This is a genomic window from Pseudomonas sp. UBA7530, assembly GCF_002479365.1.
In the GTDB taxonomy this organism is placed as follows: domain Bacteria; phylum Pseudomonadota; class Gammaproteobacteria; order Pseudomonadales; family Pseudomonadaceae; genus Aquipseudomonas.
On sequence record NZ_DLMS01000001.1, the window covers coordinates 1,101,480 to 1,147,288 of the forward strand.

A 45,809-nucleotide genomic window follows, 5' to 3' on the forward strand; every position below is an offset into this window, starting at 1 on the left:
CTGAAAAAAGCCAAGATCGAAGTTGCCATGCTCAAGGCTCAATTGCGCAAGCTGGAAAAGATCGAAACACCGGACGACGAGCAACAAGCCGAGATCGCCCGCGTGCGCCAGCAGCTTGAAGCCGCTGAAAAGGCGCTGGCCGATCAGCAAGAACAGGCGCCTGTGCCGACTGCCAAACCCGCCGGTGACGAAGCGCTGAAAAAAGCCAAGATCGAAGCCGCCATGCTCAAGGCCCAGCTGCGCAAGCTTGAAAAGGTCGATAACCGGGACGACGAGCAGCGAGCTGAATTGGCCCGCGTGCGCCAGCAACTGGAAGCAGCCGAGAAAACTCTGGCCAATCTACAAGACCAGGTGCCCGCGCCAGCCACCAAGCCAGCCGGTGACGAAGCGCTGAAGAAAGCCAAGATCGAACTGGCGATGAAGCGCGCCGAGCTGAAGAAGGCGGAAAAGGCCGGCAGCGACGACACCGCGCTGCAAGCGCTGCGCGATGCCCTGGCCGCCGCCGAACAGGCGCTGCATGCCGCCGAGGAGAACTCGGATAAACCGGCGCCGCAGCTGGTGCGCACCGAGCGCCCCGGCGTGGATGCCGAACTGAAAGCCCTGAAGACCGAAGTGGCCTTCGCCCGCGCCGACCTGCGCAAGCTGGAGCGTGACGAGAGCGCCGCTGGCGAGGCGCTGGAACAGGCGCGCACACGCCTGGCCGAAGCCGAACGCAAGCTGGCCGAATACCAGCCGTAGCGATCGCCCCGGATGACCTCGGGAGCTGGCAGCACAACGATCAAAGCCCCTCTCCCACTTGTGGGAGAGGGGTTGGGGAGAGGGCCAGTACAACGCACCCTCTCCCCGGCCCTCTCCCGTAAACGGGATAGGGGAAACGAAATCGCCGGCACGCCGGTACAACGCCCCGGATTGAATCCGGGCTACAGTCGCGTCGGAGCATCCGGGCGGCACAGACAACCGTAGCCCGGATGCAATCCGGGGAATGAACACCACTGCGATCACCGAGAACGCAGTAACAGAACCACCGGAGCGCCGATGGCCCTGCCCCGCATCACATCGCCCCACGCCACGGGCAGCAACCGCACCCAGCAGGTCATGCTGCAGGTGCTGCTGGCCACCGTGCCGGGCATTCTTGCCCTGACCTGGCTGTTCGGCGCCGGCACCCTGTTCAACCTGCTCTGGGCCAGCCTCTGCGCCCTCGGCTTCGAGGCCGCGCTGCTGGCCGCACGCAAACGTCCAATCGTCTTTTTCCTCAAGGACTACAGCGCCCTGGTCACCGCCGTGCTGCTGGCCTTGGCTCTGCCGCCCTATTCGCCCTGGTGGCTGACGCTGATCGCCTGCGGCTTCGCCATCGGCTTCGGCAAGCAGCTCTATGGCGGCCTCGGACAGAACCCGTTCAACCCGGCCATGGTCGGTTACGTGGTGGTGCTGATCTCCTTCCCCGTCGACATGACCAGTTGGCCCGCGCCGCATGGCGTCGCCGCGCTGGACGGCATCAAGCACATCCTCGGCATCGCCAATCTCCCGGATGGCTGGGCGCAGGCCACCGCGCTGGACGCGCTGAAGGTGAACAAGAGCCTGACCATCGACGAGCTGTACGCCAGCAATCCGGCCTTCGGCCATTTCGGCGGTGCCGGCAGCGAGTCGGTCAACCTGGCGTTCCTCGCCGGCGGCCTGTATCTGCTGCGTAAACGCCTGATCACCTGGCACGCGCCGGTGGGCATGCTCGCCGCGCTGTTCGTCATGAGCCTGCTGTTCTGGAACGGCAGCGGCTCGGACTCCAACGGCTCGCCGCTGTTCCACCTGCTCACTGGGGCGACCATGCTCGGCGCCTTCTTCATCGTCACCGACCCGGTTTCCGGCGCGACCAGCAATCGCGGGCGTCTGGTGTTCGGCATCGGTGTCGGCGTGCTGGTCTACGTGATCCGCACCTGGGGGGGTTACCCGGATGCAGTAGCCTTCGCCGTGCTGCTGATGAACCTGGCCGCGCCGACCATCGACTACTACACCCGGCCGCGCAGCTACGGCCACCGCAAGCCCAATAGCGGCTTCAAGCTGGGAGAATGAGCATGCTGCCGGAAATCAGCCGTTCGATGCTGAAGAACGCCCTGGTGCTTGGCCTGTTCGCCATCGGCACCGTCGGCAGCGTCGCCCTGCTGCAACAGGGCACTGCCGAGCGCATCGCCAAGGCCGAACGCGAAGCGCAGGTGCGCGCCCTGGCCGAGATCCTGCCGGCAGGCAGCTATGACAATCACCTGCTGGATAACCGCATCGAGCTCAACGCCCCCGAGCTGGGCCACCGCAGCCCGCAGTCGGCCTACCTGGCACTCAAGGGCGCTCAGTCCAACGCGCTGATACTGCCGGTGACCGCGCCGGACGGCTACAGCGGCGCCATCCACCTGCTGGTCGGCATCTTCGCCGATGGCCGCCTGGCCGGCGTGCGCGTGCTCAGCCACAAGGAAACCCCGGGCCTGGGCGACAAGATCGAGCTGGCCAAGAGCGACTGGATACTCGGTTTCGCCGGCAAATCCCTGAGCGACCCGGATGAAGAACGCTGGGCGGTGAAGAAGGATCGCGGCGACTTCGACCAGTTCGCCGGGGCCACCATCACCCCGCGCGCCGTGGTCAAGGCCGTGCACGGCGCCCTGCGCTACTTCGACACGCACCGCGCCCAGCTGCTCCTGGCGAAGGATGAACAATGACCAGCTACCGCGAAATCAGCCTCAACGGCCTGTGGAAGAACAACCCGGCGCTGGTGCAACTGCTCGGCCTGTGCCCGCTGCTCGGGGTCAGCAACTCCACGGTCAACGCCCTCGGCCTGGCCCTGGCCAGTGCGGTAGTGCTGGTGTGTTCGAACACCGCCGTGTCGCTGGTGCGAGGCGTGGTCAACACCGCCGTGCGTCTGCCCGCCTTCGTCATGATCATCGCCGCGCTGACCACCTGCATCGAGCTGCTGATGCAGGCCTACACCTACGAGCTGTACCAGATTCTCGGCATCTTCATCCCGCTGATCACCACCAACTGCGTGATCCTCGGCCGCGCCGACGGTTTCGCCGCCAAGCACGACCCGGCCCGCGCCGCCTATGACGGCCTGATGATGGGCCTGGGTTTCGGCCTGGTGCTGGTAATGATCGGCGCCATCCGCGAGCTGCTCGGCACCGGCGCCCTGTTCGCCAACATGCATCTGCTGTTCGGCCCGATTGCCGCCGAGTGGAAGCTCACCCTGGTACGGGATTACAAGGGCTTTCTGCTGGCCATCCTGCCGCCGGGCGCCTTCATCGTCCTGGGCCTGCTGATCGCTGGCAAGAATCGCATCGATCAGATCGCCGCGGAACGGGCTAAGGCCGCCGCGCCCGAGACACCCGCGCAAAGCCGCCGGGTTCGAGTGACCGGAGTCATCGAATGAACGCAGCCAAACGCCTGGAAATCTTCCGCCGCCTGCACGAGGACAACCCAGAGCCAAAGACCGAGCTGGCCTACAGCACGCCCTTCGAGCTGCTGGTAGCCGTAACGCTTTCGGCCCAGGCCACCGACGTCAGCGTCAACAAGGCCACCGCCAAGTTGTTTCCGGTCGCTAACACGCCGGAAGCGATCTACGCTCTGGGCGTCGAAGGACTCTCCGAGTACATCAAGACCATCGGCCTGTACAACAGCAAGGCAAAGAACGTCATCGAGGCCTGTCGCATCCTCATCGAGAAGCACGGCAGCCAGGTGCCGGACAATCGCGAGGACCTCGAAGCCCTGCCCGGCGTCGGTCGCAAGACCGCCAATGTGGTGCTCAACACCGCTTTCCGCCAGCTGGCCATGGCCGTGGATACGCATATCTTCCGCGTCAGCAACCGCACCGGCATTGCGCCGGGCAAGAACGTGGTCGAGGTGGAAAAGAAGCTGCTCAAGTTCGTGCCCAAGGATTATCTGCTCGACGCTCACCACTGGCTGATCCTGCACGGACGCTACGTCTGCACCGCGCGTAAACCGCGCTGTGGCGCCTGCCGCATCGAAGACCTGTGCGAGTACAAGGCGAAAACCTCCGACGATTGATCGACCATAGAATCCGGCGATCTTCTGATTGAAAAAATCTTTTTTACCCGCTCATTTTTTGCCGCTATAAGGTGCGCAAATGGCCCCGGTAATTGGCCTGGAGTGGAATGAATGAGCACAGACAAAGAAGATCTCGAGCTGGACGAAGACTTTGTCGCGGAGGAATCGGACGACGCCGAGCCTGCGGTTGAAGTCGCCAAGACCAACCTGACCAAGCGCCGCATCATCGATAACTTCCTCGAAGAGCGTCGCCTGCACAAACAGCTGGCCGAATACGACTTCGATATCTGATTATCGAGCTGCACAGAAGAAGCCCCGCTGATTGCGGGGCTTTTCGTATATCGCGATCAGTCGCGTCGAGACGGTGAGAGCAGCTCGATCTTGTAACCGTCCGGATCCTCGACGAAGGCCAGGATGCTGGTGCCGTGCTTCATCGGCCCCGGCTCGCGGGTGATCTTGCCGCCGCGGCCGCGAATATCCTCGCAGGCCTTGTAGACGTCTTCGACTTCCAGAGCGATATGACCGTAGCCGGTACCCAGCTCATAGCGCTCGACGCCCCAGTTGTGGGTCAGCTCGATCACGCTGTTATGCGCCTCATCGCCGTAACCGACGAACGCCAGGGTGAACTGGCCGTCCGGATAGTCCTTGCGCCGCAGCAGGGTCATGCCCAACACTTCGGTATAGAACGTGATGGACTTGTCCAGATCGCCGACGCGCAGCATGGTGTGCAGCAGTCTCATCAGATTTCCCCCTTCTAGAAAGCAGAACCCCGGCACTTGGCCGGGGTCCTTGTGAGGCAAGAAGTTCAGCTTAGACCAGCTTGCGCCCCTTGCCTGCAGCGATACGCATGCGCAGGGCGTTGAGCTTGATGAAGCCCGCCGCGTCCTGCTGGTTGTAGGCGCCGCCGTCTTCCTCGAAGGTCGCGATGTTGGCGTCGAACAGCGAATCGTCGGACTTGCGCCCGGTGACGATGACGTTGCCCTTGTACAGCTTCAGGCGCACCACACCGTTCACGTTGGCCTGGGAAGCGTCGATCATCTGCTGCAACATCAGACGCTCCGGGCTCCACCAGAAACCGTTGTAGATCAGGCTGGCGTATTTCGGCATCAGCTCGTCTTTCAGGTGAGCCACTTCGCGGTCGAGGGTGATCGACTCGATGGCGCGGTGGGCCTTAAGCATGATGGTGCCGCCGGGGGTTTCGTAGCAGCCGCGGGACTTCATGCCAACGAAACGGTTCTCGACGATGTCCAGACGGCCGATGCCGTTCTCGCCACCGATGCGGTTCAGCTCGGCCAGTACCTGCGCCGGGGTCATGGCCTTGCCGTCGATGGCGACGATGTCACCGGCCTTGTAGGTCAGCTCGATGTAGGTCGGAGTGTCCGGCGCCGCTTCCGGCGACTTGGTCCAACGCCACATGTCTTCTTCGTGCTCGGTCCAGGTGTCTTCCAGTACGCCGCCCTCATAGGAGATGTGCAGCAGGTTGGCATCCATGGAGTAAGGCGACTTCTTCTTGCCGTGGCGCTCGATCGGGATGGCGTGCTTCTCGGCGTAGTCCATCAGCTTCTCGCGCGACAGCAGGTCCCACTCGCGCCACGGGGCGATGACTTTCACACCCGGTTTCAGCGCATAGGCGCCCAGCTCGAAACGCACCTGGTCGTTGCCCTTGCCGGTGGCACCGTGGGAGATGGCGTCAGCGCCGGTCTCGTTGGCGATCTCGATCAGGCGCTTGGCGATCAGCGGACGGGCGATGGACGTACCCAGCAGGTATTCGCCTTCGTAGACAGTGTTGGCGCGGAACATCGGGTAGACGAAATCGCGGACGAACTCTTCGCGCAGGTCGTCGATGTAGATTTCCTTGACGCCCAGTGCCTGAGCCTTGGCACGGGCCGGCTCGACCTCTTCGCCCTGGCCGAGATCGGCGGTGAAGGTCACCACTTCACAGTTGTAGGTATCTTGCAGCCACTTGAGGATCACCGAGGTGTCCAGGCCACCGGAATAGGCCAGAACTACCTTTTTGACGTCCGCCATGCCATCACTCCACGGGTTGTACGGTAAAACCGGTGATTCTACTGGCCAAGCGGCTCAATTTACAGGGGTGCGACAGTCGGAGTTGACCAAGCGACGTCAAAGTGGCTCAGGACGGTCGGCTGCCTGGCGGATCGACTGGCGTGGTGGTGGGAGCGGGAGCACTCTGCTGCGGTGCCTCAGGCTGCGGCACACGGTCCAGGCGCAGGGTCGCCCGGCGGTTCTTGGCACGATTGGCTTCGTTGTTGTTCGGCACCAGCGGGTAACGCTCGCCATGAAAGCGCATGGTGATCTGCTCGGCCGGGATGCCACCGGCCTTGAGATAGTCCTGCACGGCCAGCGCTCGACGACGCGAGAGGTCACGGTTGGTCAGACGGTTGCCGCTGTTGTCGGCATGGCCGTCGATCTGAAAGCTGTTGATACTCGGGTCGGCCTTGACGAAGTCGATGATGATATCGAGCTTGGCCCTGGCCATCGGATCGAGATCGATACCGCCGCCGGGAAAGCCGATCTGCGCCTGGCGAATCTGATCGAAGTTGACCGGCAGCAGCTTGGCGGTACAGGCCTGGTAATCGTCGTAAGCCTTGTGAAACTTCACCGGCAGCAGGCGCACCTCGAAGTTGTCACCGCCATTGAGGGTGCGGTGGCGCACCACCGGGCTGCGGCCTTCGAGCAAACCGGTGAGCAGGCGCGCGCCCTGCTCCTGCGAACTGTTGAACGGCACCTCGCCCTTGCCGACGCTGACCACGCCCAGGTTGATGTCGCCGCGCCCCGGCTGCCAGGGCGCCGCCGCTGCCAACAAGGTCGCCGAACCAGCACCCATCCAGCGCTCACGGGCCTTGAGGCGGAAGGTGACTTGCTCACCGGCGCGGCGCACGAACTCGCCGCTGCCGAAATTGCTGATCGGCTGACTCAGGCGGCACTCGAACTGATCGCCCTCGACCGTCCACTCCACCTTCTCCAGTCGTGTCTGGAAGCTGATGGCGTGCGCCGGCAGACATAGAGGCATGCCAGCCAACAGGCTGATCAGGAGAAAATTGGGCGCACGCACGACAGGCTCCACGGCGATTCACGGCATTCTCACGGGGTATCGGTCAGGCGCGCGGAAACTTGACCCCTGCGTGCGATTGTCGCGTCGGCGCGAGCGCGAGTTGACCCTTTTCAGTTAACATGCGGCCACGTTTTACCCGCCTGGAAGCCTCCATGTCCGATCGCCTGACTCTCCTGCGTCCCGATGACTGGCACATTCACCTGCGCGATGGCGCGGTGCTGCCACACACCGTCGGCGATGCCGCGCGCACCTTCGGCCGCGCCATCATCATGCCCAATCTGGTACCGCCGGTGCGCAACGCCGCCGAGGCCGACGCCTATCGCCAGCGTATTCTCGCAGCGCGCCCGGCCGGCAGTCGCTTCGAACCGTTGATGGTGCTCTACCTCACCGACAACACCAGCCCGGAAGATGTGCGTGCAGCCAAGGCCAGCGGTTTCGTGCATGCCGCCAAGCTCTACCCGGCCGGCGCCACCACCAACTCCGATTCGGGCGTGACCAGCATCGACAAGATCTTCCCGGCGCTGGAAGCCATGGCCGAAGTCGGCATGCTGCTGCTGGTCCATGGCGAAGTGACCCGCGCCGAGATCGACGTGTTCGACCGCGAGAAGACCTTCATCGACGAACACCTCACCCGCGTGGTCGAGCGTTTCCCGACGCTCAAGGTGGTGTTCGAGCACATCACCACGCGTGACGCGGTGCAGTTCGTCGAGGCGGCCTCGGCCAATGTTGGCGCCACCATCACCGCGCATCACCTGCTGTACAACCGCAACCACATGCTGGTCGGCGGTATTCGCCCGCATTTCTATTGCCTGCCAATTCTCAAGCGCAACGTGCACCAGGAAGCCCTGCTCGACGCCGCCACCAGTGGCAACGCCAAGTTCTTCCTCGGCACCGATTCGGCGCCGCACGTCAAGCATGCCAAGGAAGCCGCCTGCGGCTGCGCCGGCTGCTACACCGCCTATGCCGCCATCGAGCTGTACGCCGAGGCCTTCGAACAGCGTGGTGCACTGGACAAGCTGGAAGCCTTCGCCAGCTTCCATGGCCCGGACTTCTATGGCATGCCGCGCAACAGCGACAGCATCACCCTGGTACGCGAAGAGTGGACCGTGCCGGCCACCCTGCCGCTGGGCGACAACAGCGTCGTACCGCTGCGCGCTGGCGAGACCCTGCGCTGGAAGCTGCTGGAGGGTCAGGCGTGAGCGAAGAGAACTACGACGACGAACTCGAGCCCAGCCTGCCGTCCGGCCCGCGCACGCCCATGGCGGCGCGCTTTCGTGGCTACCTGCCGGTGGTCGTGGACGTCGAGACCGGCGGCTTCAACAGCGCCACCGATGCCCTGCTGGAAATCGCCGCGACCACCATCGCCATGGACGAGAGCGGCTTCCTTTATCCGGATCACACCCACTTCTTCCGCATCGAGCCCTTCGAAGGCGCCAATATCGAAGCGGCGGCGCTGGAGTTCACCGGCATCAAGCTCGACCACCCGCTGCGTATGGCGGTAAGCGAGGAGCACGCCCTCGGCGAAATCTTCAAGGGCCTGCGCAAGTCGATCAAATCGGCCGGCTGCAAGCGCGCGATCCTGGTCGGGCACAACAGCAGCTTCGACCTGGGCTTTCTTAACGCTGCAGTGGCGCGTTGCGGCATCAAGCGCAACCCCTTCCACCCCTTCTCCAGCTTCGATACTGCCACCCTGGCCGGCCTCGCCTACGGCCAGACCGTGCTGGCCAAGGCCTGCCAGGTCGCCGGCATCGAATTCGACGGCAAGGAAGCACACTCGGCCCGCTACGACACCGAAAAGACCGCCGAACTGTTCTGCGGCATCGTCAATCGTTGGAAGGAAATGGGCGGCTGGGACGAGTTCGATCAGTGAGGCTCTGCACGGCAGATCGAACCCCATGAAAAAACCGGCGTCTGCCGGTTTTTTTGGTTCATCGCATAGCTGTCGATGACTTGGCACTATCCGTTAGCGAGATCGTCTGATCTGATGGGTTTCGCCCCTTACGGGCGACTCACTTTCTTTGCTTGTGCAAAGAAAGTAAGCAAAGAAACACACCCCTGCATACGGCCCCGGCTGCGCCGGGGTCCCCTCGTTCCATCACCGCTCCAGGGGCACGCCGCGAAGGGCCATCCCTGGCCCATCACGGCTCTCGCGACATCCATGTCGCTCAACCCCTTCCACGGTGATTCCACTCGGCCTCCTGAAGGGGGCTTGGGCGTCGTCTGTGAAATCGCGCTTCAAGAGCAAAAACCAAACGCTACCGACTTTGATCTTCCGGAGATTTCGCAAGCTCGCGCCCCGGCCCCGTCAGAAGGCCGGAGCGAGGGGAGTTGAGCGAAGCGAAACCCGGATGTCGGGGTGCCCCTCTCTTTGGTTACTTTCTCTTGGGCAAGCAAGAGCTACGAAGCGCAGCGAAGTAACAGCCGCAGGCTGGCCCGAAGGGTGAGCGCAGCGAATCAAGTGACTCGCCCGTGAGGGGCGAAACCAAGACGAAAGATCGACACGCCAATGATCTTTTCCCGGATATAAATAGCGCAAAAGAACACACAAACTTGCCAGTCCGGTATCAAACGTATCCTCCTCGCGAAAACGCAAAGACCTTTCTCTGCCCGCCCCCTAACGGCGGCTGCACCGTTCGTCAGAAGCTGCGAGCATTCGCAATCGATCTTTGACAAGCATTCTCATTAACATTAGTATCCGTCCCATCGAACAGAATTACCAAGACGAGCCTTGCCTATGTACGTCTGCCTCTGTGAAGGTGTCACCGATACGCAAATCCGCGACGCAGTCTATGAAGGCTGCTGCAGTTACCGTGAAGTGCGCGGCACCCTCGGCATCGCCAGCCAGTGCGGCAAGTGTGCCTGCCTGGCCAAGCAGGTGGTTCGCGAAACCATCGCCGAAGTGCAGAGCAGTCAGGCTTCGCTAGCCTACCCCGCAGGTTTCGTCGCAGCCTGAAACACGCCGCCAGCAAAAACCGGATCCTTGAATCCGGTTTTTTTATTCCTGAAAAAGCGTCACCTGCGCTTACAGGCCGTCACGCTGCATATGGTCGAAGTCTACGGCGTCCCCAGGAGCGGCGTGCAGCTTGGCGCGGATGTCCTCGAAGATCGCATCGTATTCGGCATGCGCACGCATGATCGGGCTGTGGTTGGCTGGCAAGCCATGCTTGGTCACCAGCCGGGAGATCACACTGGCGAAGTTGAAGGCGGTATCGCGATGCATCTCGAAGACCTCTTCGAAAGCCTTGCCGTCGATCTCGCCGACCAGGCGCCCGTGCAGCATGGGCCCCTCCCGCGGGTCTTTGCGCACCTCATAGTAGAAATCGATGCTGTAGCCAGGCAAGCCGCCCAGACCAGACGGATTGCCGCGATGCAAGTGACCGGGTTCGAACATGAGGGCTGTCTCCTTTGCCGTAACGCCGTAGGTGCTCCCTGACGGGAGCGTGCGAAGAGTCTAGCCCGCTACCTGCGGTCCTGCATGCACCCTTTCAGTGCGGCGCCGAGTCCTCTGCCCTTTCCTGTACCAGCACCCAGGGGGCGACCACCACCGCCCACAATTGCGGGTCACGCGTGAGCAGATCTTCGGCACGCGTATCTTCGAGCTTGCACAGCAGGCCCTGGTTCATCCATTGCGCAACACGAGCCTGATCATTCTCGGCCACGGCCTGCGCGACGGCCACCAGATCCTGGCTGCCCTCGACCCAGAGGAGAGCACCACGGGCGAAGAACGGCTGCAGCTCCTGCCAACGAATCGGCGCTGTCTCGCCAAGCAGCTTGGCATAGAGGGTGCTAGATTGGTCCGTCATGGTGTGTCCCGTTTCGATGGCTGTGAATGCAGCGCGCAATGATAGCGTCGGCAACTGCCCTGGCAACCGCACGACGTTCGCCAGCCGACTCAGGCCACGCCGTTTTTCTATACATTCCTTGCAATTTAGCGACAACTCCGCGTTTCGCCTCCAACTGCCGGCTTTTCAAGGCGCAAATCCGCGCTCTACACTGTTCCGGTACAGTTGCCGGAGGCATTACCGGGGTCACTGACCCGGTTCTGCAGCTTCGGCCGCAAGAACTACAACAACGAAAAACATAAGAGTGGAGCACTCATGAACAAGGCTAAGCAGATTTCCAAGCTGTTCGCGGCAATGGCACTGGCAGGGGCGGCCAGTTATTCGATAGCAGCCGACAACATCAAGATCGGCCTGGCCGGTCCGGTGACCGGTGCGGTTGCTCAGTACGGTGAGATGCAATTCATCGGCGCCAAGATGGCCATCGAGCAGATCAACAAGGCCGGCGGCGTGAACGGCGCCCAGCTCGAAGCCGTGGTCTACGACGATGCTTGCGATCCGAAACAGGCCGTTGCCGTTGCCAACAAGATCGTCAACGACGAAGTCAAATTCGTGGTTGGCCACCTGTGCTCCAGCTCCACTCAACCGGCTTCGGACATTTACGAAGACGAAGGCATCCTGATGATCACCGCGGCTTCCACCAGCCCGGAAATCACCTCCCGCGGTTACGAACTGGTCTTCCGCACCATCGGTCTGGACAGCCTGCAAGGCCCGACCGCCGGCAACTTCATCGCCGATCACATCAAGCCGAAGACCGTTGCCGTGATCCACGACAAGCAGCAGTACGGTGAAGGCATCGCCACCGCGGTCAAGCAGACCCTGGAAGGCAAAGGTATGAAAGTCGCCATGTTCGAAGGCATCAACGCCGGCGACAAGGACTTCTCCGCGCTGATCGCCAAACTGAACCAGGCCGGCGTCGACTTCGTTTACTACGGCGGCTACCACCCGGAACTGGGTCTGCTGCTGCGCCAGACCAAGGAACGCGGCCTGAACGTCAAGTTCATGGGCCCGGAAGGCGTGGGTAACAAGGAAATCTCGGCCATTGCCGGCCCGGCCTCCGAAGGCCTGCTGGTGACCCTGCCGAAGTCCTTCGACCAGGATCCGAAGAACCAGGCGCTGGTCGAGGCCTTCAAGGCCAAGAACGAAGACCCCAGCGGCCCGTTCGTGTTCCCGGCCTACGCCGCCGTTCAGGTCATCGCCGAAGGCATCGAGAAAGCCGGCGACACCGATACCGCCAAGGTAGCGGCTGCTCTGCGCGCCAACAGCTTCGACACCCCCACTGGCACCCTGGGCTTCGACGAGAAGGGCGACCTGAAGGACTTCAGCTTCGTGGTGTACGAATGGCACCAGGACGGCACCAAGTCCGAAGCCAAGTAACCCCGCCGAAGAAGCTAATTCATGAGCTAGCGAGCTAGCACCATGCAAGGCAGAAGCAGGCGAGGAAGCGGAGTGTGCTTTTGCACATGAGCATTCCGGGCCTGTTTTTAACGCAGCAGGGTCGACGCGCAGCAGATCATGAACAGCTTCTGAACCCAGAGCCCACTGCAGAAGTGGGCTTTGTCTATTCGAATTCCGGCCTCGCGCTGCGTCACAAGCGCCGCTTTACGCGATGCCCAGGAGTTAGGCTATGCCTGAGATTTACCATTACCTGCAGCAGTTGCTCAATGGCCTGACCATTGGCAGCACCTATGCCCTGATCGCCATCGGCTACACCATGGTCTACGGCATCATCGGCATGATCAACTTCGCCCACGGCGAGGTTTACATGATTGGCTCGTACGTAGCCTTCACCGTGATCGCCGGCCTTGCCATGTTCGGCATCGACGCCGTCCCAGTGATCATGGTCGCCGCCTTCGCCGCCACCATGATCGTCACCAGTGCCTACGGTTACAGCATCGAACGGGTGGCCTACCGCCCCCTGCGCGGCGGCAACCGTCTGATCCCGCTAATCTCCGCGATCGGTATGTCGATATTCCTGCAGAACGCGGTTTTGCTCGCGCAGGACTCCAAGGACAAGGCCATCCCCAGCCTGCTGCCCGGCAACTTCATCCTCGGTGAAAGTGCTGCCAACGGCGTGGTGGTGTCCTACATGCAGGTGCTGATCTTCATCGTTACCTTCGTCACCATGGTCGGCCTGACCCTGTTCATCTCCCGCTCGCGCCTGGGCCGCGCCTGTCGCGCCTGCGCCGAAGATCTGAAGATGGCCAACCTGCTCGGCATCAACACCAACAACATCATCGCCCTGACCTTCGTCATCGGTGCGGCGCTGGCCGCCATCGCCTCGGTGCTGCTGGGCATGAACTATGGCGTGATCAACCCGCACCTGGGCTTCCTCGCCGGCATCAAGGCCTTCACCGCTGCAGTACTCGGCGGTATCGGCAGCATCCCTGGCGCGGTACTCGGTGGCCTGCTGCTGGGCGTAGCCGAAGCCTTCGGCGCCGATATCTTCGGTGATCAATACAAGGACGTGGTGGCGTTCAGCCTGCTGGTGCTGGTGCTGCTGTTCCGTCCAACCGGCATCCTTGGCCGCCCGGAGGTGGAGAAGGTATGAGCCGCAACCTCAAATCCGCGATTTTCAGCGCCCTGCTGGTGCTGATCATCTCCTACCCCGTGTTGGGCCTGAAGCTCAGCACCGTCGGTATCAGCCTGCGTGTCGAAGGCGCCACCGCCTTCGAACTCTGGTGCATTGGCGGCGCTGCTGCGCTGATCTTCCTCTGGCAACTGCTGCGTGACCACATCACTCCGGCCTGGGCCAAGCGCCCGAGGCTGCCCAGCGGTTCCGGTCAGCTCGGCAACTTCCTCACCCTGCCCTCCACCCAGCGCTGGATCATTCTGGCGATGGTCATGGTGGCGCTGGTGTGGCCGTTCTTCGCCAGCCGCGGCGCGGTGGATATCGCCACGCTGATCCTGATCTACGTCATGCTCGGCCTGGGCCTGAACATCGTGGTCGGCCTCGCCGGTCTGCTCGATCTGGGTTACGTCGGCTTCTACGCCGTCGGTGCCTACAGCTACGCGATCCTGGCGCACTACTTCGGCCTGGGCTTCTGGATTTGCCTGCCGTTGGCCGGCATGATGGCGGCGCTGTTCGGCTTCCTGCTCGGTTTCCCGGTGCTGCGCTTGCGCGGGGACTACCTGGCCATCGTCACGCTCGGCTTCGGCGAAATCATCCGTATCCTGTTGCGCAACCTGACCGATCTGACCGGCGGCCCCAACGGCCTGAGCATCGCCAACGAGAACAAGCCGACCCTGTTCGGCCTGTCCTTCGAGCGCCGCGTGCCAGCGGACATGCCGACTTTCCACGGTTACTTCGAGATGGCCTACAACTCGCAGTACAAGGTGATCTTCCTCTACCTGATCGCCCTGCTGCTGGTGCTGCTGACCCTGTTTCTGGTCAACCGCCTGCTGCGCATGCCGATCGGCCGCGCCTGGGAAGCCTTGCGTGAAGATGAGATCGCCTGCCGCGCGCTGGGCCTGAACCCCACCGTGATCAAGCTCTCGGCTTTCACCATCGGTGCCAGCCTGGCCGGTTTCGCCGGCAGCTTCTTCGCCGCGCGCCAGGGTCTGGTCACGCCAGAGTCGTTCACCTTCATCGAGTCGGCGATGATCCTCGCCATCGTCGTGCTGGGTGGCATGGGCTCGCAGCTGGGCGTGATCCTCGCGGCCGTCATCATGGTAATGTTGCAGGAGATGCGTGAGCTGAGCGAGTACCGCATGCTGTTCTTCGGCTTGGTCATGATCTTCATGATGATCTGGCGCCCGCAAGGGTTACTGCCGATGCAACGTCCCCACCTGGAGCTGAAGCGATGAGCCGCACGATTCTCGAAGTAAGCGGCCTGTCCATGCGTTTCGGCGGCCTGCTGGCCGTCAACGGGGTGGGCCTGAACGTCAAGGAAAAACAGGTGGTCTCGATGATCGGCCCGAACGGCGCCGGCAAGACCACCGTATTCAACTGCCTGACCGGCTTCTATCAGCCGAGCTCGGGCAGCATCCGCCTCAACGGCGAGGCGATCGAAGGCCTGCCGGGCCACAAGATCGCCCGCAAGGGCGTGGTACGAACCTTCCAGAACGTGCGTCTGTTCAAGGACATGACCGCGGTGGAAAACCTGCTGGTGGCCCAGCATCGCCACCTGAACACCGGCTATCTGGCCGGCCTGTTCAAGACCCCGGCCTTCCGCCGCAGCGAGCGCGAGGCCATGGAGTACGCCGCCTACTGGCTGGAGCAGGTCGACCTGGTGGACTTCGCCAACCGCAGTGCCGGCACCCTGGCCTACGGTCAGCAACGCCGCCTGGAAATCGCCCGCTGCATGATGACGCGCCCGAGCATCCTCATGCTCGACGAGCCGGCCGCCGGTCTCAACCCGCGTGAAACCGAGGACCTCAAGGCGCTGATCGGCATGCTGCGTGACGAGCACAACGTCACCGTGCTGCTGATCGAGCACGACATGCACCTGGTCATGAGCATTTCCGACCACATCTACGTGATCAACCAGGGCACTCCCCTGGCCGACGGCACGCCGGACGACATCCGCAACAACCCGGACGTGATCAAAGCCTATCTGGGGGAGGCGTAATCCATGCTGAGCTTCAACAACGTCTCAACCTTCTACGGCAAGATCCAGGCGCTGCACGACGTCAGCATCGAAGTGCAGAAAGGCGAGATCGTCACCCTGATCGGCGCCAACGGTGCCGGCAAGTCGACCCTGCTCATGACCCTGTGCGGTAACCCGCGCGCCACCAGTGGCAGCATCCGATACCTGGGTGAGGAGCTGGTGGGCATGGAAACACCGCAGATCATGCGCAAGAGCATTGCCATCGTGCCGGAAGGCCGTCGCGTGTTCGCCCGCCTGACCGTCGAGGAGAACCTGGCCATGGGCGGGTTCTTCGGTGACAAGGCGGACAATCAGGAGCAACTGGACAAGGTCCTGCACCTGTTCCCGCGCCTGAAGGAACGCTTCGCCCAGCGCGCCGGCACCATGAGCGGTGGTGAGCAACAGATGCTCGCCATCGGCCGTGCCCTGATGAGCAAGCCCAAACTGCTGCTGCTTGACGAACCGTCGCTGGGTCTGGCGCCGATCATCATCCAGCAGATCTTCGACATCGTCGAACAACTGCGCGAGGACGGCGTGACCGTGTTCCTGGTCGAGCAGAACGCCAACCAGGCGCTGAAGCTGGCCGACCGTGGCTATGTGCTGGAGAACGGCCACATTGTCATGCAGGGCAGCGGCGAACAACTGCTCAACGACCCCAAGGTACGCGACGCCTATCTCGGCGGATAAGCGCAACCCTGCAATATCGGAACCGCCCTTCGGGGCGGTTTCTTTTTGTCCGCGATTCGATCACCCGTCTCGCTGAACTCTTAAGCGGATATTTCCGCCCTCTTGCGCCACGCTCTTCGAGTATTAGTCTCAATAACTCAGCCCTTGCGAGACTGCGTACATGCGCAAACCCCTGCTGCTGCTATTGGTCATCACCCTGCTGCTTAGCGCCTGCAGCCGTGTCGGCCTGGCCTATCGTAATCTCGACTGGCTGATCCCCTGGAAGCTCAACGACTACGTGGCGCTGACCAGCGAGCAAAGCGCCTGGCTCAAGCCTCAATTGCAGGAACACCTGGCCTGGCACTGCAGCGCCGAGCTGCCGCGTTATCTCGACTGGCTGCAGCGCAGCCAGCAGGCACTGAGCAGCCGGGACGGCGAGCTGATCACTCGCCAATTGGCCGAGGTCGAACCGGCCATGCAACGCATCGCGGTGGAAATCACCCCTAGCACCATCGAGCTGCTGCGCGGCCTCAGCCCGCGCCAGGTCGAGCAGTTATTGGCGTCACTGGACGAGCAGAACGCCAAGCTGCGCGAGGAATTCCTCGAGCCACCCCTGCAGGAGCAGATCGACCGGCGCGCCGAGCGCATGGAAGAGCGCCTGCAGCCCTGGTTCGGCGAACTCAATGCCGAGCAACGCGACCGTGTGCAGCAGTGGGCGCAAGGCCTGGGTGATCAGAATCAGATCTGGATGGATAACCGCCTGGCCTGGCAACAGGCACTTCGCGAGACATTGGAAGTGCGTCGCGGCGATGACTTCGGCGCACGCATGACCACCCTGCTGCAACAACGCGAACGCTTCTACACCAGCGCCTATCAGGCCAGTTATGAGACATCCCGCCAGGCTATGTCGGAGATGATCGTCGATCTGGTCGCTCAGGCCGATTCGCGTCAGATAGCGCGCGCAGACAAGCGCCTGCAAGGCCTGCACGCCGACCTGGCTGCGCAACAGTGCGCCACCGATCAGGCGGTGGCGCAGCGCTGAGGCGCCTGGTCAGAGCGGTGGCAGTTGCCAGTCGATGGGGGTCATGCCGTTCTGGCTGAGGAACTGGTTGCAACGACTGAAATGACCATTGCCGATGAAGCCACGATGGGCGGACAGCGGCGACGGGTGCGGCGAGCGCAGCACCAGGTGCTTGGTCGGGTTGATCAGGCGCTGCTTGCTTTGCGCGTGGCTGCCCCAAAGCAGGAACACCAGCTTGGGCTGATGTTCACTGACCACTTCGATCACCCGGTCGGTAAAGAACTGCCAGCCCTTGTTCGCGTGCGAACCGGCGTTGGCACGCTCCACGGTCAGGGAGGTGTTGAGCAGCAGCACGCCCTGCTCGGCCCAGCTCTGCAGGTAACCGTGGGCCGGGATGTCGATGTTGAGATCGCGCTTGAGCTCCTTGTAGATGTTCACCAGCGACGGCGGCGTTTGCACGCCCGGCTGCACCGAGAAGCACAGGCCATGCGCCTGGCCCGGGCCGTGGTAAGGGTCCTGGCCGATGATCACCACCTTGACCTGATCCAGCGGCGTGGAATTGAGCGCATTGAAGATCAGCGGGCCCGGCGGATAGATTTCCTTGCCAGCTGCCTTCTCTGCCCGCAGGAACTCGCGCAGCTCCTTCATGTAGGGCTTGTCGAACTCCTCGCGCAGCGCTTCCTTCCAGCTGGCTTCGAGTTTGATGCGATCTTCGGTCATGCGCTTTTCCTGCCTGAGTCTCCACAAGAGCAGGCACGCTAGAGAAGGGGTTGCCGCAAGTCAAGAATGGCCAGCCCGGCACGTGCAGAGATGCTTTGCTAGCCTTTGCTCATAGCCACCGTGATCGGACTCGAAGACCATGCCAACCACCGTCGATACCCTGCGCATGGCAGTGCTCAATCGCTTCCTCAAGGGCGAGGCCAGGATTCCGCAGATGCCCGAAGCAGCCGTGCGCATCAGAAAGCTGCTGGACGATCCACGCACCTCGCTGGAACAGCTGACCCGCGTGATTACCGGCGATCCGCCACTGGCTGCGTACCTGATGCAATTTTCCAACACGCCCCTGCTGCGCGGTGATCGCGCCTGCAGCTCGCTGCGCGAACTACTCGGCCGCCTCGGCACGCGGCAGTTGGCCGACCTGGTGCTGGGTTTCAGTCTGCAGAATCTGTTCACCAGTACTGAACCGGCACTGCAGCAGGCCTTTCGCGCTCGCTGGCGCAGCGCACGGGAACGCGCCGCCTACTGCGCGGTATTGGCGCAGCGCACCGGACTGTCGCTGGACGACGCCATGCTCGGCGGCCTGTTGCAGGATATCGGCAGCCTCCCGCTGCTCTCGGAGCTGGAGCACTGGCCAGACGTGCCACGCGATGGTGACACGCTGCACGAGCTGTGCGAACGACTGTCGGGTGACCTCGGCGCCCTGATCCTCACGCGCTGGCAGCTGCCTTCGGCAGTGATCGAATCCACTCGTCTGTACGGCCAATGGCAACGCCAGCATGAGGGCGCGGCCGACCTGGCGGATCTGGTCCTGCTCGCCAGCGCCCTGCAGAGCAAGGCCACCCTGCCCGAGCCGCTTCCGGCTCAGGCGAAGCTGGGCCTGGAACCCCCACTTGCCGAACTGCGGCAGGAGCTGGCTAGCGAGCTACAACTGTGGAAGCGCCTGCTCGCCTGAGAGCAGTGCTGCAGTGCTATACGGCCTCATCAGGCATCTGGATGCAGCTTGCCCACATCCGCAAGCCGGTCGAGACTCTCCTGCACGCACAGTGCGGGAGGTCATATGAGCGACTTGAAGGGTATCAGTCGCGAACGCCTGGAACAGGCGCTCGCCCACTCCACCTTTGCCAAGCTGCTCGGCGCGGAATTACTCGATTTCGCGCCAGGCCGAGTCAGCCTGCAGGTGCGTAGCCGTCCCGACCTGTGCCAGCACCACGGTTACATGCATGGCGCGGTCGTCGGCTTCATGGTCGACAGCGGCTGCGCCTGGGCAGCAGCGTCGATGGTCGGCGACGTGGTTACCAGCGAATACAAGCTCAACCTGCTCGCGCCGGCCCTTGGCGAACGTCTATTGTGCCGCGCCGAAGTCCTCAAGGCCGGACAGCGCCAGGCGGTCTGCCGAGCCGACGTGTTCGCGGTGAAAGACGGCCAGGAAAAGCTGGTGGCCACTGGGCTGGCAACCATCGCGCGGGTCTAGCAGCGACTAACCCTGATGCAGTGCCCGGTAATGACTGGGCGCCATGCCCACCACCTTGCGAAACAGCCGCGAGAAGTAATAAGGGTCTTCATACCCCAGTTGCTCAGCGACCTGGCGCACCTCGATATCGCCACGGTCGAGCAGGCGGCAGGCCAGGGCCATTTTCAACTGGATGAAATCCTGAATCGGCGCATGACCGGTCAGCGCACGGTAGGTCTTGGCGAAATGAAAGCGCGACAGTTTGAAATGCGCCGCCAGTTCGTCGAGGTTGAGGCTGCCATGCAGATGCTCGCGCATTACCGCCTGCACCGCCTCGATATCCAGCACCCGCCCGGACTTGAGATTGACCCGCGCCGGCAGCACCGCCAGCGAGCTGAGCATCGCCTGCAGACGGTGCGCGGCATGGATGAAGGGCAAGGCATTGAGGCCCTGGCGCTGCAGGCCCAGCAATGCTTCGAATTCGCCAATCAGCCGTGGCTGCAAACCGATACGCCGCAGCGGCTGCGCCCCCAGCAGACGCAGAAAGTCCTCGCTGACGCTGCCATCGAAGTGCACCCAATAGATTGTCCAGGGGCTTTGCCCATCGGCGCCATAGCCATGCGGCATCGCCTTTGGCAGCAGCAGCAAATCGCCAGCAGCGACTTCAAATCGTCCATCCACCGTCTCCAGCCAGCCCCTGCCGGAGCGGCAGTAAATCAGCAGGTGATCATCCGGCTGCACACGCCGCATCTGGTGGCCGGCCGCGTCAGGATAAAACCCCATGGCCAGCGGATAGCAGCCAGAGCTCAGCGCATGGCGTGCCAGCAGACGACGCAGGCGCGGCGGCGTGATGAAGCGTTGCCCGCCGAGCGGCAGCGGCCAATTGGAGGTCTCCACTCGCAGGCCCATGCCTGACGCTCCCAAGACAGATCGAATACCAAGATCGTCCATCTCAAAACCAAGATCGTCAATCCACAAGCCAAAATGAAGTGGCTATAAAGGCTCCATACAAGAACAACAGGAGGCGCCCATGCCCCGCACGCTCGCGCAACTGATCGACGGCCAATGGCTGCCAAGCCAGGCCACGGACCTGATTGAAGTCACCGACCCGGCCACCCAGGAAGTGATCGCCCTCGCCCCCAGAGCGACCACCGAGGAGATAGAAGCCGCGGTAGTCGGTGCGCAACAGGCCTTCCTCACCTGGCGCGAGGTGCCGGTATCGGAGCGCGCCCGCCTGATGCTGCGCTACCAGCACCTGCTCAAGGAACATCACGACGAGCTGGCGGAGATTCTTGCGGCGGAAACCGGCAAGACCTTCGCCGATGCCAAGGGTGACGTGTGGCGCGGCATCGAGGTGGCCGAGCATGCGGCCAACATCGCCAGCCTGATGATGGGCGAGACGGTGGAGAACATCGCCCGCGAGATCGACACTGCCAGCTGGATCCAGCCGCTGGGCGTGTGCGTCGGCATCACCCCCTTCAATTTCCCGGCGATGATCCCGCTGTGGATGTTTCCGCTGGCCATCGCCTGCGGCAATGCCTTCATCCTCAAGCCGTCCGAACAGGACCCGATGACGCCCAATCGTCTGGCCGAGCTCTTCATCGAGGCCGGAGCGCCGCCTGGCGTGCTGCAGGTGCTGCATGGCGGGCGCGAGCAGGTCGATGCGCTGCTGGTACATCCGCTAGTTCGCGCGGTGTCCTTCGTCGGCTCGGTTACGGCGGGCCAGCACGTCTATCGCACCGGCACCCAGCATTTGAAACGGGTGCAGGCCTTCGCCGGTGCCAAGAACCATATGGTGATCATGCCGGACGCGCCGAAGGATCAGGTCATCAGCAACCTGCTCGGTGCCAGCTGCGGCGCTGCAGGCCAACGCTGCATGGCGATCAGCGTGGCGGTGTTCGTCGGCGAGTCGAAACAGTGGATCGACGAGTTGGCGACGCAGATGGCCGCGCTGCGCCCAGGCCACTGGCAGGACACTGGTGCAGCCTACGGCCCGCTGATCAGCCCGCAGGCACGCCAGCGCGTACTGAGCCTGATCGATGAAGGCAAGACGGAAGGCGCCGAGTGCCTGCTCGACGGTTCGCAATGCACGGTGGCCGGTTACCCCGACGGCAATTGGGTTGGCCCGACCCTGTTTCGCGGCGTGACGGCGAAGATGAGTCTGTACCGCGAGGAAATCTTCGGCCCGGTGCTGGTGTGCATGGAGGTGGACAGCCTGGAAGAGTCCATCGAACTGGTCAACGCCAGCCCCTATGGCAACGGCACCAGCCTGTTCACCCGCTCCGGCGGCGCCGCGCGGCATTTCCAGCATGCTGTGGAAGTCGGCCAGGTGGGCATCAACGTACCGATCCCGGTGCCGCTGCCGTTCTTCTCCTTCACCGGCTGGAAGGGCTCGTTCTACGGCGACCTGCACGCTTACGGCAAACAGGCGGTGCGTTTCTATACCGAGACCAAGACGGTGACCAGCCGCTGGTTCGACGACACGCCGCTGGAGGCCGGGCCGAACATGACCATTCAACTGAAATGAGAACGGCGTTCTCATTAGACGAAAAGACGATCACGAGAACTGGACAAGCGGCGTAAAAAGACTCCTTGCAGAACAAAAACAAGGAGAACTGCAATGCGCCAACTGTCTGCCATCCTGGCCCTGTGGGCCGGAATCACTGCCTGTGTGCAGGCTGCCGAGCCCATTACCCTCGGCCTCAACTACCCGCGCACCGGACCATACAAGGAGGAGGGATTGGCGCAAATGCGTGGAGCCCTGCTGGCCATCGACGAGATCAACGCTCAGGGCGGTGTACTGGGTCGGCCCCTGCGCCTGTCCAGCAAGGACACCGCCTCGCGTCCGGCCAAGGCGGAGAAGAACGTCGACAAGCTGGCTGCCGAGGGCGCAGCGATGCTCTTCGGCGGTTCTTCCAGCGCGGTCGCCATTGCCGCCGGCAAGCGCGCCAAGGAGCACGGCTTGCTGTACTTCGGCACCCTCACCTACTCCAACGACACCACCGGCAAGGACGGCCACCGCTACATGTTCCGCGAGTGCAACAACGCCTGGATGAGTGCCAAGGTGCTCGGCCAGTACCTGAGCAAGACCTTGCCGAACAAGCGCTATTTCTATGTCACCGCCGATTACACCTGGGGCCATACCACCGAAGCCTCGCTGCGCCAGGCCACTGCCAGCGACAACGCCGCCCAGCACGCTGGCGTGCACGTGCCCTTCCCCGGCGCGCGTTTGGCCGACTATCAGGACGCACTGACCCAGGCCGCCGCCAGTAACGCCGATATCCTCGCCCTGGTGCTGTTCGGCGAGGACCTGGTACGTGCCATGCGCATCGCCCATGACCTGGGCCTGACTTCGCGCATGCAGATCATTGCGCCGAATCTGACTCAGAGCATGGTCGAACAGGCCGGCCCCAATCTGATGCAGGGTGTGATCGGCACCGAGCCTTGGACCTGGCGCGTGCCGGCGCTGGAGAAATCCGCGCGTGGCGAAGCATTCGTCCAGTCCTTCAAGACCCGCTACGAAATGTACCCGTCCAGCTCCGCCGCGTCGGCCTACAGCATCGTTCAGCAATGGGCCGATGCCGCCAAGCGCGCCAACAGCCTGGACAGCGAAGCGCTGATCAAGGCGCTAGAAGGTCATCGCTACACACTGCTCAAGGACGAACAGCAATGGCGCCCCTTCGACCACCAGAACCTGCAGACGGTCTACGCGGTGAAGGTGAAGCCGCGCGACGAGGTACTCAAGGACCCGCTGAAACAGGACTATTTCGAAATCGTCGACCGCCTCGACGCCAGTGCCGCGCTGCCCAGCCTCAGCGAGTGGCAGGCCGAGCGTCGGGCCGGCGGCCAACCCCTGACCTTGCAATGAGATGCCATGGACTTCGAACTCAGTGATGAACAACGCCTGCTCACCGACAGCGCCCGTGCCTTCGCCGCGCGGGAGCTGTCGCCCCATGCCGCGGACTGGGACCGTGAACATCACTTCCCGCTGGACGTGATCCGCCGCGCAGCCGAACAGGGCTACCTGGCCCTGTATCTGCGCGAGGAGGATGGCGGCCTGGGGCTTTCGCGGCTGTCCAGCTCACTGATCTTCGAACAACTGGCAGCGGGCTGCGTGGCCACCACCGCCTACCTGACCATTCACAACATGGCCACCTGGATGCTCGCCAGCTTCGCCGACCAGGCGCTCAAGGACGCCTGGCTGCCGGGGCTGATCAGCGGCCAGTCACTGGCCTCCTACTGCCTGACCGAACCGGACGCCGGCTCCGACGCGGCCAACCTGCGTACCCGCGCGCGCCGCGAAGGTGCCGACTACGTGATCGATGGCAGCAAGTGCTTTATCTCCGGGGCCGGCAGCACCGACGTATTGATCGTCATGGCACGCACCGGAGAGGACGGCGCCAAGGGCATCTCTTGCTTCCTGGTGCCGGCCGATGCACCGGGCGTGCGCTATGGGCGCAACGAGGACAAGATGGGCTGGAAGGCGCAGCCAACCCGCACCATCACCTTCGACAGCGTGCGCATTCCCGCCAGCCACCGCATCGGCCCGGAAGGTGAAGGCTTCGTCTATGCCATGAAAGGCCTCGACGGCGGCCGCCTGAACATCGCCAGCTGCTCGCTCGGCGCCGCCCAGGCGGCGCTGGAGCAAAGCCTGCGCTACGCCGAAGAGCGCAAGCAGTTCGGCAAGGCGCTCAGCGAATTCCAGGCGCTGCAGTTCAAGCTGGCCGACATGCTCACCAGCCTGACCGCCAGCCGGCAGATGGTACGCCTGGCCGCGCACAAGCTCGACCATGGCCACGGCGAAGCGAGCCTGTATTGCGCCATGGCCAAGCGCTTCGCCACCGACCATTGCTTCGAGGTCTGCAACGAAGCGCTGCAACTCCATGGTGGTTACGGCTATCTGAATGACTATCCATTGGAACGCTGGGTACGCGACGCGCGCGTGCACCAGATACTGGAAGGCACCAACGAAATCATGCGGGTGATCATCGCCCGCCGCCTGCTCCTACAGGGCGGCATGCTCGATCGCTTGCTGTAATTGCATTTGCCCCTCTCCCTCCGGGAGAGGGTGCCCGAGGGCTCCCCCGCCCCCTCTCCCATAAATGAATAGGGGAGAAAATTGACGAGGACTGCTATGAGCACAGCCATCGAAACCTACAAATCCGGCATCTTCGACCTGACCCATAAGCTCACCGTGGAAAAGCACGGACACACCGCGCTGATCACCATCAACCACCCGCCAGCCAACACCTGGGACCGCGACTCGCTGATCGGCCTCAAGCAGGTGGTCGAGCATCTCAACCGTGACGACGAGGTGTACGCCCTGGTGGTGACCGGCCAGGGGCCGAAATTCTTCTCCGCCGGCGCCGACCTGAACATGTTCGCCGATGGCGACAAGGCACGCGCCCGCGAAATGGCGCGACGCTTCGGCGAGGCCTTCGAAACCCTGCGTGATTTTCGCGGTGTGTCCATCGCCGCGATCAACGGCTACGCCATGGGCGGCGGCCTGGAATGCGCCCTGGCCTGCGACCTGCGTATCGCCGAACGCCAAGCGCTGATGGCCCTGCCGGAAGCCGCCGTGGGCCTGCTGCCCTGCGCCGGCGGCACCCAGGCGCTGCCCTGGCTGGTCGGTGAGGGCTGGGCCAAGCGCATGATCCTCTGCGGCGAGCGCATCGACGCCGAAACCGCACTGCGCATCGGCCTGGTCGAACAGGTGGTGGACACCGGCGAAGCACGCGGCACGGCCCTGCTGCTCGCCTCCAAGGTCGCACGGCAAAGCCCTGTAGCGGTGCGCACCATCAAGCCACTGATCCAGGGCGCCCGTCAGCGCGGCCCGAACACCTGGCTGCCGGAAGAGCGCGAGCGCTTCGTCGACCTGTTCGACGCCGATGACACCCGCGAGGGCGTCAACGCCTTTTTGGAAAAACGCGACCCGCAGTGGCGCAATAAATAAATCGTGGGAGCGAGCTCTGCTCGCGAATCAGACGACGCCATTTTTTCGCGAGCAGAGCTCGCTCCTACAGCCCCGCAGGGTAGACGTCGCCTTTTACGGCCACCCTAGAACCGTAAGGGGATGGCGTCATCCACCCTACGCAGGAAGACCCTATGAATCTGCAATTCGAAGAACGCCCCAGCCTGCACGGCTACCGCATCGGCATCGCCAGCCTGGACGCCGAGAAGAGCCTCAATGCTCTCACCCTGCCGATGATCGAAGCGCTCGACGAGCGCCTCGCGGCCTGGGCCGAAGACCCAACCATCGCCTGCGTGCTGCTGCGCGGCAACGGCGCGAAAGCCTTCTGCGCTGGCGGCGACGTGGTACAGCTTGTCAATCAGTGTCGCGAGCACCCCGGTGAGGTACCGCCACTGGCGCGGCGCTTCTTCGCTGACGAATACCGTCTCGATCACCGCATACACACCTACCCCAAACCCTTCATCTGCTGGGCTCACGGCCACGTGCTGGGCGGTGGCATGGGCCTGATGCAGGGCGCCGGCATTCGCATCGTCACGCCGAGCAGTCGCCTGGGGATGCCGGAAATCAACATCGGCCTGTACCCGGATGTCGGCGGCAGCTGGTTCCTCGCCCGCCTGCCCGGGCGCCTGGGCCTGTTTCTGGGCCTCACCGCGGCGAGCATCAACGCCCGTGATGCGCTGGATTTGAATCTGGCCGACCGCTTCCTGCGTGACGACCAGCAGGACGCCCTGCTCGAAGACCTGGTGCAACTGAACTGGCGCGAGCAAGCCGATCTGCAACTGCACAGCCTGCTGCGCGCGCTGGAAAACGAAGCCACGCCCGAGCTACCCACCGCGCAGTGGCTGCCACGCCGCGAGCGCATCGACGAACTGCTCGATGTCGCCGACCTACCGGCGGCCTTCCAGGCCATCAGCGCCCTGCAGCAGGATGACGATGCCCTGCTCGCACGGGCCGCCAGGACCCTGGCCCACGGCTGCCCGCTGACGGCACATCTGGTCTGGCAACAGATCCTCCGCGCGCGGCATCTGTCGCTGGCTGAGGTGTTTCGCATGGAGTACGCCATGAGCCTGAACTGCTGCCGCCACCCCGAATTCCCTGAAGGCGTGCGCGCGCGCCTGATCGACAAGGATCAGACGCAGCATTGGCATTGGCCGGATGTGGACGCGATTCCACAAGCCGTGATCGACGCGCACTTCGCTCCCGCCTGGGACGGCGAGCATCCATTGGCGGACTTGTAACGCAGTCGCCGGTTTGCAGCCGCAATGAATGGTCAGCCACTACCCTGTAGGAGCAAATTCATTCGCGATAAAGCAGGCAACTGCGTGACCGTCGGCAGAGCTGCAACCACAGCGCGCCGTTATCCGCTCCAAGCCCGGCAATAACACAACAAGAACAAGGAGAACCGACATGACTCAGATCGCCTTTATCGGCCTCGGCCATATGGGCATGCCCATGGCCCGTAACCTGCTCAAGGCGGGCTACCCGCTGAAAGTCTTCGACCTGGTGCGCAGCGCCGTCGACACCCTGGCCGGTGAAGGTGCGGTGGCGGCCGAAAGCGCGCCCGACGCCGTCAACGAAGCCAAGGTGGTGATCAGCATGCTGCCTGCCAGCCGCCATGTAGAAAGCCTGTACCTGGGCGACGAAGGCCTGCTCGCGCGACTGCCCGCCGGCACGCTGGTGATCGAGTGCTCGACCATTGCCCCGGAGTCTGCACGCAAAGTGCATGCTGCTGCGAAAGCATGCGGCATCGCCCTGCTCGACGCGCCGGTATCCGGCGGCACCGGTGGCGCGGCAGCCGGCACCCTGACCTTCATGGTCGGCGGTCAATCCGAAGCGCTGGAACGAGCCCGGCCGCTGCTCGCCGCCATGGGCAAAAACATCTTCCACGCCGGCCCCGATGGCGCCGGCCAGGTAGCCAAGGTGTGCAACAACCAGGTGCTTGCCGTGCAGATGATCGCCACCGCCGAGGCCATGGCCATGGGCGTGGCCAATGGCCTGGAGCCTGCCGTGCTGGCGGAGATCATGCGGCAGAGCTCGGGCGGCAACTGGACGCTGGAGAAATACAACCCCTGGCCCGGCGTGATGGAGAGCGCCCCGGCATCCAAGGGCTACAGCGGCGGCTTCATGGCCGAACTGATGGCCAAGGACCTCGGCCTGGCTCATGAAACCGCCAGCCACAACGGCAACAGCGCCCCGATGGGTGCCCTGGCGCTGCAGCTCTACCGCCTGCTGCTCAAGCAGGGCAAGGGCAAGCAGGATTTTTCGGTGGTACAGCAGTTGTTCGTGGAATAGAGCCCGAAACCTGCCTGCCGGAGATGTCTCGCTGCGGATCGGCGACAGGCCAACGATCACGTTACGCTCGACACACACGGCTCGCCGGGCACAGCATCCGCAGACGTTGCTGCCCGGTCCCGAAATGCGCGGCGGATACGCACGCAACAGCAGTTGAGAAATACGCCATCAGCAAGACCGGTGCCAAGAGTGACCACCGGTCTTCCGAATGGCGCCGGCTCCTAGCGCAGGGTCAGCCCGAACGCTTCCTCGCTGAAGTCGAAGCAGTTGAGGAAGCGGCGAATTTCCAGCAGGCTGCCGTCGACCTTCACATCGCCGAGCAGTGCGCCCTTGACCAGACCGCCTTCGCCGGTCAACAGGGTATCCATGAAACTCTTGTCCATGCTCAGGCGCAGAGCGGTGCCCTCGGGAATCCCCTTGTGCAACTGGGCTACACCACGTCGCACCTCAAGCGCCCACTGCTCATCGACATCGGGGAAGCTGAAGCCCAGGGTCAGTTCCACATCGCCGGACTTCTCAGGGTCGATACGAGTCACCCAGTTCTGCAGGAAGCTCTGCGGGGTGAAGCTGCGCACCATATCCGGCGAGAGGAAGACCTTGCGCATCTCCGCCGAGCGCTGGCGAATGACGTCGCCGTCGAGTTTGCCCTCCAGCTCCATGGCACTCATCAGGTACCAGTTGCGCCAGTTGATGTTCATGCTGGCGTAGCCCAGTTTGCGAAAGCTGCGGGCCTTGATCTCGCGCGCCAGCTGGTCTTCGTGATCGACGCGAATGGCGTAGCCGGCCAACTCGGCGGCCCACTGGTAGTCACCCTTGAGGTAGGCGTTGCCTGCCTCCAGCAACAGCTTGTCGCGACCGCCGGCCAGGGCGATCAAACGCTCGGCCTGCTGCCGTGGCGGGGTCGGGTCGAGAGCTACCGGATCACCCTGGAACCAGCCCAGGTAACCGTTGTAAATCTGCCGCACGCTGTGCTTCACCGTACCGTAGTACTCGCGCAGGTAGGGCGTGTAGCCAGCCAGGTACGGCGGCAGCTTGACCTTCTCCACCAACTCGTCTGGCGTCAGGCCCTTGTTCATCCAGCGTACGGTCTGGTCATGGATATAGGCGATGCCGTCGCGGGTCATGCGCAGCACCTCCTCCACCTTGTCCTGGCCGCTGACGGGCCGGCCATGCAGCGGCACCATGTACTCGGCCTGATAGGCGCGCAGCTTGTCCAGGCTCTCAACCCACTGCACCGGGTCGCGGAACCTGGTGCCGCGCAGCGTGTGAATGTTCGGCAGGGTCGGCCCCTGATCGACCTCGGCGCTGATCACCACGCGGTTGTTCGGCAGGTAAAGAACGATCTCATCCGGCGCCTCGCTGGGTACGTGCAGAAACTGCACGTCGAGGCCGGCGATGTTGGTGTCCAGGCGGTCGCCGAAGGTCAGAGTCGGGGCAATGAAGGACGACGGCTCCGGCTTGACCAACGGGCCGATGCCACCGTTCATGCCCTCCTGGTCGCTGGCCGGCAGGAACGAACCGAAGCTGTACGCCGAGCGCACGCCGAGAATCGGCCCGACCAGCGCACCCTGCGCCACCACGTTCTGCAGCAGCGTTTCGTGGGCGTAGATCTGCACCTCGCCGCGCTCCACCTGCTCGCGGCTGACGAACGCCTGCACGCCATTAATGTGATCCGGATGAAAGTGGGTGTAGACCACCGCTTTGACCGGCTTGTCGGTGAGCTTGCGAAACTCGGCCATGATCTTGCGCGACTCGCTGACCGACTCACCGGTGTCGACGATGATCAGTCCCTGTGGCGCCTCGATCATCACCACGTTGCCCAGTTGCCAGCCAACCGCCGAATAGACGTTGTCGGCGATGCGATAGATCTGTTGGGCGAATACCTGGGTGTGAGCCGCCAGTTCGGCGTTGATGCTGGGTTCGATGCGCTCGGCCGGCAGCTCGGCATAGGCGCTCAACGGCAGGGTGGCGGCCAGCAGCAGGCCGCTGAAACGAGAGAAGGAGCTCATGGCAATTGGGCTGTCTTGTTGTTGGAATGCTGACAGGTTGGCAAAGGCCACCTGATAATTCCAATGCATTCGAATAGAGCAATTAATGCAGGAAGCGCATGAACGATCTCCGCCAGCTTCGCCACTTCGTCGCCCTCGCCGAACACGAGCATTTCGCCCGTGCCGCCGCTGCCGTACATCTCAGCCAGCCGGCACTGAGCCGCAGCATCCAGGCGCTGGAAAGCCAACTGGGCTGCACGTTGGTGGATCGCCACAGTCGCGGCGTCAGCCTCACCGCCCATGGCCAGCTGGTGCTGGAGCACGCGCGCCGCCTGCTCGCTGGTAGCCTGGCACTGAGCAATGCGGTCAACCAGCTGGGCAATCTGGAGGCGGGCGAGCTGCGCCTCGGCGCCGGTCCCTACCCCGCCGCAAGGCTCATCCCGCAGGCGCTGGGCCAGTTGCTGCAACGCTACCCGCGGGTGCAAGTGAAACTGGATATCGCCAACTGGCTGGAGCTGCGCGACAGCCTGCTGGGTTCGACCATCGAACTGTTCGTCGCCGATATCCGCGAGCTGCATGGCGATGCTCAGCTACACATCGAACCACTGCGCGTGCACCAGGGTGTGCTGTTCTGCCGACCGTCGCACCCGCTGCTGCAGCGCCGCAATCTAAAGCTACGCGATCTGCTCGATTTCCCGCTGGCCGGAACGCAGCTACCGCAAGTGGTCGAACGCAGCCTGGGCGAGGCCAGCGGACGCGCACAGCCGTTGAGCGTGCAATGCGACAATTTTCTGGTGCTCAAGCGCCTGGTGGCCGGCAGCGATGTGCTGAGCATGGCGCCATGGGACGTGATCGCCGACGAACTTCACAGCGGCCAGCTCGCCCTGCTGCCGCTACAACCGCAAGGCCTGCATCAGCATTCGGCCTATGGCCTGGTCAGCCGCGCCGGCCACAGCCTGTCGCCAGCGGCGCAGGCCATGGTCGAAGCGATTCGTCAGATGGATGAACAGACGCCGCGTGCCGGGCACGCGGCCGAGCGAGGGAAGGCTTAGCGGCGACGCTCGCCGATGCCGCGCTGCTGGTTGTGGCTGCGCCCGTTGGAGAAGCGCTGCTGCGTGCTGCGGCCAGAGTCCCAGCCGCGCTGCATCTGCCTGCCTTGATGTTCTCGCTGGCCATGATTGCGACGGTGGTCATACCGCGGCTGGTCGTAGCGTTTGTAGCCATCACGGTGACGTCGGTCATGACCGTAGTGATGACGTGGCGGCGGCGCCGGCACATAGCGCGGAGGGGTTGGGTAGTAGTGCTGACGGCGATCCTCGTAATAATAGCGCGGCGCCCCATAAACAGGTGGCGCGTAGTGATCACGCCGGTAGCCGTCGTGGTAACGGTAGGCATGGCCGCTGTGATAGCCACGGTCGTAGTCATAAACGGCACAACCGCTGAGCGAGGTGAATAGCAGGGCGGCGAGGAATAGTCTGTTGGACATGCAGGCCTCCGCAGAGGAAGCAGGAGGAGCGGTCAGCGCCTCGGAAGAGAAGCCGGGCAGCGCGCCCGGCGCCGGATCAGCAGCGGCCTTTCTTGGCCTGCCCTGGCGGGCAATGGGGCGGGCCTCCGGTATCGCCAATATCGATACCGACACCTGGCAATCTGAGGCTGCACCCGGACAGACCAAACGCCAGGCTCGTCGCCAGCAATAGCGCAAATAGGGCTTTCATCAGCAGCTGCCCTTCATGCGGTGCCCCGGTGGGCAGAAGGAACCACCATTGGAATAGCCGTGCCCACCCAGGTCGACACGTATCAAATCGGGATCACCGACGCGCGCGTGCACGCCCGGCGCACTGAAGCTGCAGCCTCCCAGCAAAAAGGCCAATGTCATCACGGTCAAACCACGCATCTGGAATACTCCTCGAATTTCCAATATCCGCTGGACGGGTGACGGCACGAGGCGCAGCACGTTCAGCTGTTGGGTAAGACACACCGCGCATACGCCCGTTCCGTGCCGCCGGGTGAGCTGCATCACCAGGCGACGAACAGCACTGGCAAGCCATCCGCTCGCAGCCGCAGCGGATCGCGGATAAATCCGCTCCTACAATAGACACTGAGCGCTCCGGGCCATCAGTAGGGAAAACCATCAACCAGCCCCCCCGCACTGCATCAGGGCTACCCTCACCGCAACAGTGATCACAACTAGCGCTAGCCCCGCTCAGCAAGCTAGCATCACGCCATCTGCCCGCCGCCGGATTCACCCATGTCCCTGCGCCCCAAACGGCACACGCAAACCTCATTGGTGTTACTGCTCCTGTTTCTGCTCGGCAGCGGCTTTCTCACCACCTCGCTGCTGAGCTACTACGCCTCGCGCGACAGCATTCGCCAGAACATCGTCAACACCGAGCTGCCGCTGACCTCGGACACCATCTATTCCGAGATCCAGAAGGACCTGATCCGCCCGACGCAGATCGCCTCGATGATGTCGCGCGACACCTTCCTGCGCGACTGGGCGCTGGCCGGCGAGCAGAACCCCGAGCCCGTCACCCGCTACCTGCGCGAGATTCAAGATCACTACGGCACCTTCACCGCCTTCTTTATCTCCGAGCGCACGCGCACCTACTACCAGGCCAAGGGCGTGCTCAAGCAGGTGCAGGAAGATGAGCCGCGCGATGACTGGTACTTCCGCGTGCGCAACATGGAGGAGCCCTACGAGATCAGCGTCGATCCGGACATGGCCAACGCCGACCAGCTGACCTTCTTCATCAACTACAAGGTGTTCGACTACCAGGAACGCTTTATCGGCGTGGCCGGTGTCGGTCTCACCGTCGATGCAGTGGTCAAGCTGGTGGACGACTACCAGCGGCGCTACGACCGCAACATCTTTTTTACCGAACGCAACGGCCATCTTGTGCTGACCGGTGTCGAGGGCGGCCCCATGGGCGCCCGTCGCGGCCAGCCGTTGAGCGAAGTACCCGGCCTGGAAAAACTGCTGGCCGTGCTGCCGCAACCGAAAAGCGGCGACTATCGCTACGACGAACACCAGCGCAGCCACTTTCTCAACGTACGCTACATCCCCGAACTCGAGTGGTTCCTGTTCGTCGACAAGCACGAGGAAGGCGCGCTGGCTGGCGTTCGCCACAGCCTCTACCTCAACCTGCTGATCTGCCTGCTGGTCACCGCCATCGTACTGACCCTGGTGAGCCTGGTGATCCGTCGCTACCAGCAGCGCATCGCCGCCCTGGCCACCACCGACAGCCTCACCGACCTGCCCAACCGCCGCGGCTTCGAACTTCATGTGGAGCAGGCCCTGCAGGAGGCGCAGCGCGACAGCAGCCCGCTGTGTGCAGTGCTGCTGGATCTGGACAACTTCAAGCAGATCAACGACCGCCACGGCCACCTGGCCGGCGACGAGGTGCTGCGTCGCTTCGCCGAGCAGTTGCGCGCGGCGCTGCGCCAGTCCGACATTCTCTGCCGCTGGGGCGGCGAGGAATTCATCCTGCTGCTGAAGAACACCGACCGACACGCCGCCCACGAGCTGGCCGAAAAACTGCGCCAGCACTGCGCCGAGCAGCGCTACCCGGTAGGCGGTGAAACACTGCAGGTCACCGTCAGCCTCGGCCTCAGCCAATGGCAGCCGGGCGAAGCGCTGCATGACCTGCTCGGCCGCACCGACCGCGCCCTGTACCGGGCCAAACAGGCCGGTCGCGACCGCGTCTGCGAAGAGCATTGATGGACACCGAGCGCTGCCCGTTATGCGGCAAGAGCAACCAGTGCAGCATCGCGGCAGGCCGCAGCGATGAACCCTGCTGGTGCTTCGACGCGAAGATCGACCCCGCCGCACTGCAGCGCCTGACGCCCAAACAGCTTGATCGCGCCTGCCTGTGCCCGGCCTGCGCCGGCTTGGTGGCAGCCGCCAAACTCGACGAGCACCACTGAGCCATGCGCCTGGATCGCTTCCTCAGCAACTTCCCGCGTTTCAGCCGCCAGGACAGCCGCCTGCTGATCAGCGCCGGGCGCCTGCGTGTGGACGGCGAAGTGATCATTGATCCGCGCTTCGATATCCGCGACTTCCAGCGCGTGGAGCTGGACGACGAACTGCTGCAGGCCGGGCGCAGCGCGCGTTACTGGATGCTGCACAAGCCGGTCGGCGTGGTCAGCGCCACCGAACACGAAGAACACCGCACCGTGCTCGACCTGCTGAACGAGCCGGACAAGCACGACCTGCACCTGGCCGGACGCCTCGATCTCAACACCAGCGGCCTGCTGCTGATCACCAACGACGGACGCTGGTCGCGGCGCATCACCCAGCCGCAAGAGCGCAAGCCCAAGGTCTACCACGTCACCACCGAGCAGCCGATCACCGATGAGTACGCCGAGGTCTTCGCCCGTGGCCTGTACTTCGCCTTCGAGAACCTCACCACCCTGCCCGCCCCGCTCGAGGTGCTGAACAGCCACGAAGCCCGGCTGACCCTGTTCGAGGGCCGCTACCATCAGGTCAAGCGCATGTTCGGCCACTTCCGCAACCGCGTCGTCGCCCTACACCGCGAACGCATGGGCGAGATCGTCCTCGACCCGCAGCTCGCGCCAGGTCAGTACCGCGCTCTGACGGCTGCGGAAGTCGCAAGCGTCTGATCTTCCCAGCCCAACCTTCACGACCCGACCAACGGTAGACCTAAACCGCGATAAAGATGTGACCCGGCCTTGCGTGGCTGCAAGTCAGCTGCTTGAATCGAGTCACAAGTCTTGAGATGACCAATTGGTCACTACGAGACAGCTACACCTTATTTCAGTTACTGGCGCCCTGCGCCGTCTGGATTCCTGCCTGGTAACACCGCCCTCTCCAGCGTCTTCAATAAGGCCTGGAGCGCTCGCCTGTTTCGATCCTAACTGCTTGAAATTCAAATACTTATAAAAATCCCCTGCCTGACATGAAGCTGTCACGCTCAGGCGCTTTTCTGACTGCTCAATCAAATGCGAACGGCCGCCCGCTCGCCTTGTTCACTTGCGCCAGGAGGAAACGACATGAGGCCAGAAACCACAGTCGTCGAGATCAACAGGAAGCACAAGGTACACACGGAGTTCTACGGTAACCCGGCAGCAAGCAAGACCATCATCCTGGTCAATGGCTCCCTGGCGACCACCGCCTCGTTCGCGCAAACGGTCAAGTACCTGCAACCACAGTTCAACGTGGTGGCCTTCGACCTGCCCTATGCCGGTCAATCGAAGCCGCACAACAGCGACTTCACGCCCATCAGCAAGGAAGACGAAGCGGCCATCCTGCTCAAGCTGATCGACCACTACGGCGCCAATTACCTGATGTCCTTCTCCTGGGGCGGCGTCGCCTCCATGCTCGCCCTGGCCCAGCGCCCGGCCACGCTGGAAAAGGCAGCGATCTGCTCCTTCTCGCCGATCCTCAACGTGCCGATGCTCGACTACCTGCACAAGGGCCTGCGCTTCTTGAACGCGGTGGATCGCGACAACATCGCTCTGCTGGTCAACAGCACCATCGGCAAACACCTGCCGTCGCTGTTCAAGCGCTTCAACCACAAGCACGTCAGCACCCTCGACGAGCACGAATACCGGCAGATGTACGCGCATATCAAACAGGTGCTGAACATGGAGGCGCATTGCCGCATGGAATGCCTGCAGGCCATCGAAATTCCGCTGCTGTTCGTCAACGGCGACCGCGACGAATACACCTCGGTGGAAGACGCCTGCCTGTTCGCTCAGCACATCGACCATGCCCAGTTCGCCGTGATCGACGACGCTGGCCACTTCCTCGACATGGAACACAAGGCCGCCTGGCTGCAGACCCAACGCGTCCTGCTGGACTTCTTCAGCGCCCCCAGCAAACGCCTGCAACTGCCCAATCGCGGCGAGCTTCAGGAACTGCAGGCCATCGCCGTATGAACGGACGCAGAGGCGAACCGGCTGCACGACGGGTTCCGGTTCGCCCTTCATTTTCGCCGCAGGTTCCGGTATAAAGGCACCCGCTGCGGGTGTCGTATAATGGTAATACCCTAGCTTCCCAAGCTAGAGCCGTGGGTTCGATTCCCATCACCCGCTCCAGACAGCCAAGCAAAAGCCCCGTCATCACTGACGGGGCTTTTTCGTTTCTGCTGGGTGAACCTCGCCACATCCTCCACCTTGAGTTGTGACGTGACGCTGAGGTGCGTACCCTGCGACGCGGCCAGGGTGGCCTCTGTCGGAAAGGATGTCCCATGCTCAAACGTCTCTATCGAGTCCTCGCGCTGGCCGTTCTGGTGGGTGCGCTCGCGGGTTGCGGCACACTGTTCGGGCGAAATGGCAGTTATTACGGACCCGATTACTACACAGGCACTGCGTACGACTTCGGCGTGCTGTTCGGTTCTGATGAAGTCAATCGCGGCTACTTTCCAGCCACGGCCTGGTGCTGGTTATCGGTCGTTTGCCCAGTACTGACGATCTTTTCACTGCCTGTGGACGCTGCTGTCGATACCGTCATGCTCCCGCATGACATCTATCAGGCAAACAAACCGATCGAGTAATCGGAGACACGAATAGGCCCGTGCCTTCTTGCGCTGTTAGCTCGGGCAAATCCAGGCAGCGTGATGCCCGGCTCTACGCTTTTTGAAAGGGCCGCCCGAGCTAAGGCCGCCTCACCCGGCGCGCCAAAACCGGGACCACTCGCCCTTTCCCCGGAACTTCTGCTCCTCAACACCACCAGAAACCTATACGTCCCTTCTGGAGGCCCTTGACGATGGAACAGTGGAACATCTGGCTTGACCGCGATCTCTGGCTCAACATTGCGATTGTTGTGGTCGCTACGGCGCTGATCTACAGCGTGTTGCGTGCGGTGGTCGGCACGCTGCACAAGCGGCTGATGGCTTGGTCGAAGGATCAGGACGGCAGTTGGCCGCACTTCGTGGCGGTTGTGATCGGTCGTACCAGCCGCGTGTTGCTGCTGGCCTTTTCCCTGTTGCTGGCCTTGCGCCTGCCGGAGCTGCCCGGCAGCTGGCAGAGCGCGCTGAGCCATACCTGGTTCGTCGCCCTGGCCTTGCAGGTGGCGCTGTGGGTCGATACCGGCGTACGCCTGTGGTCGCGTAGCCTGGTGATGAAGAAGAGCGGCAGCTACAACCCGGTGATGACCACCATCATCAGCATCATGATCCTGATCGTGGTGTGGTCGGTGATGCTGCTGTCGATCCTGGCCAATCTCGGCGTGGATATCACCGCGCTGGTGGCCAGCCTGGGTGTTGGCGGTATCGCCGTGGCACTGGCGGTGCAGACGGTGCTCAGTGATGTGTTCGCCTCACTGTCGATCGGTGTCGACAAGCCCTTCGAGATCGGCGACTTCGTGGTGTTCGGAGAGGTGGCCGGGACCATCGAGCATATCGGCCTGAAGACCACGCGCATCCGCAGCCTCAGCGGCGAGCAGGTGGTGTGTGCCAACGCCGACTTGCTGCGGCAGATCGTGCATAACTACAAGCGCATGAATACCCGCCGTATCGTCTTCAAGTTCGGCGTCAACTACGACACGCCGAGCGACAAGGTTCGCCAGGTGGCCGAGCGCGTCGGCGACATCATCCGCGCCACGCCCAAGGCCAGATTCGACCGCGCACACTTTCTCGGTTTCGACGAAAGCCAGCTGACCTTCGAGGTGGTGTATATCGTGCAGAGCTCGGACTACAACCAGTACATGGATATTCAGCAGGAGATCAATCTGCAGCTGCTCGATGCCCTGCGCGAGCTGGATGTGCGCTTCGCCCTGCCCCGTCGCGACCTGCGCCTGGTGGGCGAGCGGATGCCGGTCATCAAGGTCGCCGGTCTGCCGCAGCAGACCGAGACAGAGGACGGCGAGCAGGATCAGCGCTTGCCGAGATTCAGTTGAGGAACGCCTGAAAAGCCCGCGTATGCGGTAATGCTGTTCACTTAAGGTCGCAGGCATTGACTCCCCTCTCCCACTTATGGGAGAGGGGTTGGGGAGAGGGCCGAAACCCCGCGAAACTGCCAGTTTCCCCCTCTCCCTAACCCTCTTCTCGGAGGGGCGAGGGGACTAATCGCGCTCGACCGTTTCTTATGTGAACAGCATTACGCGTATGCGGGCCATCGCTGAGTGGCGCTGGCCCGCAACTACCGGCGTCTGCCGGGCTCTTGCCTTCCCTGAGTAACGAAATGCCGATTCTCCTACTGGGCATGCTTGCCGCCATCGCTGATGCCGCAGTTCAGCCGCGACCGTGGCTACAGCGTGCAGACCAGCACCGCCTCGGCTCCAACAAGGCTCGATGCGTGGTGCCCGCCTCACGTGAGGAGGGCGCTTTGCCACCATATAAGCCTTTGAAAAACATAAATTTTCCATCTTCACATCGGCAGCGGTGACGGCTACCCTGCCGCCCCATGATTCGATGCTTACTGCCCCTGCTCTGCTGTTTCACAGCCCTTTCCCTGCACGCCGCACCCGCCAGTTTCGCCGAGGCCAAGCGCCTGGCCTGGCCGTTGTATGCGCAGCAATCCACCGAGTTCTATTGCGGCTGCAAGTACAGCGGCAATCAGGTCGACCTACGTTCCTGTGGTTACACGCCGCGCAAGAACGCCAATCGCGCCCAACGCATCGAGTGGGAGCACGTTAAATATGCCGGTTGTAACATGTTACAAATATAAGTGCATGATTCTAATCATTTTTTATTCTGTAACGCTTTTACCACCTTCCAGCTATTCGCTTACACAGAACTCCAGTCGCTCGACTCTTTCAGAAGATCTTACCGACAGTAGAGACACCTAGCCCAGTTCTGAATCAGATGCACGCTCAGCATTGCCATCAACGGGTACGCCGGGCGAATGCCCTTCCCCTTTGGGTAGTGCGAATCGATCAGGGCAATTAGATTCTTCCACGATACCACCAGGCCCATCTCAATCAGAAACAGCTCCCTGCGGATCTGCTTGCGCTTGCCGACGTACTCGGCTTAGCGCCAGTATTACTTGATCAGCTCAGAATCTCAGATGGCGGTGGCAGAAGGCTTGAAGGATCGCAGGCGAGTTCGCCTGCGATGCGGTAGAGCTTCTCGACGGTAATGTTGACCTCGCCACGCTCGATGCGACCTACATAGCTGCGGTCGAGACTGCACGCCAGCGCCAATGCGTCTTGGGAAATCCGGCAGACCTTCCTCTGCATTCGGATGCGTTCCCCTAACGCTTTCGCCAACTTATCCATGACCGTCTCAATTCAACTTGAGGCGGCACTATCGTGCGTTTGCGGACGCAGAGGCCACGGATTATAATCCGCATTTTCGCGCTAATTCTTCTGGTGCCTCAATGAAATCGGCCTCGCTTATCTTCGACAGGCGTCTGTATGAGCTGCTTCAGGAGCCAGGGCGTACAACGTTTACGACCCGTGAACTGCGCGATGCTTATGCCGCTCGCTTGAGTGGCACACATTTCCGTATCGCCGATGTGCGCCGCTATGTGTATGAGCAGATCCGCCGATTAGTGCGCGCAGGCTGGGTTGTGCTGGATAAGGATCGTCGTGTTCGAGGACAGGTCTACCACCTGCAGCCGATTCCAGTACATCTGCAACTGGAACTGATCGACAACGGTTTTGAGAACAGCCTTATGGTTGCCGGAGTGCCCGAACCAGACACGGCAGTACCCGACGTGGAAGCTTTGCCACTTAAGTCGTCAGCCAATACGGATTTGCAGTTGGAAGCGCTCCACAAGGAAATCCGCTTGGACTTTCTCACCTCAATGGGCGAGGCAGAGCGATTCAAACTGCTTCTGGACGAAATGCCGCATTTCCGGGACAAGCTTGAAGGCGATTACCTGGAAGCCAGGGATCGCAGTTCTCGCCTCTTGGGGCATCTGCGCGCCATCGAAAAGGCCCTCAAAACGCTCGCTGCACCATGATGAGCAGTTCGCTACGGAGCTGGCAGGACAGCTGCATCACTCGGGCGTTGGAGCACTTTACCGTCACGCCGCACTTCTTCTGCCAGGCTACGCCGGGAGCCGGAAAGACACGCATGGCTGCAGAACTGGCCAGCCGACTGCTTGAGCAGGACAGAATCGATTTGGTGCTGTGCTTTGCGCCGTCCTGCCAGGTCGTGGAGGGTTTTCGTTCGACCTTTGCGGCTGTGCTAGGCAGGCGTCTCGACGGCCAGATAGGTGCCGTGGGCGCGGCTTATACCTATCAGGCCATGGAATACCGTGATGAGGGATTCTGGCAGCTGCTTGATGACTACCGGGTGTTCGTGGTCTTCGATGAGATCCACCATTGCGCCGGCCACGATCCGCTGCTCAGCAATGCCTGGGGGCAGCAGATACTGCATCGGATACAGGATCGGGCTGCCTTCACGTTGGCCCTGTCTGGCACGCCCTGGCGTTCGGACGACAAGGCCATCGCATTGGCTCGCTACTCTTCGCCCGAGGGGCATCTGATCTGTGATTACCGTTATGGCTTGAAAGATGCCATTGCCGACGACGTGTGCCGATCACCTCGCATTGTGTTGCTCGACAATCAGAAGGTGAAACTTACGGAAGAGCTTGGCGCGAATAGCTCCGTGAGGCTGTTTCCCAGCATCGCCAAGCTTTTAGGGGAGTCACCTGTCACCTATGAGGAACTTCTGCGTCATGACGAGGTGATCAATCCAATCCTCGATCTTGGCTGCAGCAAGCTGAACGAGCTACGCCAGATCAAACCTGATGCCGCTGGTTTGGTGGTGGCCACAGACATCGAACACGCCCAGCAAGTTACACTGGCTCTAGAAGCAATGGGTGAAGAGTGCCGCATCGTGACCAACAAAACCCCGGATGCGCAGCAGGTGATCAATGCATTCCGGAGCAGCGCCTGCCGCTGGATTGTGGCCGTCGGAATGATCAGCGAAGGTACCGACATTCCCCGCCTGCAAGTGTGCTGCTATCTCAGCCGTATCCGCACCGAACTGCATTACCGGCAAGTGCTGGGACGAGTGCTGCGGCGCACAGGTGAGTCCGACGACCAAGCGTGGCTATTCATGTTAGCGGAGTCAACGCTTCAGGGCTTTGCGGAGCGAATATCGAATGACTTGCCTGATGACCTGGCAGTTTTGAGCGATGTGCAGATGCCTGGTTTTACTCCAGGGTCCAAACCTGAGCCGATGGGCACTTTGGGTCATGTCGAAGGTTTCGGCGGTGCGGGGTTAGGTAGTGCAGAACCGGGTATTGGATCGCAGCCTACGGACATCATTTCGCTGGATGGCTTTGCAATTGAGCCCGCTTACCAGGTCAGCTTTTCCCAGCATTATCGGCAGCAGCTACTGGCTTGTTTTTGATGCTCAGCCAGTCGAGGCAGATCCAATGATGTTGGTGTTCATGATTCCATACCCGGCCGGCGTCGTTTGGAACGTAATCGTGAGGTGTACATGGAGATTAAGTCGCAGGCATTGGTCGATGTCGTTGAGGATGTGATCTGCGACGTGTGCCGCTCTGGCACGGGTATTCCCGGCTACGGTCCCCAATACGGCAAGCTTGAAGCCCAATGGGGATATGGCTCCCCGCATGATGGGCAGCACTACCGGGTGCATCTCTGTGAGCCCTGCTTTTTCAGGGTGCTGAGTGGGTTGCGTCGGGAGCGCATGGTCAATGGTATGTTCGATGATGATCAGCCATTTGCTTCTGAAGATTTTGGTCTGGTCAGCAAAGATAACTACTGGGAAAAAAACTGATTGTAGGGCTGAAAATCCATCAGCCGCACCACGTCGAATCGCGGACAAATTAGGGGTAAGCGCGCGACTTGCCCGTTCTGGTCTCGTAGATTGGAATAACCGAATAAGGAGGTAGCCGCTTTGACCCTTCCGCATGAAAGAACCCGGAGTGTCGTCAAGACCGAAGCTTTTCTCCGCGACCTCTCTCGTAACACTGAGCTACCTGATGACATTCGCAGCTATGCGAAAAGCCTGCTTAGACACTACCCCTCAGCCGATCAAGTTTTCTCGCTGGGGCGCCTCGAAGAGTGCCTAGTAAATGACGCTCAAGATGATGAATATCGGCGAAGGGTGATTGCGTTCCATCAGCCACTTTTCAGTTCGTCGTTAGACTTCACGCTATAGGCGTAAATGCCACGATGCTCAGCACTGATCAAGCCCAGTCGGTATACGCCCGGATTACGCAACGAGTCAAGCGACTACCTAAAGGGCAGCCGTTCAGCATTAGCCGTTTCACAGGGTTTGGAACGAAAAATGCCGTATCCAAGGCAATAGCTCGACTGGTCAAACGAGGCGAACTCGAACGGGTGTATCGTGGGATTTATATGCGCCCGAAACCCGGACTTTACGTTGCCAGGGCTCGTCCCAACCACTGGCAATTGATCAGCGTAATTGCCAGGCAGAAGCACTTGTCTTTACAAATCCATGGTGCCAATGCCGTCAGGAGGTTTGGGCTCAGTACCCAGATGCCGCTTATTCCAATCTTTTACACTAACGGCGCCAGCCGCTCAGTATTCATAGGAAACGCTGAAATCAGGCTAATACATGCGACAACGATGGTCATGCAGCATGCAGGAACTGAGGTAGGGGTGGCTATCAGCGCACTGTATTATCTCGGCAAAGAAGGCTCCACTCCGGAATGCATAGCAGCGATCAAGAAAGGACTCAGACCTGAAGACTTTGTCAAGTTGCTGGCCTGCAAACTACCAAAATGGATGAGCACGGTGTTGAAGGTTGAAAGTGTGAAATAGCGGAATCGCTACCTTACGATGAGCTGCCCGCGCATGGGGGCATTGTCGTCAACGATCCCGCGGCGATCTCCCTACCTACCAGTCCCCTTGGAGGGTCAAGTAGCACGAGCCCGGTGCAAGGCGAACGCCTGGGCACCGGGCTATCGCCATCACACGTAATGCTTGTTCCCTTTGCGCTCAAGCGGACGGCCTTTAAATACATGCGGGCCGTCCATCGTCAACTCGACCCTGTCCCCTTTGCGGGTTAGCCAAGGCGTGGCTTCCGATCCAGTTTTGGAGGTAACGCCACTGGGGCTGATGCGAATTTCGTCGCCATCGATCTCGATCATCCCCAAGACGTAGGTGTAAACCAGGCTACTGAAAAATCCTCCTTTGAATTCGAAGGCACACTCTACGACCTCGTCCCCGTACTCCATCCGCATTTTCGGCTTGAGGGAGGCAACCGACACTGCTCCGTTGTCGACGGCGGAATAGACGCTGCAGACCAGCGCGACTTTGCCGCCCATAAGATGAGAGATGGCTGCATTGATCTCGACGGTTTCGATCCCTGGGGCAGAGGTGCTCGCGCTTACCACATCGCCGGTATGGAACACGAAGGGGTCAGCCTCGAAGGAACCGCGCTTGTCAGGCGCCTGAATGATGGACATCCGACCGTCTGGGCGAAGGATACCGATTCGCAGGTCAAGGTCGTCGTTGTCTCGACCGTCTCCGTTGTCCACCCACCTGGCGCTGACCTTGATGACCTTCGGCGCGGCCGCGCCTTTCTCCAGAGAGACCTTGTGCGTGCTCCCGGGTTTGTCCAAGGTGATCACCGTCTTGGTGATGCTGACCGGTTTCGCAGGGGGCGCGGCTGGGATCGGGGCAGTTGCCGGCTCATCGTCGACCTCGACTCCATACATGCCACAGAGCCCGACCAGGCCCGAGGCGAAACCCTGCCAGACAGAGCGCGCCTTCGCTTGACCGTTTCGGACGTAGAGCTCGAGTACGATGATGCCCGTCTCCCGCTCAAATGCCCCAGGCGCAAGATCCAGCACCTGGTCGCCGGCAAGAACACGTGCGCTGAGGTTTGGTACTCCTGCGAAACCTCCTCCGGTGCCATCTTGGGTCAAGGTGATGGCGATCTTCGAGATAGCGGCTGGCAGGCGACTCAGATCAAAGCTGATGCTGTGACTGATCGAGCCGGCCTGGATGATGGGAGGCGAGAATGCGGCCGCGCCGGACGCATGCTCCGGCGCATTGAAGAAGACCATCCCACTGTCATCGACCACTTTTCCGGAGTCAGTGATGAGGAAGGCCGTCAGGTTCACGTCGAGGTTTGCGCCGGCAGAATGCGTTACCAGCACCTGACCTTTCGACTGGTTGATGGTGGTGTTCTCGCCGGGCTTGAGGGATTGATTCAATTCTGGTCGCCTATTCCTTGGTTTATGTGCAGGCAAAGTAAGCCTGGATTGCATGAAGCGAGGTCCCACACTCGTCCATTCAGGGCCGAATCTCCAAAGTGAAGTGTAACTAGAGAAGGGAAAGGTTGAAGCCAATCCGGGCTGCAGGATACTGAGCAATAAAACTGATTTGTGGGATGCGGAAGACATTGATGCCGCCGAGGCTGAATCAGCATGAGGCGCGATGACCGCGCCTCATGAGTTGACTTAAGCAACGCTTGCGGTCGAGTCAAAAGCTAGGCATTCAGAAACAGAGATGAACTCTTGCCGTCGGCACAGCCAAGCCGAAAGGAAGGTGTAGGCAGTAGTGAGCACGGAGATCATGGCCATCGTTTCTTTCTTCTCCCGTCGGTTCCTTGCATTCGCTCTCGCCTGGGACTCCCCTTTGTACTTGGTGCTTAAGAATAGCGATGCCACCAGTACGCCTATTACTGCATAGAATACTGACACCAGAGTCATCTTGGCGATGAGCGACAAGCTGATGCTCATCCATCCCTGATTGGTTCGCACAGACGCATACACCGCGAACATCAATGCAAACATGAAACCCGTGAGGCCTGCCACCATTGCGAGTTGACGAGGCAGCTCGAGCCAGTTCATCAAGAAGGCCAGTACCACGCCTGCAGCCGGCAAGAGGTTCGTAATCGCGGCATCCGTGTAGTCGTTGTAGATGGTTGTTTGCCCCTGATGGTGTCTCCACATCGCCCAAGCTGTCAGAAGTGCCCCCGCCAGCAGCAAGTACTTCCAGGCCGGGCTAGATTTGAACTGCTGCCACAGAGTCTTCTCCGGCGAGCGGTATGACGGCGAGGACGAGGTTGCACTCGAAGCTGGCGCAACCTTTTGAGGGGGTTGGTACTGCGGCATCTGGGCTGGTACCTGCTGGTGCTCTCCAGCACGTTGAGTTTCGAGCGCTTGGGCGGCCTGAGCACGCTGCTGGAGTTCGATGATTGCCAACTGGCGCTGATTCTCGATCTGCGCCTGTCGAGCTGCTTCTTCAGTCGCTAGACGCTCCGCAGTTTGCCGCTGCCTGATGGCCTCCGCTTCCTGGTGCTTGTTCAGCTGGGCATGGGCTAAAGCCGATGCAGCCTTACCCTTCTCCGCCGTCACATATTGATCAAGCGCCTGGATGCGGGCGCCGATAGTGCTGTCGAGGCACTGCTGGTCAGTACACGCATTCCTTGTCGCGAGCCATTCACGTTGCGACTGACGGACCGCATCAGACTGGCCAGGATTTACCTCCAGGGCGGTCTTATAGGATCTAGCTAACCACTCGTCCAACCCGGACAGGTAGCCATCACGGCAGATTTCTGTTTCGGGGAAGCTGCTGGCCTTGGAGCAGTCAAAGCTTGCTGCCACAGTTTGGCCGGCCAGGAGGGCCAGAAGCAGACCGGAGACTGCTGCACGAAGTTGCATCGAGATCATCCTTTACTTGTTGATCGCCTATTTGCGTTATTGGCGGCCCAGGGTGGTTTATGCACCCCGTTAACCATAACGCCCGAGCCGAATGATGCCAGTTAGCCGGCATCTGGCACAGTCTCCCCTTGTGCCGTTACAGTGAAGGCTCAAGTCGCGAAGGATAATCTCCGATGTCAACCGAATTCTCTAGCCCCGCAACCACGTAAGCAACTGCACATTGGCTACTTCCGGGGGGTGATGCTGCACTGGCCGCATACGTGGTTGCTTTGCACAACACCACCCGCGGCCCTCATTAGCTCCTAGCGGCTGGAGGATATCCTCAGGAACCCCCTACTCTGGCAACCTTCCACAGTTGCACTAAATCCGATGCCCTATCCCGGAGAAGAGTTGCGGCGTCGGAGCACGCTGATTCGAGCGTCATGGGGACGATAGAGAAAACGGAAAAAATCGTACGTTAAGCGTACGGCCTGTCAGGTTGAGGCCCTAGAGGTTGCCGGCGAGGCGTCAGAAAATGCTGGAATCGGCCCTATCCTGACGCAGCCCAAGGTTCCGGCCTGACGCCTAGTTAGGGCATGCCTCAGTCTGACAGTGATGAGTCGCAGGCGTTCGGATCGGCATCGGTTTCGCTCCC

Annotated in this window: 48 protein-coding genes, 1 tRNA gene and 3 pseudogenes; 37 read left to right on the forward strand and 15 right to left on the reverse strand. The window is 61.8% G+C overall.

Annotated features, from left to right (window positions below; all coding sequences use genetic code 11):
• The 6 genes and pseudogenes from B2U07_RS05305 to B2U07_RS05330 form a co-directional block, all read left to right on the forward strand.
• A pseudogene (locus B2U07_RS05305) lies at nucleotides 1–738 on the forward strand (electron transport complex subunit RsxC); the annotation flags it as partial.
• A 297-nt stretch (nucleotides 739–1,035) separates the two neighbouring features.
• Nucleotides 1,036–2,067 carry an RnfABCDGE type electron transport complex subunit D gene (locus tag B2U07_RS05310; protein WP_296276153.1) on the forward strand — a complete coding sequence of 344 codons (1,032 nt, stop codon included), beginning with the start codon at nucleotides 1,036–1,038 and terminating at the stop codon, nucleotides 2,065–2,067.
• A 2-nt stretch (nucleotides 2,068–2,069) separates the two neighbouring features.
• The gene (rsxG, locus tag B2U07_RS05315; RefSeq protein ID WP_296276155.1) at nucleotides 2,070–2,702 is read left to right on the forward strand and encodes an electron transport complex subunit RsxG; all 633 of its coding nucleotides are present in this window, start codon (nucleotides 2,070–2,072) and stop codon (nucleotides 2,700–2,702) included.
• Complete coding sequence (locus tag B2U07_RS05320; protein WP_296276157.1) at nucleotides 2,699–3,406, forward strand: electron transport complex subunit E; 708 nt, start codon at nucleotides 2,699–2,701, stop codon at nucleotides 3,404–3,406. Before rsxG ends, B2U07_RS05320 begins: the two co-directional genes overlap by 4 nt.
• Nucleotides 3,403–4,041: an endonuclease III gene (nth, locus tag B2U07_RS05325; protein WP_003245598.1), complete on the forward strand. Its 639-nt coding sequence runs from the start codon at nucleotides 3,403–3,405 to the stop codon at nucleotides 4,039–4,041. The genes B2U07_RS05320 and nth overlap by 4 nt, the downstream gene beginning before the upstream one ends.
• Before the next feature lie 111 nt (nucleotides 4,042–4,152).
• Nucleotides 4,153–4,332 (forward strand): PA3496 family putative envelope integrity protein, encoded by a 180-nt coding sequence (locus tag B2U07_RS05330; protein ID WP_017677837.1) that lies wholly within the window; start codon nucleotides 4,153–4,155, stop codon nucleotides 4,330–4,332.
• A 56-nt stretch (nucleotides 4,333–4,388) separates the two neighbouring features.
• Here the strand turns inward: B2U07_RS05330 and gloA are convergent, their stop codons facing one another.
• From gloA to B2U07_RS05345, 3 genes are all read right to left on the reverse strand, one after another.
• Nucleotides 4,389–4,781, reverse strand: coding sequence for a lactoylglutathione lyase (gloA, locus tag B2U07_RS05335; RefSeq protein ID WP_296276162.1), 393 nt, complete (start codon nucleotides 4,779–4,781; stop codon nucleotides 4,389–4,391).
• A gap of 70 nt (nucleotides 4,782–4,851) precedes the next feature.
• Nucleotides 4,852–6,069 carry an argininosuccinate synthase gene (locus tag B2U07_RS05340; protein ID WP_041977727.1) on the reverse strand — a complete coding sequence of 406 codons (1,218 nt, stop codon included), beginning with the start codon at nucleotides 6,067–6,069 and terminating at the stop codon, nucleotides 4,852–4,854.
• Nucleotides 6,070–6,175: 106 nt separating this feature from the next.
• Nucleotides 6,176–7,117 carry a flagellar protein MotY gene (locus B2U07_RS05345; protein ID WP_419096310.1) on the reverse strand — a complete coding sequence of 314 codons (942 nt, stop codon included), beginning with the start codon at nucleotides 7,115–7,117 and terminating at the stop codon, nucleotides 6,176–6,178.
• Nucleotides 7,118–7,269: 152 nt separating this feature from the next.
• Here B2U07_RS05345 and pyrC point away from each other — a divergent pair, with 152 nt between their 5' ends.
• The 3 genes from pyrC (at nucleotide 7,270) to B2U07_RS05360 (ending at nucleotide 10,070) form a co-directional block, all read left to right on the forward strand.
• Nucleotides 7,270–8,316 (forward strand): dihydroorotase, encoded by a 1,047-nt coding sequence (gene pyrC, locus B2U07_RS05350; protein ID WP_275544441.1) that lies wholly within the window; start codon nucleotides 7,270–7,272, stop codon nucleotides 8,314–8,316.
• Entirely contained in the window at nucleotides 8,313–8,987 is a 675-nt protein-coding gene (gene rnt, locus B2U07_RS05355; protein ID WP_197855248.1) for a ribonuclease T, read from the forward strand. The genes pyrC and rnt overlap by 4 nt, the downstream gene beginning before the upstream one ends.
• A gap of 864 nt (nucleotides 8,988–9,851) precedes the next feature.
• Nucleotides 9,852–10,070, forward strand: a complete 219-nt coding sequence (locus tag B2U07_RS05360; protein WP_004423711.1) for a bacterioferritin-associated ferredoxin — start codon at nucleotides 9,852–9,854, stop codon at nucleotides 10,068–10,070.
• A 69-nt stretch (nucleotides 10,071–10,139) separates the two neighbouring features.
• On the opposite strand, the gene B2U07_RS05365 is transcribed toward B2U07_RS05360, so the two are convergent.
• Both B2U07_RS05365 and B2U07_RS05370 read right to left on the reverse strand, forming a co-directional pair.
• Entirely contained in the window at nucleotides 10,140–10,508 is a 369-nt protein-coding gene (locus B2U07_RS05365) for a DUF5064 family protein (RefSeq protein WP_197855247.1), read from the reverse strand.
• Nucleotides 10,509–10,602: 94 nt separating this feature from the next.
• Nucleotides 10,603–10,920 (reverse strand): DUF2288 domain-containing protein, encoded by a 318-nt coding sequence (locus tag B2U07_RS05370; protein ID WP_296276163.1) that lies wholly within the window; start codon nucleotides 10,918–10,920, stop codon nucleotides 10,603–10,605.
• Nucleotides 10,921–11,214: 294 nt separating this feature from the next.
• On the opposite strand from B2U07_RS05370, the gene B2U07_RS05375 reads away from it, so the two are divergent.
• From B2U07_RS05375 to B2U07_RS05400, 6 genes are all read left to right on the forward strand, one after another.
• A complete protein-coding gene (locus tag B2U07_RS05375; RefSeq protein ID WP_296276166.1) occupies nucleotides 11,215–12,333 on the forward strand; it encodes a branched-chain amino acid ABC transporter substrate-binding protein in 1,119 nt (372 codons plus the stop codon).
• 250 nt (nucleotides 12,334–12,583) lie between these two features.
• Nucleotides 12,584–13,507: a high-affinity branched-chain amino acid ABC transporter permease LivH gene (livH, locus tag B2U07_RS05380; RefSeq protein ID WP_275544438.1), complete on the forward strand. Its 924-nt coding sequence runs from the start codon at nucleotides 12,584–12,586 to the stop codon at nucleotides 13,505–13,507.
• Complete coding sequence (locus tag B2U07_RS05385; RefSeq protein WP_296276168.1) at nucleotides 13,504–14,763, forward strand: high-affinity branched-chain amino acid ABC transporter permease LivM; 1,260 nt, start codon at nucleotides 13,504–13,506, stop codon at nucleotides 14,761–14,763. Before livH ends, B2U07_RS05385 begins: the two co-directional genes overlap by 4 nt.
• Nucleotides 14,760–15,527 carry a high-affinity branched-chain amino acid ABC transporter ATP-binding protein LivG gene (gene livG, locus B2U07_RS05390; RefSeq protein ID WP_197855243.1) on the forward strand — a complete coding sequence of 256 codons (768 nt, stop codon included), beginning with the start codon at nucleotides 14,760–14,762 and terminating at the stop codon, nucleotides 15,525–15,527. The genes B2U07_RS05385 and livG overlap by 4 nt, the downstream gene beginning before the upstream one ends.
• 3 nt (nucleotides 15,528–15,530) lie before the next feature.
• The gene (locus tag B2U07_RS05395; protein ID WP_296276170.1) at nucleotides 15,531–16,232 is read left to right on the forward strand and encodes an ABC transporter ATP-binding protein; all 702 of its coding nucleotides are present in this window, start codon (nucleotides 15,531–15,533) and stop codon (nucleotides 16,230–16,232) included.
• A gap of 160 nt (nucleotides 16,233–16,392) precedes the next feature.
• Nucleotides 16,393–17,253: a DUF6279 family lipoprotein gene (locus B2U07_RS05400; protein ID WP_296276172.1), complete on the forward strand. Its 861-nt coding sequence runs from the start codon at nucleotides 16,393–16,395 to the stop codon at nucleotides 17,251–17,253.
• A 9-nt stretch (nucleotides 17,254–17,262) separates the two neighbouring features.
• On the opposite strand, the gene ung is transcribed toward B2U07_RS05400, so the two are convergent.
• Nucleotides 17,263–17,952, reverse strand: coding sequence for a uracil-DNA glycosylase (ung, locus tag B2U07_RS05405; RefSeq protein WP_296276174.1), 690 nt, complete (start codon nucleotides 17,950–17,952; stop codon nucleotides 17,263–17,265).
• A gap of 139 nt (nucleotides 17,953–18,091) precedes the next feature.
• On the opposite strand from ung, the gene B2U07_RS05410 reads away from it, so the two are divergent.
• Entirely contained in the window at nucleotides 18,092–18,904 is an 813-nt protein-coding gene (locus tag B2U07_RS05410; protein ID WP_296276176.1) for an HDOD domain-containing protein, read from the forward strand.
• A gap of 105 nt (nucleotides 18,905–19,009) precedes the next feature.
• On the forward strand, nucleotides 19,010–19,423 hold the full coding sequence (locus B2U07_RS05415) for a PaaI family thioesterase (RefSeq protein ID WP_296276177.1): 414 nt from the start codon (nucleotides 19,010–19,012) through the stop codon (nucleotides 19,421–19,423).
• A gap of 6 nt (nucleotides 19,424–19,429) precedes the next feature.
• Here the strand turns inward: B2U07_RS05415 and B2U07_RS05420 are convergent, their stop codons facing one another.
• Nucleotides 19,430–20,311: an AraC family transcriptional regulator gene (locus B2U07_RS05420; RefSeq protein ID WP_296276180.1), complete on the reverse strand. Its 882-nt coding sequence runs from the start codon at nucleotides 20,309–20,311 to the stop codon at nucleotides 19,430–19,432.
• 121 nt (nucleotides 20,312–20,432) lie between these two features.
• Between B2U07_RS05420 and B2U07_RS05425 the strand changes: the two genes are divergently transcribed.
• From B2U07_RS05425 to mmsB, 6 genes are all read left to right on the forward strand, one after another.
• Complete coding sequence (locus tag B2U07_RS05425; RefSeq protein WP_296276182.1) at nucleotides 20,433–21,929, forward strand: CoA-acylating methylmalonate-semialdehyde dehydrogenase; 1,497 nt, start codon at nucleotides 20,433–20,435, stop codon at nucleotides 21,927–21,929.
• A 93-nt stretch (nucleotides 21,930–22,022) separates the two neighbouring features.
• Nucleotides 22,023–23,270 (forward strand): ABC transporter substrate-binding protein, encoded by a 1,248-nt coding sequence (locus B2U07_RS05430; RefSeq protein ID WP_296276184.1) that lies wholly within the window; start codon nucleotides 22,023–22,025, stop codon nucleotides 23,268–23,270.
• A gap of 6 nt (nucleotides 23,271–23,276) precedes the next feature.
• Nucleotides 23,277–24,440, forward strand: a complete 1,164-nt coding sequence (locus tag B2U07_RS05435) for an acyl-CoA dehydrogenase family protein (protein WP_296276186.1) — start codon at nucleotides 23,277–23,279, stop codon at nucleotides 24,438–24,440.
• Between the two features lie 96 nt (nucleotides 24,441–24,536).
• Nucleotides 24,537–25,355: an enoyl-CoA hydratase gene (locus B2U07_RS05440; protein WP_147812045.1), complete on the forward strand. Its 819-nt coding sequence runs from the start codon at nucleotides 24,537–24,539 to the stop codon at nucleotides 25,353–25,355.
• 152 nt (nucleotides 25,356–25,507) lie between these two features.
• Entirely contained in the window at nucleotides 25,508–26,611 is a 1,104-nt protein-coding gene (locus tag B2U07_RS05445; RefSeq protein ID WP_296276188.1) for an enoyl-CoA hydratase/isomerase family protein, read from the forward strand.
• Nucleotides 26,612–26,780: 169 nt separating this feature from the next.
• A complete protein-coding gene (gene mmsB / locus B2U07_RS05450; protein WP_296276190.1) occupies nucleotides 26,781–27,665 on the forward strand; it encodes a 3-hydroxyisobutyrate dehydrogenase in 885 nt (294 codons plus the stop codon).
• A gap of 221 nt (nucleotides 27,666–27,886) precedes the next feature.
• On the opposite strand, the gene B2U07_RS05455 is transcribed toward mmsB, so the two are convergent.
• Nucleotides 27,887–29,674 carry an alkyl/aryl-sulfatase gene (locus B2U07_RS05455; RefSeq protein ID WP_296276193.1) on the reverse strand — a complete coding sequence of 596 codons (1,788 nt, stop codon included), beginning with the start codon at nucleotides 29,672–29,674 and terminating at the stop codon, nucleotides 27,887–27,889.
• Nucleotides 29,675–29,772: 98 nt separating this feature from the next.
• On the opposite strand from B2U07_RS05455, the gene B2U07_RS05460 reads away from it, so the two are divergent.
• A complete protein-coding gene (locus B2U07_RS05460; protein ID WP_296276195.1) occupies nucleotides 29,773–30,705 on the forward strand; it encodes a LysR family transcriptional regulator in 933 nt (310 codons plus the stop codon).
• Here the strand turns inward: B2U07_RS05460 and B2U07_RS05465 are convergent.
• The 3 genes from B2U07_RS05465 to B2U07_RS05475 form a co-directional block, all read right to left on the reverse strand.
• Nucleotides 30,702–31,139: a hypothetical protein gene (locus B2U07_RS05465; protein ID WP_296276197.1), complete on the reverse strand. Its 438-nt coding sequence runs from the start codon at nucleotides 31,137–31,139 to the stop codon at nucleotides 30,702–30,704. The genes B2U07_RS05460 and B2U07_RS05465 overlap by 4 nt on opposite strands.
• A gap of 76 nt (nucleotides 31,140–31,215) precedes the next feature.
• Nucleotides 31,216–31,368 (reverse strand): hypothetical protein, encoded by a 153-nt coding sequence (locus tag B2U07_RS05470; protein WP_296276199.1) that lies wholly within the window; start codon nucleotides 31,366–31,368, stop codon nucleotides 31,216–31,218.
• Nucleotides 31,368–31,547 (reverse strand): hypothetical protein, encoded by a 180-nt coding sequence (locus tag B2U07_RS05475; protein WP_197855230.1) that lies wholly within the window; start codon nucleotides 31,545–31,547, stop codon nucleotides 31,368–31,370. The genes B2U07_RS05470 and B2U07_RS05475 overlap by 1 nt, the downstream gene beginning before the upstream one ends.
• A 354-nt stretch (nucleotides 31,548–31,901) precedes the next feature.
• Here B2U07_RS05475 and B2U07_RS05480 point away from each other — a divergent pair, with 354 nt between their 5' ends.
• The 8 genes and pseudogenes from B2U07_RS05480 to B2U07_RS05515 all read left to right on the forward strand — a co-directional run.
• Nucleotides 31,902–33,371 carry a sensor domain-containing diguanylate cyclase gene (locus B2U07_RS05480; RefSeq protein ID WP_296276202.1) on the forward strand — a complete coding sequence of 490 codons (1,470 nt, stop codon included), beginning with the start codon at nucleotides 31,902–31,904 and terminating at the stop codon, nucleotides 33,369–33,371.
• Complete coding sequence (locus B2U07_RS05485; protein WP_147811398.1) at nucleotides 33,371–33,577, forward strand: cysteine-rich CWC family protein; 207 nt, start codon at nucleotides 33,371–33,373, stop codon at nucleotides 33,575–33,577. Before B2U07_RS05480 ends, B2U07_RS05485 begins: the two co-directional genes overlap by 1 nt.
• A 3-nt stretch (nucleotides 33,578–33,580) precedes the next feature.
• Entirely contained in the window at nucleotides 33,581–34,273 is a 693-nt protein-coding gene (locus tag B2U07_RS05490; protein ID WP_147811397.1) for a pseudouridine synthase, read from the forward strand.
• A 390-nt stretch (nucleotides 34,274–34,663) separates the two neighbouring features.
• The gene (locus B2U07_RS05495; protein ID WP_147811396.1) at nucleotides 34,664–35,551 is read left to right on the forward strand and encodes an alpha/beta fold hydrolase; all 888 of its coding nucleotides are present in this window, start codon (nucleotides 34,664–34,666) and stop codon (nucleotides 35,549–35,551) included.
• An 85-nt stretch (nucleotides 35,552–35,636) separates the two neighbouring features.
• Nucleotides 35,637–35,710, forward strand: a tRNA-Gly gene (locus tag B2U07_RS05500).
• A 152-nt stretch (nucleotides 35,711–35,862) separates the two neighbouring features.
• The gene (locus tag B2U07_RS05505) at nucleotides 35,863–36,168 is read left to right on the forward strand and encodes a YceK/YidQ family lipoprotein (RefSeq protein WP_275544417.1); all 306 of its coding nucleotides are present in this window, start codon (nucleotides 35,863–35,865) and stop codon (nucleotides 36,166–36,168) included.
• 212 nt (nucleotides 36,169–36,380) lie between these two features.
• Nucleotides 36,381–37,511: a mechanosensitive ion channel family protein gene (locus B2U07_RS05510; protein ID WP_147811394.1), complete on the forward strand. Its 1,131-nt coding sequence runs from the start codon at nucleotides 36,381–36,383 to the stop codon at nucleotides 37,509–37,511.
• A gap of 506 nt (nucleotides 37,512–38,017) precedes the next feature.
• Nucleotides 38,018–38,248, forward strand: a pseudogene (locus B2U07_RS05515) (deoxyribonuclease); the annotation flags it as partial.
• 155 nt (nucleotides 38,249–38,403) lie between these two features.
• Here B2U07_RS05515 and B2U07_RS05520 read toward each other — a convergent pair.
• Together B2U07_RS05520 and B2U07_RS05525 are read right to left on the reverse strand one after the other, a co-directional pair.
• A pseudogene (locus B2U07_RS05520) lies at nucleotides 38,404–38,556 on the reverse strand (IS5/IS1182 family transposase); the annotation flags it as partial.
• 47 nt (nucleotides 38,557–38,603) lie between these two features.
• Nucleotides 38,604–38,831 carry a helix-turn-helix domain-containing protein gene (locus B2U07_RS05525; protein ID WP_003119937.1) on the reverse strand — a complete coding sequence of 76 codons (228 nt, stop codon included), beginning with the start codon at nucleotides 38,829–38,831 and terminating at the stop codon, nucleotides 38,604–38,606.
• Between the two features lie 101 nt (nucleotides 38,832–38,932).
• Here B2U07_RS05525 and B2U07_RS05530 point away from each other — a divergent pair, with 101 nt between their 5' ends.
• The 5 genes from B2U07_RS05530 to B2U07_RS05550 all read left to right on the forward strand — a co-directional run bounded on the left by B2U07_RS05530 (nucleotide 38,933) and on the right by B2U07_RS05550 (nucleotide 42,323).
• The gene (locus B2U07_RS05530) at nucleotides 38,933–39,520 is read left to right on the forward strand and encodes a hypothetical protein (RefSeq protein WP_003090691.1); all 588 of its coding nucleotides are present in this window, start codon (nucleotides 38,933–38,935) and stop codon (nucleotides 39,518–39,520) included.
• Nucleotides 39,520–40,920 (forward strand): DEAD/DEAH box helicase, encoded by a 1,401-nt coding sequence (locus B2U07_RS05535; protein ID WP_003090692.1) that lies wholly within the window; start codon nucleotides 39,520–39,522, stop codon nucleotides 40,918–40,920. The genes B2U07_RS05530 and B2U07_RS05535 overlap by 1 nt, the downstream gene beginning before the upstream one ends.
• A gap of 90 nt (nucleotides 40,921–41,010) precedes the next feature.
• Complete coding sequence (locus tag B2U07_RS05540) at nucleotides 41,011–41,313, forward strand: hypothetical protein (protein WP_023083424.1); 303 nt, start codon at nucleotides 41,011–41,013, stop codon at nucleotides 41,311–41,313.
• A gap of 120 nt (nucleotides 41,314–41,433) precedes the next feature.
• A complete protein-coding gene (locus B2U07_RS05545; protein ID WP_041104676.1) occupies nucleotides 41,434–41,697 on the forward strand; it encodes a BPSL0761 family protein in 264 nt (87 codons plus the stop codon).
• Nucleotides 41,698–41,711: 14 nt separating this feature from the next.
• The gene (locus tag B2U07_RS05550; protein ID WP_023083423.1) at nucleotides 41,712–42,323 is read left to right on the forward strand and encodes a DUF6088 family protein; all 612 of its coding nucleotides are present in this window, start codon (nucleotides 41,712–41,714) and stop codon (nucleotides 42,321–42,323) included.
• 149 nt (nucleotides 42,324–42,472) lie between these two features.
• Here the strand turns inward: B2U07_RS05550 and B2U07_RS05555 are convergent, their stop codons facing one another.
• Together B2U07_RS05555 and B2U07_RS05560 are read right to left on the reverse strand one after the other, a co-directional pair.
• On the reverse strand, nucleotides 42,473–43,723 hold the full coding sequence (locus B2U07_RS05555; RefSeq protein ID WP_003090694.1) for a TerD family protein: 1,251 nt from the start codon (nucleotides 43,721–43,723) through the stop codon (nucleotides 42,473–42,475).
• A gap of 246 nt (nucleotides 43,724–43,969) precedes the next feature.
• Nucleotides 43,970–45,175: a lysozyme inhibitor LprI family protein gene (locus B2U07_RS05560; protein WP_023098557.1), complete on the reverse strand. Its 1,206-nt coding sequence runs from the start codon at nucleotides 45,173–45,175 to the stop codon at nucleotides 43,970–43,972.
• Nucleotides 45,176–45,809 lie beyond the last annotated feature (634 nt).

Coding starts and splice junctions, on each gene's coding strand:
- livH (WP_275544438.1), top strand. CDS start 12,584: ATGCCTGAGATTTACCATTACCTGCAGCAGTTGCTCAATGGCCTGACC.
- B2U07_RS05525 (WP_003119937.1), bottom strand. CDS start 38,831: ATGGATAAGTTGGCGAAAGCGTTAGGGGAACGCATCCGAATGCAGAGG.
- rsxG (WP_296276155.1), top strand. CDS start 2,070: ATGCTGCCGGAAATCAGCCGTTCGATGCTGAAGAACGCCCTGGTGCTT.
- B2U07_RS05370 (WP_296276163.1), bottom strand. CDS start 10,920: ATGACGGACCAATCTAGCACCCTCTATGCCAAGCTGCTTGGCGAGACA.
- ung (WP_296276174.1), bottom strand. CDS start 17,952: ATGACCGAAGATCGCATCAAACTCGAAGCCAGCTGGAAGGAAGCGCTG.
- B2U07_RS05435 (WP_296276186.1), top strand. CDS start 23,277: ATGGACTTCGAACTCAGTGATGAACAACGCCTGCTCACCGACAGCGCC.
- B2U07_RS05430 (WP_296276184.1), top strand. CDS start 22,023: ATGCGCCAACTGTCTGCCATCCTGGCCCTGTGGGCCGGAATCACTGCC.
- B2U07_RS05465 (WP_296276197.1), bottom strand. CDS start 31,139: ATGTCCAACAGACTATTCCTCGCCGCCCTGCTATTCACCTCGCTCAGC.
- B2U07_RS05490 (WP_147811397.1), top strand. CDS start 33,581: ATGCGCCTGGATCGCTTCCTCAGCAACTTCCCGCGTTTCAGCCGCCAG.
- B2U07_RS05310 (WP_296276153.1), top strand. CDS start 1,036: ATGGCCCTGCCCCGCATCACATCGCCCCACGCCACGGGCAGCAACCGC.
- B2U07_RS05340 (WP_041977727.1), bottom strand. CDS start 6,069: ATGGCGGACGTCAAAAAGGTAGTTCTGGCCTATTCCGGTGGCCTGGAC.
- gloA (WP_296276162.1), bottom strand. CDS start 4,781: ATGAGACTGCTGCACACCATGCTGCGCGTCGGCGATCTGGACAAGTCC.
- B2U07_RS05475 (WP_197855230.1), bottom strand. CDS start 31,547: ATGCGTGGTTTGACCGTGATGACATTGGCCTTTTTGCTGGGAGGCTGC.
- B2U07_RS05415 (WP_296276177.1), top strand. CDS start 19,010: ATGAGCGACTTGAAGGGTATCAGTCGCGAACGCCTGGAACAGGCGCTC.
- B2U07_RS05540 (WP_023083424.1), top strand. CDS start 41,011: ATGGAGATTAAGTCGCAGGCATTGGTCGATGTCGTTGAGGATGTGATC.
- B2U07_RS05425 (WP_296276182.1), top strand. CDS start 20,433: ATGCCCCGCACGCTCGCGCAACTGATCGACGGCCAATGGCTGCCAAGC.
- B2U07_RS05320 (WP_296276157.1), top strand. CDS start 2,699: ATGACCAGCTACCGCGAAATCAGCCTCAACGGCCTGTGGAAGAACAAC.
- B2U07_RS05385 (WP_296276168.1), top strand. CDS start 13,504: ATGAGCCGCAACCTCAAATCCGCGATTTTCAGCGCCCTGCTGGTGCTG.
- B2U07_RS05395 (WP_296276170.1), top strand. CDS start 15,531: ATGCTGAGCTTCAACAACGTCTCAACCTTCTACGGCAAGATCCAGGCG.
- B2U07_RS05360 (WP_004423711.1), top strand. CDS start 9,852: ATGTACGTCTGCCTCTGTGAAGGTGTCACCGATACGCAAATCCGCGAC.
- B2U07_RS05510 (WP_147811394.1), top strand. CDS start 36,381: ATGGAACAGTGGAACATCTGGCTTGACCGCGATCTCTGGCTCAACATT.
- B2U07_RS05470 (WP_296276199.1), bottom strand. CDS start 31,368: ATGAAAGCCCTATTTGCGCTATTGCTGGCGACGAGCCTGGCGTTTGGT.
- B2U07_RS05400 (WP_296276172.1), top strand. CDS start 16,393: ATGCGCAAACCCCTGCTGCTGCTATTGGTCATCACCCTGCTGCTTAGC.
- pyrC (WP_275544441.1), top strand. CDS start 7,270: ATGTCCGATCGCCTGACTCTCCTGCGTCCCGATGACTGGCACATTCAC.
- mmsB (WP_296276190.1), top strand. CDS start 26,781: ATGACTCAGATCGCCTTTATCGGCCTCGGCCATATGGGCATGCCCATG.
- B2U07_RS05455 (WP_296276193.1), bottom strand. CDS start 29,674: ATGAGCTCCTTCTCTCGTTTCAGCGGCCTGCTGCTGGCCGCCACCCTG.
- B2U07_RS05440 (WP_147812045.1), top strand. CDS start 24,537: ATGAGCACAGCCATCGAAACCTACAAATCCGGCATCTTCGACCTGACC.
- B2U07_RS05550 (WP_023083423.1), top strand. CDS start 41,712: ATGCTCAGCACTGATCAAGCCCAGTCGGTATACGCCCGGATTACGCAA.
- livG (WP_197855243.1), top strand. CDS start 14,760: ATGAGCCGCACGATTCTCGAAGTAAGCGGCCTGTCCATGCGTTTCGGC.
- B2U07_RS05330 (WP_017677837.1), top strand. CDS start 4,153: ATGAGCACAGACAAAGAAGATCTCGAGCTGGACGAAGACTTTGTCGCG.
- B2U07_RS05495 (WP_147811396.1), top strand. CDS start 34,664: ATGAGGCCAGAAACCACAGTCGTCGAGATCAACAGGAAGCACAAGGTA.
- B2U07_RS05535 (WP_003090692.1), top strand. CDS start 39,520: ATGAGCAGTTCGCTACGGAGCTGGCAGGACAGCTGCATCACTCGGGCG.
- B2U07_RS05480 (WP_296276202.1), top strand. CDS start 31,902: ATGTCCCTGCGCCCCAAACGGCACACGCAAACCTCATTGGTGTTACTG.
- B2U07_RS05375 (WP_296276166.1), top strand. CDS start 11,215: ATGAACAAGGCTAAGCAGATTTCCAAGCTGTTCGCGGCAATGGCACTG.
- B2U07_RS05505 (WP_275544417.1), top strand. CDS start 35,863: ATGCTCAAACGTCTCTATCGAGTCCTCGCGCTGGCCGTTCTGGTGGGT.
- B2U07_RS05420 (WP_296276180.1), bottom strand. CDS start 20,311: ATGGGCCTGCGAGTGGAGACCTCCAATTGGCCGCTGCCGCTCGGCGGG.
- B2U07_RS05365 (WP_197855247.1), bottom strand. CDS start 10,508: ATGTTCGAACCCGGTCACTTGCATCGCGGCAATCCGTCTGGTCTGGGC.
- B2U07_RS05445 (WP_296276188.1), top strand. CDS start 25,508: ATGAATCTGCAATTCGAAGAACGCCCCAGCCTGCACGGCTACCGCATC.
- B2U07_RS05560 (WP_023098557.1), bottom strand. CDS start 45,175: ATGCAACTTCGTGCAGCAGTCTCCGGTCTGCTTCTGGCCCTCCTGGCC.
- nth (WP_003245598.1), top strand. CDS start 3,403: ATGAACGCAGCCAAACGCCTGGAAATCTTCCGCCGCCTGCACGAGGAC.
- B2U07_RS05410 (WP_296276176.1), top strand. CDS start 18,092: ATGCCAACCACCGTCGATACCCTGCGCATGGCAGTGCTCAATCGCTTC.
- B2U07_RS05530 (WP_003090691.1), top strand. CDS start 38,933: ATGAAATCGGCCTCGCTTATCTTCGACAGGCGTCTGTATGAGCTGCTT.
- B2U07_RS05485 (WP_147811398.1), top strand. CDS start 33,371: ATGGACACCGAGCGCTGCCCGTTATGCGGCAAGAGCAACCAGTGCAGC.
- B2U07_RS05460 (WP_296276195.1), top strand. CDS start 29,773: ATGAACGATCTCCGCCAGCTTCGCCACTTCGTCGCCCTCGCCGAACAC.